Source organism: Providencia sp. PROV267 (assembly GCF_028477825.1).
GTDB lineage: Bacteria > Pseudomonadota > Gammaproteobacteria > Enterobacterales > Enterobacteriaceae > Providencia > Providencia stuartii.
The window spans coordinates 115343-173013 of the sequence record NZ_JAMPLX010000024.1 but is presented as its reverse complement, the minus strand read 5'-3'; the positions used below and the strand labels follow the sequence as shown (position 1 = coordinate 173013).

Sequence of the window (57671 nt, the reverse complement as noted above, 5' to 3'; positions counted from 1 at the left end):
TAGAGGAATTTTTAGGCTGTTCTGATAAAGACTAAAACTTTGTTAATAATTTTAATCTAATATAGTCAATGTGACTAGTTATCAACGCGTAATATGTGTTCGAGCACCTCTATGGGTAACTGGTATTAAATTATCGGTTACCCACTCAAACTGTAAAATATACTAATATAATTGGTGAATATATCACTCAAGGTATGCTTATTTACCTTAGTCATCCATGACTCTTTCGTTATACATCGGATAAATAATCGCGATTGAAGGTCAACTTATATCTGAACTATCAAGACTAGATAAATAAACATGTGGTTTATACTTAATAAAGTATTCCGATTGATTATTTTTTATCAGATTAATTATAAACTATTCTAAAATTAATCATCTATCATATCAATTTTTGATAATTTGATTTTAAAGAAACCAGACCGTTTTCGTATTTTTACCCTTTTATTAGGTTTTGGTTTTAACTATTAACCAAATAAAGGCTATATTTGATTAAAGTAAAATAGTAACTAGATTGATAATGGTAACCTAAACCAATGAATTAAACTTATGCTAAATTCTTTTGAAACAAATTAGAGATAAAATAATCAACCCATTTAAGGTAAGGATGCCGTGCAGGCTATAAAGCATTTTCCGTGTATATGATAGCCTGAATCGAACGGTTAAAATGCTCAAAATAACGGTTACGCATTTTGGCTTAAGCATGGGTAAAAAAGGTATTTCAATCGTTTTTTTTAATATGGATAATGCCCTATTTTTCTTGGCGATTTAGCTTAGATAATCGTCTATTTTTATTTTGTGTATTCTTTGTAAACAAATAAATAGGTAGAATGCCTGTCAATTTAACATAGGGGCTATAAGGACAGATTGAATGATCCGTTATTTATTAATTCTAATGGTTTTTATTATTTCAGGTTGTTCAACGCTGTCACCACGGCAGGGATACTATGTTGATAATCGCTATCCGTCACGCAATACGAGTGAAAGGGTCCAATATGTGGTTTTGCACTATACAGTGTCTGATGACAATCAATCTATCTATCTGCTCACTAAAGGTAATGTGAGCTCCCATTATCTGATCCCAAGTACTCCCTCACAGGAAAATAATAAGCCCGTGGTATTACAGCTAGTGCCGGAATCGCTAAAGGCATGGCATGCTGGTGATAGTCATTGGCTAAATAGCAGTAATTTGAATGATACTTCAATTGGTATTGAAATTGTGAATTCAGGTTTTTCCACGGATCAGAATGGCCGTAAAATATGGGCTCCTTTTAATCAGTCGCAAATTTTAGCTTTAATCCCGTTAGTGAAAGATATTATGCAGCGTTATAATATCCCTGCGCAAAATATCATCGGGCATAGTGATATTGCGCCATTACGCAAAGAGGACCCCGGTAGAGCCTTTCCATGGGAAGAATTGGCGAAACAAGGCATTGGCGCATGGCCTGATGCTGCGACAGTAAAAGGTTATTTGTCGAATAGAGGGAAAGACGAGCCGAGTAATGTGCTATTGTTACAGAAGGCGCTAAGGTTTTATGGCTATGCGGAAATTCCGCTATCAGGGGAGCTGGATGGGCAGACGCAACAGATCATTAGCGCATTCCAAATGCATTTCCGTCCACGGAACATTGATGGAAAAGCCGATGCTGAAACTGAGGCAATTGCGTTAGCGCTTATTGAAAAGTACCGTGATATGCCACGTTTCTTATCTACAAATTCATTTACGCATCCACAGGTTCAGCATATAACTAATTAATAACCTTATTTTTATAGGTTAGCGGATCGCGCCATATTCACGACTGATCTCTTTGGCGGCTTTGATCACCATAGCGCCGAGTTCAGTCACCCGATCGTCGGTGATCCGTGAAAGTGGCCCTGAAATAGAGATGGCAGCAAACGCCTCTTTGTGTTCATCATAAATACATGCGCCAATGCACCTGAGTCCTAAAGCGTGCTCCTCATCATCATAAGAGAACCCTTGTTTTTTCGCTTGTTGCAGGTTTTCTTTAAGGGCAGATGGCGTCGTTAAAGTATAAGGTGTATAGGCGTGAAGCCCTTTTTTACTCAATAGTGGAATGAGTTGTTCTTCCGGTAAGTTGGCGATAAATGCTTTACCTGCACCGGAAGCATGCAGAGGAAGTTTCCCACCGATAGGGGCAGACATGCGCATTAAAGCATTACATTGCACTTGGTCGACAATGACTGCGTCGAATTCACTATGGTCAAGAATAGCAAGGTTGACGGTCTCACCGGACTCTTCCATTAAACGACGTAAAATAGGGTGAACTAAGGCCAGTAGGTTACGACTTTCAAGGAAGCTGCTCCCAATAATAAACGCATTAGAAGCAATCACCCATAAGCCGAGATCGCCAGTCTGACGGACAAAACCGTGTTGTTCGAGTGTCATGAGCAAACGGTGGGTTGTGGAGTTAGGTAGACCCGCTTGTAGAGCAAGGTCGGTCAACGCAATCCCTCCCGTTGATTCAGAAATATATTCCAAAAGGGTTAGCCCACGACTTAATGACTGGACTTGACCTGCCGCAGGTGCTCCACTTGCCGGCCCCTTTGCCTTTTTTATTTTTTTACTGATTGATGCAGTCGCCATTAAGTCTCTCCTGACTGGAATGAATTTTTGTTTCTATTATGGATGATTTCACCTCAAAATACTCATCGGATCAGTGAAAAATTAGATCTTATGCAACCTGAGAAACTCTCATCATGAGGTGGAATTCTCAACGTAAAAATTATGATAGGATGAATGTGGCACTAATTTAACTTATGACTTTGGTTGTTGTTTTTTAGGAGGCAGGGAAAGTGGTTTATAAAATCAGTATGTTAGAACAAGAATTACAAAAAAGGATCTTAGTACTGGATGGCGCAATGGGGACGATGATCCAGCGCCATAAGCTAACCGAAGAACAATTCCGTGGTGAACGCTTTGCGGATTGGCCTTGTGACCTCAAAGGAAACAACGACCTCCTTGTTTTGACTCAGCCTGAAATTATCCGCGATATTCATGATCAATACTTTGCGGCTGGGGCAGATATTGTTGAGACAAACACATTTAACTCAACAACGATTGCGATGGCAGACTACAAAATGGAATCGTTGTCTGCCGAAATAAATGAAGCCGCTGCACGTATCGCCCGTGAATGTGCCGATGAGTGGACACGTAAAACACCGGAACAGCCACGCTATGTTGCTGGTGTGTTGGGACCGACTAACCGCACAGCCTCGATCTCCCCTGATGTTAACGACCCCGCATTTCGGAATATCAATTTTGATCAATTAGTTGAAGCCTATCGTGAATCAACGCACGCCTTGATCAAAGGGGGTGTCGATCTGATCATGATCGAAACAATTTTTGATACGTTAAATGCAAAAGCGGCGATCTTTGCGGTTGAAACAGAATTTGAAGCCTTGGGAGTGACTCTGCCGGTTATGATTTCGGGAACGATCACCGACGCGTCTGGGCGTACCCTATCGGGGCAAACTACCGAAGCTTTCTATAACTCATTGCGTCATGCTAGACCTTTATCCTTTGGTCTCAACTGTGCTTTAGGGCCAAATGAATTGCGCCAATATGTGTCTGAACTATCGCGTATTGCGGAGTGCTATGTCAGTGCACACCCTAACGCAGGCTTACCCAATGCTTTTGGCGAATATGATCTCGATGCACAAAATATGGCGGAACAAATTCGTGAATGGGCACAAGCAGGCTTTTTGAATATTGTCGGGGGATGTTGTGGTACGACACCGTTGCACATCAAAAAAATTGTTGAAGCCGTTAAAGGAATTGCGCCGCGCGCCTTACCAAAGTTACCTGTAGAGTGCCGTTTATCAGGGCTAGAACCACTTAATATTGGCAAAGACTCGTTATTTGTTAACGTCGGCGAACGTACGAATGTGACGGGATCGGCGAAGTTTAAACGTCTCATTAAGGAAGGAAACTACCAAGAGGCATTAGATATTGCTCGCCAGCAAGTGGAAAACGGCGCACAGATTATCGATATCAACATGGATGAAGGGATGTTGGATTCGGAAGCGGCGATGGTGCGTTTTCTTAATTTAATTGCTGGCGAACCTGATATTGCCCGTGTTCCCATTATGATCGACTCTTCAAAATGGGATGTTATCGAAAAAGGGCTGAAATGCATTCAAGGCAAAGGCATTGTGAACTCAATTTCGATGAAGGAGGGGGAAAGTGCCTTTATCGAACATGCCAAATTGGTGCGTAAATATGGTGCCGCAGTCATTGTGATGGCATTTGATGAGGTAGGCCAAGCCGACACCCGTGAACGAAAAATCGAAATTTGTCGTCGTGCCTATCACGTATTGACTGACACGGTCGGTTTCCCTCCAGAAGATATTATTTTTGATCCAAATATTTTTGCCGTCGCGACAGGTATTGAAGAACATAATAACTATGCTGTCGATTTTATTGAAGTTTGTCAGGATATTAAGCAGCAGCTTCCACATGCGATGATCTCTGGTGGTGTCTCTAACGTGTCGTTTTCATTCAGAGGCAATGATCCCGTTCGTGAAGCGATCCATGCTGTGTTCCTCTATTATGCTATCCGTAATGGCATGGATATGGGGATCGTCAATGCGGGGCAGTTAGCTATCTATGATGATCTGCCTAAAGAGTTAAAAGATGCGGTCGAAGATGTGATCTTAAACCGCCGTGAGGATAGCACTGAACGCCTGTTGGAATTAGCGGAAAAATATCGTGCATCAGGCAGTGAGGAGCAGCAAGTTCAACAGGCTGAATGGCGCTCTTGGGCTGTCGAAAAGCGTTTAGAATATGCGTTAGTTAAAGGGATCACCGAATTTATCATCCCAGATACGGAGGAGGCGCGCCAACTCGCAGCAAGCCCTATTGAAGTGATTGAAGGGCCATTGATGAATGGGATGAATGTCGTGGGTGACTTGTTTGGTGAAGGGAAAATGTTTTTACCACAGGTTGTTAAATCCGCTCGAGTGATGAAACAAGCAGTTGCCTACTTAGAACCTTATATTCAGGCACTTAAACAATCAGGTAGCAGCGCGGGTAAAATTTTATTAGCGACCGTTAAAGGTGATGTTCACGATATAGGTAAAAATATTGTCGGCGTCGTTTTACAGTGTAATAACTATGAGATTGTTGACTTGGGCGTGATGGTACCTTGTGAAACCATCTTAAAAACAGCCCGTGAGCAGAATGTTGATGTTATTGGCCTTTCTGGGTTAATTACGCCTTCGTTGGATGAGATGGTCCATGTGGCTAAAGAGATGGAGCGCCAAGGCTTTACAATCCCTTTGATGATTGGGGGAGCGACAACATCAAAAGCTCACACGGCAGTAAAAATAGAACCCAATTACAGCCACTCAGTGACATATGTACAAAATGCATCGCGCACTGTAGGCGTGGTTTCCGCGCTACTTTCCGCAACACAAAAAGCGGAGTTCGTTGCTCGAACTCGCCGTGAATATGAAATCGTTCGTGAGCAACATGGACGTAAAAAACCCAAAACCCCGCCAGTCTCCCTTGAAATTGCTCGCGCTAACTCAGTGAAAATTGATTGGCAAAATTACCAGCCACCTGTGCCACGTTTCCTTGGTGTGAAAGAGGTCAAAGCATCGATTGAGACATTACGTCATTATATTGATTGGACGCCTTTCTTTATGACATGGTCGCTCGCGGGGAAATATCCACGCATCCTAGAAGATGAGGTGGTCGGTGAAGAGGCGCGTAAATTACTAAAAGACGCGAACAACATGCTAGATCAACTCACGAAGGATAATGCCCTGACGCCAAGAGGCATATTTGGTCTATTTCCTGCAAACAGTGTAGGGGATGATATTGAAATATATCGTTCCTCGGCTCGTGATAGTGCAGATGTTATCGCTCTCAACCTACGTCAACAAACAGAGAAGAAAGAGTTTCCTAACTACTGTTTATCTGACTTTGTCGCCCCTAAAGCCAGTGGAAAAGCGGATTATATTGGTGCTTTTGCGGTTACGGGGGGGTTAGAAGAAGATGCCCTTGCAGATGGATATGAACAGCAACATGATGACTATAATAAAATTATGTTGAAGGCGTTAGCTGATAGGCTTGCGGAGGCATTTGCGGAATACTTGCACCAGCAGGTGAGAAAAGAGTATTGGGGTTATGCCCCTGACGAGGATTTGCCGAATGATGAGCTGATCCGTGAAAAATATCAGGGGATCCGACCGGCGCCGGGGTATCCAGCTTGCCCTGAACATACCGAAAAAGCCAAAATTTGGCAGTTATTAGATGTGGAAAATCGAGTCGGTATGCAATTAACCAGTTCTTATGCAATGTGGCCTGGAGCGTCGGTTTCAGGTTGGTATTTCAGCCACCCTGAAAGTAAATATTTTGCCGTCGCTCAGGTGCAGCGGGATCAGGTCGAGGACTATGCAAAACGTAAGGGAATGTCAGTCAGTGAACTTGAAAGATGGCTCGCACCAAATTTAGGCTATGACCCAGAGGATTGAATTTCCGGAGGGTCGGCACCATCTTATCAGTAAGACACTTAAAGAGGCTGAACGATGAGCTACGAATTTATTATTGAAGATAGGCTGCCGAACACGGCAGTTTATCCTTATAAAATCCAAAACAGTGCGGCACCTGAGACATTTTTCATGAGTGAAGATCTGGTGAGCGCCATGATGAGTATTTTGCAAATCATGGATAAGCTTGATACCGATGAGATGTTAGATGACCACTGTTTCAATCAAATTTGGCTAAAAAGTGAATTGACACCGGCTCGTGCGGAGGAGATTTATCTTTATTTAGAAGATGCACAAATGGTTGAGCCTGTTCCTTCACAAGAAGAAATTGACGCATTCCACCAAGCACAACGCGATGAAGATAAATTATTATCGAAAGAAAGCCCGAAAGAGGGAATGATCCCTGTGCATAAGTTTGCCACCAATGACGGTTGGTTGGTCACCATGAAAGAGTGTGGTTGGATAGCTGAAGTTTTCTCCCCTGAATTAATCGGGGAAAACCAATTTGTTGTGTCACAAATAGCGAACCTATGTAAGGTCAGCCATGAAATGCTGGAATCCATGCTAGTGGAATGGGGGAAATTTAATTTATTCGCAAGCAAACATGGCGGTTATCGAGTCAACTAATCCCCTGTAGGTGGTGAACGGTTTTTCACCACCTAAAATATGCCTAAATATTCTATTATTCGTTGCTGATTTTAGGAGCTGAACGCTTATGCTTTTCCATGAGGAGTGTTATGTTATAAGCATAATGCTGGCGAATGGATTGATTGAATGAATTTACGACCCTTAATATTTTTGCTTTGTTTAGGCAGTGCTGCTTTTGTGCAGGCTAATTCCAAGGAAACATTATCGGTACAAGGAAAACAGCAACCGCCAGCTTCTCTTGCCACACCCCCTGAAAACCTTCCTGTCGAGTTTACTCATAAATTAAAAGAAGCTGAGTCTGGTGATATTGATGCCATGCTCAATATTGGCCTTGTTTATATGGATGGTACTGATTATTTATCTCCTGATGCAGATAAGGCTTTCATTTGGTTTAAAAAAGTCTCTGATCGCGGCAGTGCCGATGGTGACTATTATTTAGGGCTTTTAGCACAACAGCAGCAAAAATATGCAGAGGCAGTGCGCTGGTATCGGAAAGGGGCAGAAAAGGGTGACCCTGATTGCCAATATAGTTTAGGTTTTTTGTATGAGCGCGGCTTAGGCTTGGAGCAAGATTATAAACAAGCTAAAGCATGGTATACGAAGTCCGCCGAACAAGGGGGCGCGTATAGCCAGTTGGCGTTAGGTATGTTTTATTACGATGGCTTAGACGGTGAGGTTGATTATCAAAAAGCCAAAATGTGGTATGAAAAGAGTGCACAGCAGGGAGTGGCTGCGGCAGTCAATAACTTAGCTGTCTTATATGAAAAGGGTGAAGGCGTTCAGCAGGACGAGGAAAAAGCCATTGATTTGTATCGACAAGCAGCAAATATGGGTTCAGCAATTGCACAAATGAATATGGGGGATCTCTATTATGAAGGCCACCGTTTGATTGAAAAGAACCCGTATCAAGCGATGTATTGGTATAAGCGTGCTGCATCACAGGGGTATACAGATGCACTGTTTGTGATGGGGCGGGGCTATGAAGAGGGTGATGGTGTAGGCAAAGATCTTGGCAGTGCCTTTGAGTGGTATTTGCTAGGCGCCAATAATGGTTCTGTTCCTGCTGCAATGAAAGTCGCGGAGTTTTACGAAAAAGGGTTAGGCGGTGTCAAAGCCAATCATGGAAAAGCCATTGAATGGTATATGAGCATGGCCGAGGATGATATTGTCGAAGCACAAACAAAACTCGCTGAATTGTATATTGCAGGGCAACTCCCTGAGATAGATATTCAAAAAGTGGTGAGTTGGCTACAAGCCTCAGAGCAGGATGATATCCAATCAAAAAATCAATTGGCCATTTTTTACTTAACGGGAAATGGGGTAAAACAAGATGCGCGAAGAGCGCGGGAATTATGGCAACAATCCGCGTTTCAAGGCCTCAGTGATGCACAAAATAACCTTGCCGTCATGTATGCCAAGGGGCTTGGTGGCGATAAAAATATCTTTCGAGCCATCATGTGGTTTGAGCGGGCGAGTCAGCAGGATGATACAACAGCACAAAAAAATTTAAGGTTGTTAAAAGAGAATGCAGCGGTGACAGCAGCGATGTTGGAGTACACGGCAAATGTACAAAAGGCGATGGCTAAGATAAAGGGAGGTGATGAATGATAGCTGAATTGATGGTCGCATATGTACTCGCGGCAACATTGCTAACAATAACACCAGGTATTGATACCGCACTAATTTTAAGAACATCAACGGTTCAGGGAACACGAACGGCCTTTGCCGCCGCGGCAGGAATTGGGTTAGGGTGTTTGGCGTGGGGGGCTATGGTAGCCTTTGGTTTAGGCGCACTGATTGCCGCCTCTGAACTCGCTTACTCTATTTTAAAATGGTGTGGTGCTGCCTATTTGTGTTGGCTTGGTGTTCAAATGCTATTGAAACCGAGAAACCATTTTTCAGGTAATAACGCGACATCCACCAAGCAACAAAATTGGTTTATGCGAGGCTTTTTGGGCAATTTACTTAACCCAAAAGTAGGTATTTTCTATGTCTCATTTTTACCGCAATTTATCCCTGCCGGAAAAGATGTAGTGATGTGGACATTTTTGCTGGTGGGGATCCATGTCATTTTAGGGATTATTTGGAGTGGCTTGTTGATTGGTGCTACCCGCCCCCTATCGACATTATTTAAAAAACCGGCGGTAATTCGCTGGATGGACAGAACAACAGGGCTAATTTTTATTATGTTCGCGGCTAAATTAGCTTTCTCTCGCCGATAAAGTCAAAGGCGCCCTTTATCTAAGAGCGCCTGTCTTCTCAGTAAAGTGAGCCGTTATTCAAATAGATTTGAATGCAGAGTGCGCACTATCTCTTCCGCGTCATTACCTGGTACCAGTAGGCAGATATTATGGCTGCTGGCACCGTAGCTGATCATTCGGATATTGAAGGATTCTAGCGCCCCAAAAATTTGTTTGCCGAGGCCATTTACTTGCGACAGTTCGTTACCAATGATGGCCACTAGCGCTAAGTTTTCTTCTACTTCTACGCGGCATAGCGCTGATAGCTCTGTCATCAGTGCGTTGGTGAGTAAGCTACCATTTGTACCTGTAGAGCCAGTGGTGTCTAATGTGAGGGCTACGCTCACCTCGGATGTGGTGATCAAGTCAACGGAAATATTGTGACGTAATAAAATCGTGAATATTTCAGCTAAGAAGCCTCGAGCATGCAGCATTTTTAGGCTATGTAACGTGAGCAGTGTTTGTTTACGGCGCAGTGCTAACGCTCTAAATTGAGGGGCATTCGCGGTTTTATCACACACTAAGGTTCCGCCAGCTTGTGGCTCTTTACTGGAGCCAACAAAAACAGGGATCCCAGCACGTACCGCAGGTAATAGCGTTGCTGGATGCAATATTTTAGCGCCAAACGTTGCCATTTCCGCGGCTTCGTCAAAAGCAATTTCATCAATACGCTGTGCTGCGGGTACGACGCGTGGATCTGTCGTGTAAATACCAGGAACGTCTGTCCAGATATCAACACGTGCTAAATTGAGAACTTCAGCCAATAATGCCGCGGTATAATCGCTACCGCCACGGCCAAGTGTTGTTGTGCGTCCTTTGCTATCTTGCCCAATAAAACCTTGTGTAATGACTAAAGAACCCTGTAGGCGAGGGAGCAAGTGTTGTTGGGCCGACTCTTTTAATTGCAAAAGGTCGGGTTCAGCGCGACCAAAGTTTGCATTTGTTTTCATTACTTTGCGCACATCAAACCATTGTGAGTTAGCCCCACGCTGGCGGAGGACTTCAACAAACAGCAAAGTCGACATAAGTTCACCGTGACTCACCATTTCATCGGTGAGCGCATCGGAAGTTGCCAGAGAAGCGGAATCTGCCAAATGAGCAATATTATCTAATAAACGATTAATCTCTTCGCGAATTACTTCCGCATGTTGTAAATGATCAATAATCGCATATTGGATCTCTTTAACTTTTTGCAGTAGCTGATTACGTTTGTCGGCATCGCAACCTTCGGCAAGCTCTATCAACAAATTAGTGATACCCGCAGAAGCAGAAAGTACCACTACGCGGACATTATTGTTCGAAAGAACAACGTCTGCACTTTTGTTCATGGCTTCAAAATTAGCGACACTTGTCCCCCCAAATTTGGCGATAACGTACGGATTATTTTCTGGCAAAGAGGCTACTGCATTCATGGTATCAATCCCTTTTGGCAATCTATTTTTTATATAGAAATATCGGGTTAGGCCGATGCCGTCAATGAAGAATCGATGCAAATCAGTAATTCTAATGATGACTAATTTATTATCGCTTTTCCCGATGGCTGTAATAAGCTCTGGAAAAATTGCAAAAAATTGCCCAATATCATAAGGATTGCAAGAACGCAGGAAAGTGATAGGTCAAGATGACTCGGCGAGTTACAATTATTTTTATTTCAAATATTTTGGAGAGTGTTATCCATGAATAGTATTAATCCAAGCCAAACGGCAGCATGGCGGGCGCTAGAGCAACATTTTGCGCAAATGAAAGATACCCATATGCGCGACCTGTTCAAACAAGACAATGATCGCTTTACCAAATTTTCCGCGACATTTGACGACCAAATTTTGGTGGACTACTCCAAAAACCGAATTACTCAAGAAACATTGGATAAGTTATTCGCATTGGCTGAAGAGACTCAGCTAAAAAGCGCAATGAATAGTATGTTCAGTGGTGAAAAAATTAACCGTACCGAAGATCGTGCTGTATTGCATATCGCACTACGTAACCGTGACAATACACCGATTTATGTTGATGGCAAAGATGTGATGCCAGATGTCAACGCGGTCTTAGAAAAGATGCATCAATTTAGTGAGCGCATTATTAATGGCGAGTGGAAAGGGTATACTGGCAAGGCTATCACGGATGTGGTGAATATCGGTATCGGTGGCTCAGATCTTGGTCCATTTATGGTCACCGAAGCGCTACGCCCTTATAAAAATCACTTAAATATGCACTTTGTTTCTAACGTTGATGGCACGCAGATAGCGGAAACGTTGAAAGTTTTAAATCCAGAAACAACTCTGTTTTTAATCGCATCAAAAACCTTCACGACGCAAGAAACCATGACGAATGCGCATTCAGCGCGTGATTGGTTGCTCGCACAAGCGAAAGATGAACAGCATATCGCAAAACATTTCGTGGCACTGTCAACCAATAGTGAGCAAGTCGCGAAGTTCGGTATTGATACGGCAAATATGTTTGAGTTTTGGGATTGGGTTGGTGGCCGTTATTCATTATGGTCAGCGATTGGCCTATCCATTATCTTGTCTGTGGGTTATGACAATTTTGTTCAGCTCCTCGAAGGGGCTCATGCAATGGATAAGCACTTTACCCAAACGGCTTTTGAAAAGAATATTCCTGTTCTCCTTGGCTTAATTGGCATTTGGTATAACAACTTTTTTGAGTCGGAAACTGAAGCGATTCTGCCATATGATCAATATATGCACCGTTTTGCCGCTTATTTCCAACAAGGAAATATGGAGTCAAATGGTAAGTATATTGACCGTAATGGCAACAAAGTTTCTTATCAAACGGGGCCAATTATTTGGGGTGAACCGGGCACGAACGGCCAACATGCCTTTTATCAATTGATCCATCAAGGAACTAAAATGATCCCTTGTGATTTTATTGCGCCAGCAGTAACGCATAATCCACTCGGTGATCATCACGATAAATTACTGTCGAATTTCTTTGCTCAAACGGAAGCGTTGGCATTTGGTAAGACGCGTGAAGTTGTTGATGCGGAATTTGCGGCTCAAGGTAAAAACCCTGCGGATATGGAGTATGTTGCTCCTTATAAAGTGTTTGAAGGTAACCGCCCAACAAACTCAATCTTGCTTAAAGAGATCACACCTTATTCATTAGGTGCACTCATTGCGATGTATGAACATAAGATCTTCACGCAAGGGGCAATTCTGAATATTTTCACCTTTGACCAATGGGGTGTAGAGCTTGGGAAGCAATTGGCGAGCCGAATTTTGCCTGAGTTAGAAAGTAAAGACGAAATCAGCAGCCATGATAGCTCAACTAATGGACTAATTAATCGTTATAAAGCTTGGCGTTGATAAGCGTCATAGCTACCTTTCACAGCCTGCCATAATGGCAGGCTGTCGCTATTTAATCATTTCTACTTGATCATTTTGTGTGTATGACTCATTAGCGTTAAAAATTATTTTAAGAAAATTTTACAATTCATGTGGGATTTGTGATTTTTTAACTAATTTGTTAGCTAACTTTAACCTTATCGCAAGGCAACGTGATATCCTTCATGCTAAGAACCAATATGATACAAAACCACACAGTATAGTGGTGGAATGATGAGTAATGGATGAAACGCTTTTTATCTCTCACCCGATAACATGGCTATCAGAAGATGATGACCTTGTTCCTGAAAATGTTTTAGATTGGCTACATGAACTAGGGTCGATGACAAAACGCTTAGAGCAGCATTGCCAACGTGTCACGGTTGTTCCTTATACGCAACGTTATGTGACTCAAGAGGCATTGAGCGAAGAAGAAGCGGCGTGTTTACCTGTCAGTGAATATTATTGGTTACGTGAAGTCATTATGTATGGTGATAATATTCCATGGTTACTTGGACGAACGTTAATTCCACAGGAGACATTGACTGGTGAAGACCGGAAACTTATTGATATCGGTGCTGTACCGTTAGGGCGTTATCTCTTTAGCCATGATAATCTTTCCCGTGATTATATTCATATAGGGCAGCAAAATTTGCGATGGATCCGCCGCTCTCTATTAAGATTATCTGAAAAACCTTTATTATTAACCGAACTGTTTTTACCTGAATCACCTGCATATAAAAGATAAAAAATAAAAGGAGCACAACAAATGGAGGGAAGTATGGCGCTAAGTAAATGGCATGCCTACAGCCGTTTGATGCGTATTGATAGGCCGATAGGGTCGCTATTATTGTTATGGCCAACCTATTGGGCGTTGTGGATTGCCGCTCAAAGTATACCGAGTTTACATATTCTTATTGTCTTTACGGCGGGCGTTTTCTTGATGCGTGCAGCCGGATGCGTGATTAACGATTTCGCAGACCGTCACTTTGATGGCCATGTTGAGCGAACGAAACACCGCCCATTACCCAGTGGTGATGTGACAGAAAAAGAAGCAAAAATTTTATTCGCTAGCCTCGTTGGTCTCTCATTTTTATTGGTACTGACGCTAAATTCAATGACTATCTGGCTATCTGTTGCCGGATTAGCTTTGGCGTGGATTTATCCTTTTGTTAAGCGAGTCAGCCACTTACCTCAAGTTGTTTTAGGTGCCGCATTTGGTTGGTCTATCCCGATGGGCTTCTCTGCTGTCAGTGAATCGTTACCATTGGTGTGCTGGGTACTGTTTTTGGTCAATATCTTGTGGTCCGTGATTTATGATACCCAGTATGCGATGGTTGACCGCAATGATGATTTAAAAATCGGCGTTAAATCAACAGCGATACTGTTTGGCCAATATGACAAGCTGATTATTGGTATTTTACAGATCGTGATGATTGTTTTATTGGTGTTAGTGGGTTCATTGGCTGATTTAGGAGCGGTGTACTATATCGCACTATCACTATCGGCATTGCTGTTTATTTACCAACAAAAATTAATGGTAGATAGGGAACGAGCACCGTGTTTTAAAGCCTTTTTAAATAATAACTATGTTGGATTGATCTTATTTATTGGGATTTTCTTAAGTTACTTGTAAACCATTTGTGGAATAGTAAAGGGGTAATGTGAAGCACATTACCCCTTTTACGTACTGACGACCCTACGTTTTTAACGTGGGATTTTGTTTATAAGGGGGAACATGAATTGCATTCCCCCTTTTGGTTTCTTTAGACTTAAAAGTTAGTCTTCTTTTGATTTTTCTGTCTCAGTAGCGCGCTCCTCTGGTTGACTCACGCTCTCAATAGTCAAACGAATTTCTGGCGACATTAAACGCGAAATAACCGCATAGAGTTTTTTCGCATTGGCCGTGAAAATATCGTTTTCATCATTATCAATGTAGCCTTCTTCCCGTAGCGTTTCGACTAAGATTGAAAAGACTGCTTTATCGAAGAATTCAGGAGCGTTAATACCGTGCAGCACAGAAAGACGCTGAGCTAGCATGCGGCTCTCCTTTTCTAATGTATTACGGCTAATTTCTGGACTCGCATTGAGTAAAGAAAGCGTAATCGCATAGCGCTGTAAGGTTTCGCGAACACCTGCTGCGAGCAACTGTAATGGGCGTATACGACGTGGATTAAGAATGACAATATCGTCTTCTTTTAAGCACACTAATTTCTGGTTATTTAGCTCATCAATTAAGGTATCAACGACTTCAACCAAAGAGCCACTATCAAAACGCATAAACAATTCAGCTTTGAGGAAGGGGTAAATTTGCCCTACTTGATAGTGGATATCTTGGCGGCTAATACTTTCATGATGGAGCACAATGCTCGAGATCAGTGATGGCAACACCAATAAGTGATGAATGTTATTACGATAATAGGTCATGAGAACGGCATTCTCACGAGGAAGAATGATAATGTCTCCCATACTATCTTTTTCGACTTCAAACTTATCCATCTGCAAAGCATGTTCTAACAATTGCTCCGCTGTTTTATTTGGTGTTGTTGCATCAGCCGTATAAGGAACATTACGCAATAACTGTAGGTAACAATCGACTTGCTCAATAAGTTGCTCACGCGTTAATGAACGTTGGCGCGACGCAAGTAATGCCGTTGAGCACAGGTTAATAGCGTTAGCTGCCGCAGCATTATTAATATTGACCATAATGTGATCTGCTAGCCCACTGACGATTGGGTTTAACCAACTCGGGCGCTGAGGTTCGATAGGGTCAATCGAGTCGCGCCAATCAGGTACACGTTTTGTGAGATATTGAGAGAGTGAAATAGGCTGACCAAAATTCACATAGCCTTGGCCTAAGTTACGTAATTTACGTAGGCCGCGAACCATCGAAAAGAAGCCTTCTTTCTCTTTTTCAGCACCACGTAGCTCTTTGGCATAAGTTCCCACTTCCAGAACATTTTCATAGCCAATATAAACGGGCACGATCGTAATAGGACGAGAGTCGCCACGTAGCATCGCTTGTAGCGTCATCGACAAGGTACCTGTTTTTGGCTGAAGTAAACGGCCTGTACGGGAGCGGCCACCTTCAACAAAATATTCAATAGAGTAACCCCGCGCAAATAATTCACTGAGGTACTCACGGAATACGGTTGAATAGAGTTTATTACCTTTAAAGGTTCGACGAATAAAGAAAGCGCCGAGGTGACGGAAAATAGGCCCCGCTGGCCAGAAATTCAAGTTGATACCTGCCGCGATATGAGGAGGAACTAAGCCTTGATGATATAAAACGTATGACAGCAGCAAGTAATCCATGTGGCTGCGATGAGAAGGCACATAAACGATTTCATGACCATCTTGCGCCAATTGGCGAACTCGCTCGGCATGCTGAACGTTGATCCCTTGATATAAGCGGTTCCAAGTCCAACTTAACACTCGGTCAGTAAGACGTATCGCTTCATAAGAGAAGTTAGCGGCAATTTCTTCCATCATATTGACGGCATTTTGCTGAGCTTTCTTCAGTGGAATTTTTTTGCTACGGGCTTCGTCTTCAACCGCCTTTTCAATGGCTTTTGAGGTTAGCAGCTTATTGAATAGCTCTTGGCGAACAGGCAATTTAGGGCCAACAGCAGCAAGGCGTTGGCGTGAATAGTGAATACGCGCGACCCGTGCAAGTTTATTCGCAATAATAGTATCTGTGCCATGTTCTTGCGCCATCAAGCCCATCGACACTGGAGGGGAAAAGCGAACAAAGCTATCTCGCCCAAGCCAGATTATGGCAAAGAACTTTTGAATACCGTTAAGTAAACGCAATGGCGGCGCCGGTGTATGCCCTTCACGCCCAGGAGAGCGACCGAACATGACAGAAGCCGGTAGCATTTGGATATCAAGATTCGGATTACTACGATGCAAATCTAAGTAGGCATGGAATACCTTCACCGATTCTTTACGTGGATTAGGAGAATAATAACGAAATACTCTAGGGCCATCATCAATAAAGACGTAAGCCGGTAATTTAGTGCCATTAATGTCATTATCGACCAAAGGATCAGGTAGGCCGATAGATAAGCATTGGTGACGTAATGTTAAAAGGTCAGATTTAGAATGATATGGCAGCACATATAATGTGGGCCGACTGGTGTCCAATTCAAGTTCTGAAATAGGGTCCGTTGGAACGAGTTTGCTCTTTACCAGTAATTTAAGTGGTAAATTCAACGTGTTGTAATATATTTTACGCCATAGTGACATAAATGATTATAGCCTCTTGTTAACAATGCTTCGCAAGCATACCAGAAATCAACTGGCAAATCTGTTACTGACAATTAACTTTGACCGCAAAAAATGATTATTGTTTTGTAATTTTGAGGAATAAATATGGCAAACCAAACTAAGGGATTTACGCGTGTAATTAAGGCTGCGGGTTACTCCCTTAAAGGGTTGAAAGCAGCTTGGGTCAATGAGGCTGCATTTCGGCAAGAATCCGTTGCGGCAATACTTGCTGTCATTATCGCGTTATGGCTGGATGTTAGCTATATCGACCGATTATTATTGATTAGCTCTGTTGTACTGGTCGCTATCGTAGAATTAATTAACAGTGCAATAGAGGCGGTCGTGGATCGTGTAGGAAGTGAATATCATGAGTTGTCTGGACGAGCGAAAGATATTGGCTCAGCGGCTGTGTTTATCACGATTGGGTTAGCTTTAGTTATTTGGGCGACGATATTGTGGCAGCATTATTTCGTTGGCTAGTCAGAAAATATCGAAAACAGAGCGATTATCGGTGAGATTACTGGCAAATATGGCATTCGAGTGATTTAAGTGTTTCAAATCTTCATTTACCTGTATATACTCACAGTCTGACTGTATAAACAAACAGGGGAACGAAATGAAAGCACTGACCGCTAGACAACAGCAAGTTTATGATCTGGTGCGCGATCACATTTCTCAGACGGGTATGCCACCTACACGTGCTGAAATAGCAGCAAGCCTTGGTTTTCGTTCGCCTAATGCGGCAGAAGAGCATCTTAAGGCCTTAGCTCGTAAAGGGGTGATAGAGATTGTTTCAGGGGCTTCTCGTGGTATCCGTTTACTGCTTGAAGAAGAAAATGATCCTGAAATTCAGGGGCTACCTTTAATTGGGCGTGTCGCTGCCGGCGAACCTTTATTAGCGCAAGAGCATATTGAAAGTCATTATCAGGTTGATCCTGAGCTATTCAAACCACATGCTGACTTTTTATTGCGTGTTAATGGGATGTCGATGAAAGATATCGGGATTATGGATGGTGACCTGTTAGCCGTTCATAAAACACAAGATGTCCGTAATGGGCAAGTGGTTGTGGCGCGTATTGAAGATGAGGTTACAGTAAAACGCTTTAAGCAACAAGGTAACCGCGTTGAGTTAATCGCCGAAAACCCAGAGTTTGCACCTATTATTGTCGATTTACGTCAACAAAATTTCACTATTGAAGGATTAGCGGTAGGTGTGATTCGCAATGGTGATTGGTGTTAATATTGGTCTTATAACCACCCTTCAAAATATTGCTGGCAGATTTTACTGTTTTCTAATATCAACCTAGGTTTGTCACTAGGTTATTAAATTAGATAAAAAGTCTGCCACTCTATTTAAGTGCTCCCTCAGCAAGTACCTACTATCAGCAGTAATTCTACGCCACTTCTTATTTCTTCTTTGTGATAACGGGTTGCTCATGGTTGTGTTCACAATGTTCATGATCCTGGCAAGTGCTGAGTTCGTAACATTCATGACATAATCCATGATTTTCTACCACAGTGTGTCTCAGGTGAAATTGGTGGCTGTTTGCAAGAGACATAATTGCTGTTTCAATTGTTGTGCAATCACTCTCTGTGACACTTCCGCAATGATCACAAATCAACATTACTGAGATATGACTCGGGTTATCGAAATGGTGACAGATAACATAACTATTTGTTGATTCTATTTTATGAATAAACCCTTGCTCTATTAAGAACTCTAAGCCTCTATAAATCGTTGGTGGTTTTGCTTGAGGCTCTACCTCTCTTAATAAATCTAATAAGTCATAAGCACTGATTGCGCCATGTTGCTGTGCAATCAGGCGTAAAACAGTTTCTCTTTGCGGTGTGAGCCGAACGCCTCTTGATTGGCAAATTTTTTCGGCCATCACTAGCAGTTTATCTTCACTCATTTTTTTCATGGTAATTGACCTTACATCAAAACTGAAAATTGCTGTTGTAAACAAGTTTACCATAACTTCATTGCAGATAGAGATGGAAATAAGAAGAGAGCAAAAGGGCTAACATAGAGAAAAATAGTTATTTATCAAAAACAAGAATGAAAATTTTAATCCGCAATATCGGACAAAAATAGAGTCATATTACATTTTAAATGTATCGCTTGAGGTTAATTGTCATAACACAGTTTGGGCGCTTTTCTTAACCGTCAGTAATTGTAAGGCTTTAGGCTAGGCTTTTCTGTTAGACCGATGTTTATCGGTAAACGGCACAAAACTGCCGATTTTGGGATGCTATAACCGTCTACGGTCATTAACCTTATAAAATTAAGGTGTAAAATTTAAAATTATGCATTTTGTTTTTTGTATCTCAATAGTGGTTAAATATTCTATTTAAGATGTCTTATTTAATTAAAATAAAGCGATAATTTGTGACTTAAGGTACTTTGTAAGTATTTTTTCGTCAATAGAAGCAACAATCACTAGGCTATTATGGGGAGTGTCTTTTTATGAATAGTTAAAAGATCGTCTGCAATATCAATAAACTTCATTAGTGGATAATTAATTTGTAATAAAAAATTAGTAGAGGCATAAATAGAGTAGTATTTACTTAGTTATATATTCTAATGTATTTATTTAGCGAATATTGTTTCACTGCCCGTGACCCACATAATCAAAAATAAATCTTGAATTTCATATCACTTTATTTTTCTAGTTATAAACTCATACCGCGAGAAGTCTTTGAAATACTTCTATCTCTTCTTTATAGATGAATATCTTTATATTCTCTCACTTCACCCTTAGATAAAGGAATATCATCGTTCACTGCTAAGCGACTGCATATGAGGCATGTTTCCCCTATCTATATAGGAGAACAGCGTTGATATGTTTAGGATTATCATGGTTTTTTAAAGGTAACGATTAGAGATAGAACATTGCTATTGAAAAATTATTCTTTTGAGTGGAGATACATCTTTGTATCTAAGTAAAGTAATGCCGTAAGTTTAATTAAAAAATAGCCACTTGGTGAAATTCTAAATAAAACCAAAGGGTAATCATTACACTCAAAGCGGATGACATGAAAAGTAAAGAACTGTTACATTTGGGGTGAATGTCAATTAAGACTTATCTTACAACAATTCAACCACATAGATTTAATTATCTTCTTTTGTGTGCAAATTGGTGTTAAGTATTGTTAGATTATAAAATATAGAATTTTATTTCAGCATATTCCTTTTTTATAGTTTTATATATAATGAAATTATTTCAAACAAATGGATACAAATGTAAATTTTTATAAATTATTTACCTTTTATAAATATAAATTAATCCAATTTTGATGGCTAAAAATATGATTTTTTAGCTTTTGTGGTTGTTTGTGCTTTTGTCTTGGTGTTTGTAAATATTATATTTTGTTTGTAGTGCTTTTTTGTTGTGTTTTTGACAAAAGATATTGTTGCGGTAATATTGGAACCAGTTGATGAGGATGTTTGGAAATATTCTTCATATTGAAAAAGATAATTATGCTACTACGTTTTGCTTTTAGAGAAAACGCAATTAGATAAAGATTTTGATATCTTTCAAATATAAGAAAACTCCTAACATTAAATATGTTCCTGATGTTGGCTATTATCTTTGTCTAGTTAATAGTTAATGAAATGACTAATTAACTAGGTTGAAAATTTTATCCATATAGCTATTTCTATATTGGCCATCACTTTCCTTTATAGGAATAGTATTTTTATTTTTTACTATAGGCGGTGCTCAGGAGTCTATTACTGGATAGCTGAAAGCTAACAATAAGTTAAATTCAAGAGCCACTAGAACCGTAAAAATACGACTACTTAATATGTGTTTTTGAGTATGTAAGTAGAAAGGGTAGTGCCTTTTTTAGAGTCAATTTTTTTGACTTGCCTTTAAAAAGGGGATTAAAAGGATTTTTTTAACCCTAATGGTGTTAGCTAAATAGGCTAATGCTGATTATTCAAGTTTATATTCAAAATTTTAGGACTGGATTTACAAGGATGTAACGAATTTAAATTTGAACATTAAATAACAATGTCTTTCACTACTACATGTTATAAATACAGAGGTATTTAAAATGTTATTCAACAAGAAACTAGTAACAATCGCAGTATTAGCAAGTTCAATGGTAGCTGGTTCAGCATTAGCTGCTGGTGAAGTAGGTAAAAAAAGCACTGAAGTACGTTTCAAAGCTCAATTACGTGCGGCTTCTTGTGATGTAGCTTCAACTGCGGAAGGTTCTGTAATTGATTGGGGTACTTTTACTCTTGACCAAACTAATGGTAAGAATGTTAAAGACCAATTAGGTTCAGATAAAAACTTCAACCTGATCCTGACTAACTGTTCTAAAGCAGCAGCAGAAGATGCAGCTATTTTCGTTCATGCAGAAGGTAAAGAATCTCCACTATTCCCAGAGTATTTTGCAAACACAGGTGCTAAATCTTTAGCAGTTGCATTATCTTCAGGTGGTAAAGATATCAAACCAAACGTAGACACAGAGCTGAAATTCTCTAACGCTGTAGATGTTAACGGTAGCACTACAATTCCTGTATTGGCTAAACTTTTACTGACTCAAGTAGGTGTTGCTCCTGATACATTAAACGTACCAGTTACTTTCTCTGTATCTTATAACTAATACTGATAAAGTTTAGATAATGGCATAAGAGGCTATTTACAGCCTCTTATTATTGAAGATGGAAAATGTAGGTTTAGATAATGCAAACAATAAAACTAAAACAAAGAAATTTGAATTTTTCGATAGATAATCTGCGATTGTTAATTTTACTGTTTGTTTTTATTTTACCATTTATTTCCGCGCAGTCATTTGCGAATGGTGGAGTAGGATTAAATGCTACAAGATTAGTCTATTCTCAAGGAGAGGAAAGCATTTCTATTAGTGCAAGAAATAATACGAGTATTAACTATCTTGCTAAATTTGCTATAACCCAAGAGAACGGTGGTAAAAATGTTCCTTTCGCAATTTATCCACCTTTAGTTAAAGTTGATAGTAAAAAAAGCCAAGATATTAGAATATTTATACAGCCTCATAGCCTACCAGTAGATAGAGAAACAGTTTTTTACTTTACAGGCACTATGATCCCCTCAACTAATGGACCAGCAACAGGTGCGGGTATCAATATTGGCTATAATAATATTATAAAATTATTCTATCGTCCTAATAATTTACCTATATCAATAGAAGATGCATATAAGAAGTTAGTGATCAAATCCTCTCCATCAGGTGTAGTAGTTGAAAATAACTCTCCTTACTACATAAATCTAAATAGATTAGTGGTTGGTGGAAAAAAGGTCAGTTTAAGCCTACAGAAAAAGAATACCATGATTGCGCCATATAGTTCTTATAGCTATACAGTCGGTGGAGGTTTGAATAATAAGCAAGCTACATGGGTTGTAATTAATGATCTAGGTGGCGAGGAGAAATATGATGGCCAAATACTTTAAATACATCAAACTTGGTTGCCTAGCGTTACCGTTTTTATTGGGTTTTAATAGCGTTGCAAATGCAGTTAAATTTGAAGTTAAAGGTAATATCATTAAAGGCTCTTGTAAAGTTGTCTCTCCTACATTAGATGTTACTTTCAATTTACCGATACAGACCAACACAATAAAAGAAGCTGTTACAGATAAAACGCATGTGAAGCAATTTTTATTTGGTTATGAATGTGATAGCTTTGATTTTTCTAATGGAAATGCGGGTGTACCATATCTGATGAAAATAACTTCGGGCAGTGGTACTGAAGTTAATAGCATGAATAAGATCTATCCCACTAATAATATAACAAATGCAGCGTTTGTATTATGGTCTTGTAAAGACGATGAGTCCAGTTGCAAAATAGTTGAACTTTCAAAATCAGAACATGTACCTTTTACTATAAAAGGGAATGGTAAAGCAGAAAATTTATTCGAAGTTAGTGTGGTTAAATTAGATGGTGAAAGTTCTTTAAAACCTGGAGAGTTGCTTTCCTCTATAGATATTACGTTAGAGCAACCATAATAAGGAATTATTATAATGAATTTTAAGAGAAATAATCTTATATTTGCGGTTACTTTAGGCGTGTGTATGTTATTTGGAAATGCAAATGCAAAGGATAAAGAAGGGGTAGACATAGAATTTAATGTGACTGTACCTAAAAATACATGTGATATCCTTATTGAAGGTACTTCACAGAATGTCATTGATTTTGGTTCAATCGCTTTGGCAAGATTAAAGTCTGATTCCGCTGAGGGAAAAGTTAAATTACCTTTTTCGATTAAATTAGCGGAGTGTAAAAATAATGACTTTGCTAATAATTATATTACTTTAGATGGTAACTATGTTGTTGAAAATAATGGATTCTTAGATGATCCTGGTGAGAGAACTTTTGCTATAAGAATCAGTGATAAAGAAACAGCTACGCAAGCTGATGATGTCTTTTTTGATAAAAATAAAAACAAAATTTGGACCAATATTCAAGAAAATGTCATGGAAAAACAGTTTTATGCCTATTTAATGTGCAAGAATGGGGTTAAAGACTGTGCATCTGACGCAAACATTGGTCAATTCAAGTCAACGTTCACGTTAACTTATATGGTTGACTAACTAAATTGGTTTTTCTAATGTTTAAAAAAATACTGTTCTTGATAGCATTACTGATGACATCCAGCGTATTCGCGAATGGAATATCTCTAAATAAAAGTAGAATTATTTTTTCACATAAGGATGTGAGTCAAGATATTCAACTTATAAATGACTCGAATCATCCACTCATTGTTCAAACAACAATGTTGGGCGAGGATAAAAAATCTCAGAATAATAATTTTATTGTTTTACCTCCTTTATTTAGAGTCGAAGCTAATAGTGGATACTCAGTAAGAATTAGACCCAATGACTACTCTAATCTACCTAAAGATAGAGAGTCGCTCTTTTACTTTAAGGCAAGAGCTATACCGCCAACATCAAAAAATAATGAACAAGAAAATAAGCTGAGTGTTGTATTTGTAACGGCGATTGTTATCAAGGCTTTTTATCGGCCGGAAGGTATATCCGCCCCTAAAACCTCGGATTATGAAAAAATTACTATCAATAAAAATAATGGTAAATGGGTTATTGATAATCCTACTCCATTTAATATGACTATTGTCGATTTTACTTACAATGGTAATGAGTTAAAAGAAACAATACTAATTCCACCCTTCAATAAATATGTTTTAGATAAAATAAAATTTAATGGCGAGAAAATGAGCGGTGGATGGCGTTTTATGAACGATTATGGTTCTGCTACTGATGTATATCACTATAAATACGGATCTGTTGATAATTAATAAATTTTAAAGGTGCTTTAGCTTTATATATCTAAGAGTTTCTAAATTATTAACGATTAACTTTGGGAATATAAAGGCAAATAAAGGTCAGTGAAATGGAAATGAAATTATTCAAAATAAGTATGTTATCGTCACTAATTTTTTTGTCTCTATATTCCTATGGTGACGATTATTTTGATCCAACAATGTTAGAAAGTCAGTTGGGGGTTGACGCATCTCAGATTGACTTATCTAAATTTACTGCAACGAATAGTGTGCCTCCTGGTGAGTATTTGATCACTGTTGAAGTAAACCGTAATATTCTGGGTAGTAAAAAAGTTAATTTTAAATTAAACCCTCAAGGTGAGGTTGTTCCCGAGTTTACTCCAAAACTTTTGGAGGACTGGGGCGTGGCTACTAAAACTTTACCGAGTTTCAATGGCGTTAATCCGGATACCTCTATTTTAGACCTTTCTAAATATATTCCAGATGCTACGGTGACACCTAACATCCAAAACCTAAGATTAACGTTAACTATTCCTCAAATAGCTATGGATAACAAGGTATGTAGTGGTCAACTAAAATTGGCCACTGTTTTAGAGTTTTCCCAATATAATCGTTCTGACTCATTGGGAGTTAGACCACCGTTATACTGATGTGGCCTGAGTTGACAGTAATATCCAATGATGTAGCGAGTGATCTCTTGTTGAGCCTCAGCAAAGCTACGATAACCCACCGTTGGCACCCATTCCGTTTTCAGACTTCTAAAGAAGCGCTCCATCGGCGCATTATCCCAGCAATTTCCTCGGCGCGATAAACTCTGCTTTATTTGAAAACGCCACAATAATTGGCGGTATTTACGACTGGTATAGTGACTACCTTGATCGCTGTGGAACATGACACCTTTAGGCTTACCACGAGACTCATAAGCCATCGAAAGAGCTTTGCCTGTTAGCCTAGAATCAGGTGATAACGACATCGACCAACCAATCACTTTGCGGGCAAAAAGATCGATAACAACCGCTAAATACATCCACCGATTACCTGTCCAAATATACGTAACATCGCCAGCCCAGACTTCATTTGGCGCAGTAACCGCAAACTGACGACCTAAGTGATTTGGAACTTCAATATGTTCTTGTGAAGCTTTTCGGTAACGATGTCTTGGTACTTGGCAACTCACTAACCCAAGCGTTCTCATAAGCTTTGTCGCTCGGTATCGGCTCAGATTTACACCCTGATTTGTGACTATATCTGCAATGGTTCTCGCACCCGCAGAGCCATTGCTTGCGGCATGAGCCTCACTGACCAAGCTGCGCAGTTTTACTGTTTCAGCATTAATTACCGTTGGGCGTTTAAGCCAATAGTGATAACTACTTCGATGAACATTGAAGACTTCGCATAATGTTTTTACGCTGTAGCTCTGCTTGAGTTTCTTGATTATCAAGAATTGTTCAGTGAGTCCGACATCAACAGAGCCGTGGCTTTTTTTAATATTTCATTATGCTCTTCAAGGCGAGCCAACTTCTTTTTTAATTCCCGAATTTCTATTTGTTCAGGGGTCATCGGTGAAGCTTTAGGTGTTTTTCCTTGGCGCTCTTCTCTGAGCTGGCGAACCCATTTATCCATAGTGGACTTGCCCACATTCATGGCTTGGGCTGCTTCAGTCACTGAGTAGTTTTGGTCTAGGACTAACTGCGCTGCTTCTAACTTAAATTCTGCGCTAAATAGTCGTCTTGTACGTTTTGTCATAGTGTCACCTGTTAACTTATGAGGTGATGATATCACCTCTAACTAAGTGACCAAATTCACTATGCCACTACAGTACAAGGTTATATCGATCCTAGCTTATTAGATGATGGTGTTCCTGCATTATTTTTTAATTATTTTGTCAGTGGTAACAAAAGCAGAAATGACGCAAATGAAATAATTAAAAATGAAAATATGTTTGCGAACATCCGTGCAGGGTTAAATGCAGGACCTTGGAGGTTAAGATCAAATTTAGCATATAGTAAGTCTAAGGGAGAAAAAGACCAAACGAGTTTCTCTAACACTTATGTTATGCGTGCACTACATTCTATCAAATCCACTTTTTCTGTCGGGGAAATCAGCTCAGGAAGTGATGTTTTTGATGCCGTCCCATTGAAAGGGATGAAAATTGCATCTGATGAGCAAATGTTACCTAGTAGTATGAGAGGTTTTGCACCTGAAGTTAGAGGTATCGCGCAGTCAAATGCAATGGTCACTATCCGCCAGAATGGTTATATTGTTTATCAAACTTATGTTTCCCCTGGTCCGTTTGTCATCAAAGATATTTACGCTACAGGAAACGCGGGTGACTTAGATGTCACCATTAAAGAGGAGAATGGTACTGAGAAAACATCAACAGTTGCCTTCTCATCTTTACCTGTGATGCTTCGTCCTGGTGGTTATAAATATGAGGCCGTTGTAGGTCGTTATGATGGTGGATATACCAAAACCTCTAGAGAATCTGATTTCTTTTTAGGGTCATTTATTTACGGATTACCTACAAATAGCACACTATACGGTGGGCTATTGATGGCTAAAGACTATTTTTCTGCTGCGGCAGGTCTTGGAATATCTTTGGGAACATTTGGGGCGTTATCTGCAGATATCACCCATGCGACAGCAAATATGGATGGTAATCTTGGTGATCGTTCAGGGCAGTCATTCAGAATAAGATATTCAAAAAGTATGGCATCGACAGGGACATCTGTTGACTTGACAGCTTTACGTTATTCAACTCGTTCGTATTTTAGTTTTGCTGATTTTAATAACTATGACCATAAGCTAAAAGATAATGTGGCACCGTGGTTAAATCAACGTCAACGTAGTAGCTTCACGACGGCACTAAGACAGTCGTTAGGGGAGTACGGAAGTGTTTATATCTCCGGTAGTATTTATGACTATTGGGAAATAGATAGGAAAGTGAAACAATTATCCATAGGATATAATGGTTCATTTAAAAAAGTTAACTACTCAGTAAACTACAGCATTGACCGTATTAAAGATAAAGAAAGTTGGCCTGAGAACAGACAAATATCTATCAACGTAGATATTCCATTTAGTATATTCTCTAATAATGAATTAATAGAGAATATGTATAGTACATATTCTTACAGTCAAGATAATGATGGTTATATTAACCAACAGGTAGGGATCAGTGGTACTTCCAGAGATGGTAGTTTCTCTTATGGAATTTCTCAAGCATATGGAAATAAAGGAGTTGGTGGAAGCGGTACGCTAAGCTCTAGTTACTCTGCGCCTAATTTTGGCATATCTGCGGGTTATAATTACTCAAAAAATAACCAGTCTGTGAATGGTAGCTTGTCCGGTGGAATGTTATTACACGAAGGCGGAGTGCTGTTTAGCCGTACAATTGGTGATAGTGGTATTATTATTGAGGCTCCAGAAGCAAAAGGAACAAAAACGAATAACCAAAATACCGTTGTTAACGGGCAAGGTTATGCGTTATATCCATATGCAACACCTTATAGCTCTAATATTGTGACCCTAGATGTGAATACTTTACCTGATGATGTCATGCTGAAGGAGACAACCAAGACTATTTATCCATCGGCTGGGGCTTTTGTTAAGGCTAAATTCGATACAAAAGTGGGTTATCAGGTGCTCTTTAATATACGTATGGCAAATGGAAGTGCAGTACCTTTTGGAGCCATCGCTACATTAGTAGAAAGTAACGTGGTAGAAGAAAATACAGGTATTGTAGGTGATAATAATAAGCTATTTATGAGTGGATTACCTAATTCAGGTACATTAAATATTAGCTGGGGAAGTGGTCAAGAACAACATTGTGTATTGAAATTCACCGGCCTAGATAAAGTTATCACAACAAGTACGCAGCCTGTTCGTACTCTTGCTGCAGAATGCCGCTAGCTTGTTATTAATACACTAAAAAGTAAATCATTTATTTTATTGATAGCGTTCAAAATGAACATGAGATGAATTAGCGCATTATAAATGATTGACTGTATATTTGTTAAGGTAGGTTCAGTTATGAGTAAAAGTATTTCTAAATGTTTGAAAGCGATTTCTTTATCAGCTATGTCGATAGGGATGCTTTTTTCTAATGCGCATGCTGAAGGTCCAATGCAGGCAGGTCAAATGATTGTACAGCTCTATGGTATGATTGACCTAGATGATGACGTTCCTGTGGGAACACCTCATCTACTTGAAGCAAGGATGATGGGGGTGACATCGATTACGATGGGGCCTCCAGAGTATGGTATTTATACCCAATATCCTGAATATAAACCGAGCTACCCTGATTCAAGGCTTCACAATAGAGAATGGGATGATGAGTTCGCAATAGTCGGTATCTCTGACTATTCAGGTCGTTGCAGAGCAGAGACCTTTAATGCATCAGAACATACGGTATTAGGTCGGGGTCAAAAATTTGCTTTTAAAATGAAACACACAGACGCTTCTGGTTTATTCGCGTGGGTTGTTCCTAGCTTTAAAGTTGATATCAATTTAAACTTACCTAACGGCACTCAAGGGTTAAAGACATCATATTCGGGTGTTCTTGGTGAACCGATAGCAAACCTTATCACAGTTGACCGAAAAGATACCAAAGGTTTAAATTTATGTTATATTCCACCAGGTAAAATAACTATAGGCTATGGTGGAACCAAACATGTTCAGTTTTCTATTGCTAAGCCTTTAGAAGTCTATTTAAATGGAAAAGCGGTTCCTGGTGACTTTATAATGGATAATAGTGCCTTTAGGCTTGTAACCCTAGGAGGACATAAAGGTTTTAAAGCTGATGGGGAGATAAAGGTTCGCTTTATTACCAATGTTAAAATAGCCCGAGTTTGTCGTATAAGTGCAGCAAGTGGTACTGTATTCCACGAAACTTTTGGTCGTGCTGATTCAATCCCATTAGAATCGCGGTTAACATTTAACTGTAGCGGGCAAGGGAATCCGTTATATATGTCTGCAATCCCGAGAATGGGTGAAGCCAAAGGTGACAATTTAACGAAGCTGGAATTAGAACAAATTGATTCAGGTGAGAAGAGTACAGTAAAACCTTGGGTTATAGGGGCACCATATTTTGATGGTGGTAATATCCCTGCGCTGAGTTGCGACGCAACGAATCAATCAAATTTAATTAAGTTTGATAATTCAGATATTCCACTAAACAAAAATGCGCAAGCTGAAAATGATAACTTAAACATACGTTGGTTAATGTGTAAGAATCGTGATGTAAAACCTGGTAAGTACAAAGGAAGAGTTGAATTACTAGTGTATACTAAGGTTTGATCAATATTAAGCATTAATAGTTTAAGAGAGTAATATGAGACAGCTAGGCAAGATAATATTTATTTTAGGTGCTCTATTCTTTTTGTCGATGACATCTGCATATAGTAACATTCCGGATAGTATTAGCTTTCAGTTAATACGGAGTACTTATGTTGAAGGTAATAAAAGTATCTCTATTTCTTTACGGAATAAAGAGAGTCTCCCTTATCTGATCCAAGGCTCTATGGAAGCATTAGATACGAATACGGGCATTACTTTATTGAATAGTAATACTGAAGAAATCCCTTTCATTATTACGCCACCATTACACAAATTAGAGGGTAAAACTCGCTATTATTGGCGAGTTATCTTTGCTGGTGATGTGTCAAAAATGCCCAAAGACAGAGAGTCTGTATATATCGCTAAATTTAGAGCAATACCAACCTCTGAAGTACCAAAGGAGGGTGATAATGTCGAGCATAATTCTGAGTTATCGGTAGTACGCGTGATGAATTTTAAAGTATATTACCGACCAAAACAGCTCGAATATTATAGAATTAAAGAAGAGTTGGATAAATTACAATTTAGGGTGGAGAATAATGAACTTATTGTTACAAATAATTCACCTATATATATGACTTTCGAAGATATTTCAGTGAATTCTATTGAGATTGATAGAAATGAAACATTTAAACCATTGATTCCTAAAGGAGAGCAAAGGTTTAAACTGAAAAATAAATCTGTTCCTAGTGGCGCGAAAGTAACTTGGAGAGTGCTGGACGAGTTTTCTATGCCTTTAGAACAGCGTACAACAACGTTATAAACGACTCATCTTAGTTATTTCCGGTCTAAAACTCAGAAAGAGTAATATTTGGTAATTAGTTTACACGGTTTTCGAATGAAAAAAATATTCTATATACATAAAATACTAGCGCTTTTTCTGAGTTTTTTTATTTTATTATTCCCATTTTCTTTTGCAATGTCTCAACAAAATAATAATTTTAGGTTATTAATTCATGGAGGAGCTGGTGATATAACAGAAAAATCACTTATACCTCAATTACAGAAAGAACATGAATTAAAGTTGAAAGAAGCTTTGCAAGCAGGGTATGAAATTTTATCAAAAGGTGGAGACAGTATTGAGGCTGTACAGGCCGCTGTGATCATCATGGAGGATTCTCCATTATATAACGCGGGTAAAGGCGCTTCTTTAACCACGGATAATAAAGTAGAACTGGATGCTTCCATTATGGATGGACGTGACCATACCGCGGGGGCCGTCGTTGGGGTTTCTAACATTAAAAATCCAATTATAGCGGCTTATAAAGTTATGACCAAAAGCCCTTATGTTATGATGGGTGGTACCGGTGCAGAACAATTTGCAAAAGCTGAGGGGTTGGAACTCGTTGATCCTTCTTATTTTATTATTGAATCTAGACTTGAACAGCTAAAAAAAGTCAAAGAAATTAGCCATAAAATTGATCAAGAAAAAGGGCTAAATGCTGCCTTATTTGAAGATCCTCTGCTTTATGATTATAAATATGGCACGGTAGGTGCAGTAGCTGTAGATAGCCGTGGAAATGTTGCTGCGGCAACCTCTACAGGTGGCAGCACCAATAAGCATTACGGTCGTATTGGGGATTCGCCTATTATTGGGGCAGGAACATATGCTGATAATAATACAGTTGCAATTTCTACCACGGGGTTAGGTGAAGTTTTTATTCGTGGAGTGGCCGCTTATGATGTTGTGGCACAAATAAAATACAGTAATACACCGTTAGCAGAAGCGGTGATGAATACTTTAAACTCTGTGAAAAATATGGGTGGTACGGGTGGTATCATTGCGATAGATAGCAAAGGTAATTTTGTTATGCAATTCAATACGAAGGGAATGTTTCGTGGAACGATCGGTCAGGATGGCATTCCACAAGTAGCCATATTTGGGCCTTAGTTATTAACCCTTTTGAGTGTTTTTCTGAAATTTTCACGGCTGAGCCTACTTTTTCTAAGTAGGCTTTTTCTATTTATCAGCATGGCAAGTAAATGATGAGTAGGCTTCATCTTTGATAATGTAAATATTATCATCCATTTTAGTTAAATTAATATAATAGTGTATTTTTTCTTCTTCAAGCTGAATAAAGTTTGCAAACAGCTTTTGAGGAACGTTATCTGAACTTGTGATCGATAACGATTTAAACCGTATCGAATAATGGTTATTTTTATCAATCGCGTGGTAGCTAAAATAGAGCGCTCTATCAAGGCGATAAAAAATATTATTCTCCTTGATATAACCATACATATTCATTCTTCCGGTATTATCATCTGCGACGAGTACACTGGTTTTTGACTTCAGCATAATCCCATCATCGGTACCGTTATCTTTTATCCATAAAATATCAGAGTTACAAATATTCACATCATTATCTTTATTATAGATAAATGTTGTTGTTGCCACAGCCGAAATAAAAACAAATAAAAACAATAGAATATATTTTTTCATTTAAATTCTCTGATCATTGATTGATACACAGTCATATTGAGCCTTTTTTTCCTTACAAATACTAAGGGATATATTTTTATCAACAGACTGAATACTATTCGGCTCTGAAAGTAAGATAACACGCTTAGGCTCTTGACAATTTACATTATATTTATCAAGTTTTTTATTCACAAAATCGATGCTATCTTTTGTTGAGCTTTCAATGAGATTAATAGGTATTTGTATCAAACATTTGTCTCGCTCACTGACTGTCATGTAGCTATTTACTTCCATGCTTGCATTAGAATTAGTGGTGTAATAGAAAACAAAAATGAACAAAAATAATGACATTGCAATCAAAGCGAACAAAATAGGGTTATTTTTAAACTTACCCTTATTCTGTATTTTGAGCAGTTGTGGCTCTTCTTGTACGGTTGATGATAATTCTGATATCGAATTATCTTGTCGTGGTTGATGAAGATGCTCTTCTATAATTGATTTCTGATCAACAAAATGAGTTGTTGCTTCTTCAGCATTTTTTTCACTATATTGTGAAGAATGCGTAACGGAATGTTCATAATCATCTAAACCTAAAGTAACATCACTGCTATTTAGTACGACTATCTCTTCTTCTGGCAAATATGGCGTATCGTTTTCATCAGTGATGGTTTCTAAGGCGTCACAATCAAAACGAAATCCTTTTTTAGGAACGGTAACAATAGATTTTGGGTCGATACCGATCAACTCAAATTTCTTTCTTATTTCACTAATATAAGTATTTAAGTTATTGTTTGAACCTACTAAGCCATACTCTTCCCAAACTTTTATCAGTAGCTCTTCTCTTGTAGCAATTTTGGATTTTTGGTTAAGTATGATGATTTCATTCAATAGTCGTGATGCAGGCTTTGATAACTCAACGAACTTATCAACTTCATTCTTTATAAAAATGAAGTTCTTACCTGTCTCAAAAATAAATTTATTATTTATGAGATAGTCTTTGCTATTTTTCATGAACACGGTTGCTCTCTCTAATTTCTAATCCTAAGACGGCGAAATCATGATAAAAACTGAATAATTTTCTAAAATCTAAAAGTATTAGTAAAAGTATATTTTTATGAATATTTATAATTCCTATAGTCTAAATACGGAATCAATTAACTTCAAGTATTGCGCTATGAGACTTTGATGAGTTTAGACTTAAATATATAGATATAGCTGATAAAACAGAGTTGTGTAATGTATAATTATGTAAAGTTAGAATTATATATCTGTATATAGCATTAAATATGTGTAAAAAACCATATATCACTAAAATATAGGTTTGGCTATGATAATGGGCTTAAGAGATTAAATATTATTAAGACGAATCCTAAGTACAAGCACCTATATTATTAAATTTTATTTGAAAATAGTGATTTAATATAAGTCTTATTATCTATTTAATTATTAGGTAAGAGATGAACCTCTTACCTAAATTAATTGATGGTTAATAGTTATATTCAAATCCCAACCAGTAATTACGACCCTCTTCAATATATCCAGAGGTATATTGATATGACTTATCAAATAAATTATTCACTGACGAATTTATAGAAATTCCATGACCTAGATCATAATTAAAGCGAATGTCCGTTTTTGCAAAACCCCTAACTTTCTCATTACTATCAATATAATTAAATGCCCAACTTCTTGCTTCTTCTGTTACTGTAATGCTAAATGGTTCATTAGGCATAAACTTAATCCAAACGAACGCTTTATGTGTTGGTAATTCTGCAACATGTTTTACGCTATCGTGTTTTGGGTCAGCATGAATATAACTATAACTTAAACCCGCAGCCATCCAGTCAGTAATTTGGCCATGACTGCCTAAATCAATCCCAGCATAATTAACCTTACCGCTATTACGATTTTGATAAACGTCGCTGCCCGCGGCGGGGTCATAATGTATGTAGTGTGCCATGATGGCATCAGAGACATGATTATAATAAGCGCTAGCATTGTAGGACCAATCGGCGGTGAGGTAGCCTTTATAAGTGAGATCAAATGTTAAAGCACGCTCTGCATCAAGATGCGGGTTGATGATAAAACTATCATTGTTTTTCATCTTATTTTTAGTGTAGCGCTCTTTTTGGGTTGGGAAACGGCTTCTATCTGACACTGAAAATTGTACCGTATCATTGTTTGCTCGATGATAACGGGCCATAAGTTCCCAATTGAAGGCACGTTGGCGGTTATCTTCATAGCTTTCAATCCCAGTAACGACATTTTGTTTATTGTATAAATAACGCTTCCCATCATCACTATTGCGCCAGTCGTAGCCAAGCCCACCAATGATATCAAGCTGATCGGTTGCAACCCATTGGTATTCAGTGGCGATTGACCAAGTTTGATCTTTATAACGATCATAAGGAACGATTTTATTACTACGTGCGCGGTGGATATCTTCTTTCCAGTGGGCAGCGAACGACAGCATGTCTATTTCACGAAGGGTAAAATCGATACGCATATCGGCACCATTACTGTAATCGTCATAGTGGCTGTAATTGTATTTGCCTGCTCGATAATCCTGAACTGATTTGTATTGATGGAGCGTATTTTTGAATTTGTCGTGATAGAGCCGACTTTGCAGCGCAATATCATTGGTAACTTGGGTCGTACCATTAAAGTAAATACTCTCTTTGTTATACTCTGGCCACTGCCAAATTTGCTGTTTTTTATTATCAGCACTGGGGGCGCTATTTTTATCGCCATCTTGTTTTAAATAAGTGACCACATACTCATCAGCGTCGCGTGGCGTCCAGCCCATCTTTAACATTAAACGCTTATCGTCTGTGGCTGAATTAGTTCGACGACCGTGACTACCGGCTAATGGGTTATTATCAGCCGAATCAGGCAACCCCATAAAACGCTGTTTGTATTGACTACCACTGAGCTGAATAAAGCCAAGATCGTTACGACCGCCTAAACGAGCGCTGATATTGCGCGCATTATCAGCGCCGCGAGCAAAGCCTTGATTTAGATTGATATTGGCCTCTAAAGGTTTTTTAGGTGTGGCGGTCGTTAAGTTTATGGCGCCACCCATCAAGTTGGGGCCTTGTAACAATGACGTATAGCCTGTCGACAACTCAACACTAGCGAGTTCGCTGGTCATAAAACGCCCAAGATCTAATGTTCCATCATAAGGAACATAAGTTGGGATACCATCAAAAAACACAGGTACTTGGCGACTATCAAAACCACGGACATTCACTTGAGTTTCATTACGATTACCTGATTTTTGGATCACTACACCAGGCATTGTACTAAGCGCTTGAGCAACATTTGTTTTATTCAGCTGCTTCATTTGCGCTTGAGTCATGATGTTTTCATCGGCTGCAAGTGGTGTACTCCAAACACTCATCACATCACGATTAGCTAATTTTTCAGAGGTGGCTGCAAAGCTGTGTGTAGTAAATAGTGCCATCCCAACTAAATAAGTGATCTGTTTTATTTTCATCATAAAATTCCAATTTGCCTAAATCGATATGTTGTTTTTTATATAACGATGTGCGTCGTTTATTGAGAAAACGAACCCTTTGCAACATAGGGTTCGTTTAAATTAGGTCTATCCTGTGAAAATGTTTACTTTGATATCTCTGGGGGGAGCGTAATAAGGAGCCGATGTGACAAACAATGTAATGCCTGTTTGCGCATACGCCTCTATTGTTTGTAAGTTGATCCCTCCAGCCGCAGATAGCCGACATAAACGATTTTGTGTTTGTATTTGTTGATGCAATTGGCGGATTTGTGCTGGGCTGAATTTATCTAATTGAACAATATCGGCGCCAGCCTCAATGGCGAGTGTCGCTTGTTGTCTATTATCTGCCTCAACAATAATCTGTTTTTCAGGGGCGGCTTCCCTAAGTGTATGAATATGCGAGTGCCAATCATCGGGGTCGGCAAGACAACGACGATGGTTGGTGAACAATAGAATGCTTTCCGCACTCCCTGCTCGGTGAATAATAGCGCCGCCAGCAATAATAGCGGTCAATGCAAGTAACTTTGTTCCCGGCACCGTTTTTCTTGTACAGGCAAGTTGGGCATCAGGTTGATAACGCTTTAAGAGACTGACCATTTGGTGGGTGTAGTGACTAACACCGCAGCACCATTCAAGGACGTTTTGTACGGCTTTCCATGCTTGATGAAGGGCTTCTACTGTTCCAGAGGCTTTTATTAAGCAGCTATTTTCTGGAACCACGTCGCCATCACGATAATTAGCTTGAAAATCAATACCGAGTTTATTTAGCATGCGTGAGGCAATATCAATACCACTGATACACCCACCCTGTTTCGAAACCAATGTCATTGTGCCTGCTTGAGTATGCAGGCCTAAAGAGCGTGTTGTTAAATCGCCATATTGAATATCATCAAGAAGTAGCTGGTCGATAAAACTATCGGGTAAATAAATCATAATGTTAGACTCATTTCATCAACAACATCCCATGACACCATGGCCCAGTTGCGCGCAGGATAGGGAATGCGCTTTCCTGACGCGAGTTGCAGGTCGTAATATTGGTGTAATTTTGCAATCTCTTCATCAGAGAGATTTTTGAGTGACCAATTGACGCTTTCGACAAAATCTTCAACCTGTTTAAATCCGCCTTTATCTGGGCTGTTAATAAAATCGACTCGCGCATTTATTCCCATTTGATGCAAAATATTCACCGCATAGATGTAAGTCGGTAAGCGAACGACTTCCCGACCAATAAATTGGATGATATTTTCATCAATAAAGGTTGGGTTTACAGTATGCGTGGTGTAAACACGTAAGTTTGCTTGGCGATTGAGCTTCAATAAGGCTGTTTTAAGGTCATCGACTAAAGTGGACCGTGAAGCGACGGCGATATCGACTTTAGGTAATTGCGCCCAGTTATCTTCCCATGCTAATTGTTCAAATCGAACATTATTGATATCCATTGCTTTCGCACGCTCTTGGGCAGCATCAAGCATACCTTGGCTGTAATCAATACCAATGATGGTGGTGAAATGCTTTGCCAGTGCCAAACAGACAGAGCCCGGCCCACATCCGACATCCAATAAGGTTTTTGCACCAGTAAAATCCATGAGTTCACGAAAACGAATTAAGTAGGGATCTTGTGGGTTTGCACAGGTTTGTGCCATTTTTTGCGCTTTTTTATCCCAATGCTCAGGCTCTTTGCGTGAACGCTGGGCTTGTTGCATATGTTGTTGGTACATCTGAGCAAAATCTAATTGGTCAATAAGCATAACTTTCACCTTAGCGAGTAAAATGAGCTGGAAGCTGAAAATGAGCGGCAATACTCTCTTCATCAATAGAATAGAGCCTTGCTAGGTTGGTAAGTGTTAACATACTTTCGGCAGAGCCTTGTCTTACGCCAGCATGTTTATCCAGTAAGATAACATTATCCGCAATGGCGGCAGCATGTTGTGGGTGATGAGTCGACATGAGAACAGTGATCCCATCTGCTTTTAATTGTTCAATTTGCTTCAATAAACGGATCTGGTTACCAAAGTCTAAACTCGCGGCGGGCTCATCCATAATTAACATGATTGGTTTTTGGATTAAGGCTCGGGCTATCAATACTAACTGTTTTTCTCCCCCACTGAGGGTGCTGTATAAACGCGAGGCAAGATGCTCAATCCCCAGCTTTTTTAGTTGTTCTAGCCCGAGTACGCGTTCTTTGGCGCCGGGAACAGAAAAGAGTGAGAGGTGAGGCGTCAGCCCCATCATGACCATATCTATGGCAGTAAAAGTGAACGGGGTATCATGAGCTTGAGGTACGTAAGCAATTACTTTCGCTATATCAGCCGGTTTATAAGAGGTGAGAGACTTTTCTTTTAATAAAATGTGACCTTCAAGAGCAGGAAGAAGCCCTAATAAAGTTTTCATTAGCGTTGTTTTGCCGCACCCATTCGCACCGAGAAGGCAGGTCATCGCGCCAGCTTGTAACGCGAAATTAATTTTTGTCATAATGGCTTGATGATGATAGCCAATCGCCACATTTTCCAGTCTGATTAGGTTCATTTGGCACTCCGTGTTTGTAAAAGGATTGCCAAAAAGAAAGGGGCACCGACCGCTGAAGTTAATATGCCGAGTGGAAGCTCAATGGAAGCAATAGTGCGAGCGAGTGTATCGGTAATGAGTAACATAATGGCTCCAATAGCCATTGAGGCAGGGAGTTGATAGCGGAAGTTAGCGCCCACTATCATTCGGGTGATATGCGGAACGATTAAGCCAATCCAACCGATGATCCCTGCAATGGATACCGCACTGGCGGTAATCAATGTTGCTGAAATAATAAATATTGTTCGCATTAAGCTGACATTGATCCCCAAACTTTTCGCTTCTTCATCAGATAGACTCAGTAAATTCATGCGCCAGCGCAACAGTAACAGTGGTATAATGCCAACCAACATAATGGGCAACACAGACAGTAGGTCGCTTTGGGTGATGGATGAAAGCCCGCCTAATAGCCAGAAGGTGATAGAAGGCAATTGGGTATAAGGGTCTGCAAGAATTTTTATTAAAGAGATGGCTGCACCACATAAGGCGCTGATCGCAACACCAACTAAGACGAGAGATAAAATGGGGTCATGCTGGCGCGCCATTCGGGCAATTAGGCACACTAAAGATACTGCCAATAGCCCACCAACAAAGGCGGCTAGTTGAATGTAGAGCAGCGATTGACCTAAAAATATACCAATAACAGCACCTACCCCAGCCCCCGCTGAAACCCCAAGTATATCGGGTGATACTAATGGATTTCGAAACATTCCCTGATAAGCCGCTCCTGCAATCGCCAGTCCTCCTCCAATCACCATCGCGGCGAGTGTGCGAGGAAAACGTATTTGCCAAAAAACAGTGGCATTGCGTGGGTCATCGGCGAGAGTTTGTGAGGTAAATTCAGACACAACTAAATCAATGAGCTGATTAAGCGTAAGTGAATACTTACCACTAATTAATGCAATGATCAGGGCGCCGATAAAAACGATAACAAGAAGTAACGGTTTGATTGTGCGACTCATGATAATTCCATCAATCTATCAATTTGCGTATCAGTCACCGATGAGTGATAAAACAGATGGAAAAATTGTTTGATGTCATCGCGTATGGTGGATTCGATTTGTTGATCAAAATGGCTTTGTAACCGGCGCATGCCTAAGAGGCGGTTAATTCCTGGGGGGCCATCAAGCCAACCAAATGGCATTCCTCCAAAGGTCAGTAATTGGTTAGTGGCAACCGCCGTTAACCCTTTCCATAACGCGGATTGGCGAATAAATTCCTCGGCTTCTTGATATTGAGTAATAATAATATCGGGGTTCCAATCATACAGTTGTTCCATTGAAACCTCTGTTAGCCCCCTAAAATTAGGAATATCGGCGACATTACGGAAACCTAATATTTCTATGGCTTCAGTATGAATAGAGCCTCGGGTGCCTGTTTGTAAACCTTTGGCGCCTCTAGCTAGGTAGAAACTGGGGGCATTCGCATGGTGTTGTATGGCGAATTGTTTCGCGTCTTGCAAATAGTGTTTGGCAAGTGTGCTGAGCGTTTGAGCTTGCTGCGGTACATTTAAGGTCTCACCGAGTTGAAGTAATTGCTGTGGTGAATCTTGTAGCCCTCCGGCTATCAGTAAATAAGCAATGCCTGTTTGTTTGGCAAGTTTCGCCGCCTGAGAGCGATAAGTGTCATCAATATTTCCAGTATCAATTATTAACTGTGGGTTATAATCGAGCAGCTTTTCCAAAGATAGCGTACTTCCTCGACCTGCTAGGCGACCATAAATAGGCAAATCTCGCCATTGTTGAGCAAATAGTTCGTCATGCCCTTTTTGCAAATGAATGGATGAGAATCCAACCATTTTTTCAGGGGCTAAAGCAAATAGCAGTAAATCTGCAGGTGGACCAGAACTCATTACACGCTGGATTTTGTTTGGTTGTGGTAATACACCAAACAACGCTTGTTCAATGCGCCCATAAGCAGGCAAATAAGCGAGTGCCGCTAACGCCGCGCAGGATTGAATAAAGAGTCTACGATTGATTCCCATAGTGCTAAAAAGAAATTTCGTTATATTTATTGATATATAGCGCGGAAGTTAACGGAGTCATACTAAGGAGTCAATAACAAAAGAGACATTAGTCGGAAAACTCCGCTATTCTGTGATGTAAATCAGTAACAAACATTGCTATCCATACAAAGATCGCTGAACATAGTCACTCGCACTTGCGTAAGTTAGAAACACGGAATATATGAAGAAAAAAAGACCCTCACTACAGGATGTTGCCGACAGAGTCGGTGTCACGAAAATGACAGTTAGTCGCTTTTTGCGAAACCCAGAGCAGGTTTCTGAAGTGTTACGCGGTAAAATTGCTCAAGCGGTGGAAGCGTTAGGGTATATTCCCAATAAGGCCCCCGATTTGCTGTCTAATGCAACCAGCCATGCGATTGGTGTTCTGTTGCCGTCGCTGACCAACCAAGTTTTTGCTGAAGTGATCCGCGGTATTGAAACAGTGACTGACCATTATGGTTATCAAACCATGCTAGCACACTATGGTTACCTTCCTGAAAAAGAAGAGGAGCGCTTAACTTTTCTACTTTCTTACAATATTGACGGTGTGATCTTAGCAGAGCGTACCCATACTGATCGCACGCTTAGAATGTTGAAGACCGCGGGGATCCCTGTGGTTGAGATCATGGATAGCGTCTCTCCGTGTTTAGATGTTGCTGTCGGTATTGATAACTTTGAAGCCTCACGGCAGATGACAGCAGCTATGTTAGCGCGTGGCTGCCAACATGTGGTGTATCTTGGCGCTCGATATGATGAACGGACCTTTATTCGGCTACAAGGCTATGAGCAAGCGATGCGTGATGCGGGGTTGGAGCCTCGTAATGTGATGACGCAAGCAAGCTCTTCTTATTCATTAGGCGCTCAGTTACTTCATGAGTGCAAAGAAAAATACCCCGAGGCAGATGGTTTATTTTGTACCAACGACGACCTTGCCATCGGTGCTATTTTTGAGTGCCAGCGTCTTGGCATTAAAGTTCCTGAAGATTTGGCAATATCAGGTTTTCACGGTCATGATGTTGGGCAAGTCATGACGCCGAAATTAGCCAGTGTTTTAACCCCTCGGGATAGCATGGGGCGTAAGGCCGCCGAAGTACTGCTCGCGCGCATTAATGGTAAAAAGTTACCACAAACGTTATTTGATGTTGGTTTTGAGTTACTGCCCGGTGAAAGTATTTGAAATTAAAAAGTGATGCAGCATATTAGTGAGAGAGGCATCACAGATCTCTTTATTTCCCTATCAAGATAATTGCTAAAAATAGCCGCACTGCTGATAATGTTACTGGTAACTGTTACCGGTAACAATTCGGTTTCTATCATCGGTAAACAAAAAATAAGCGTACCTTTTTTATTTAACACCTGAGGAGTTTCCCATGAGTGATACCCAAGCACAAAATTATACATTTGTTTTTATGGGGGTATCGGGTAGCGGTAAATCGGCTGTCGCAAGCGGTGTCGCTCAAAAAACAAATGCGGCTTTTTTAGATGGTGATTTTCTGCATCCGAGAGCAAATATTCAAAAAATGGCTTTGGGCCACGCACTGAATGATGAAGATCGCCAACCTTGGCTTGCAGCATTAAATGATGCCATTTTTGCAATGCAGCGAACCAACCCTATTTCTTTGGTTGTATGCTCTGCATTGAAAAAAAGTTATCGCGATAAGTTAAGAGAAGGTAATAAGAATCTCTATTTTATCTACCTGAAAGGGGATGCTGAGCTCATTGAAAATCGCCTCAAAGCACGTAAAGGGCACTTCTTTAAGCCTGAAATGTTGGTATCACAATTTCAGGCACTGCAAGAGCCTACATCAGAAGAACAGGATGTTCATGTTGTCGATATTCGCCCATCACTTGATGAAGTGATTGAAAATACACGTACGGCTATTCATCAAATTGTTTCTGGAGGCAATTCATGAACACCCCAGTTGAAGCATTAAGCACACTGACACTCGTTCTGACTGCGGTCGGCTCTGTGGTTTTATTACTGTTTCTTGTCATGTACGCCCGTTTACATGCTTTTGTTGCATTGATGATTGTCTCTATCGGCGCTGGATTATTTTCAGGTATGCCAGTGCAAGACATCACAGAAACGATGCAAAAAGGGATGGCAGGAACACTCGGTTTCTTGGCTATCGTTGTCGCACTTGGCGCCATGTTTGGGAAAATTTTACACGAAACAGGCGCGCTCGATCAGGTTGCGACAAAACTACTCCAATTATTTGGGGAGAAAAGAGCGCATTATGCTGTAGGGATCGCCGGTTTAATCTGTGCATTACCACTATTTTTTGATGTTGCGATCGTGCTGTTGATTGGGGTGGTATTCGCTGTAGCAAACCGCACAGGTCATAATGTTGTTCGCATGGCTATTCCGTTGTTTGCAGGGGTAGCAGCTGCGGCTGCGTTCTTACTCCCAGGGCCTACACCAATGTTGGTCGCTTCACAAATGGGCGCCGACTATGGCTGGATGATCTTAATTGGTCTGTGTGCGGCAATACCCGGTATGTTATTGGCAGGTCCACTCTTTGGCAGTTTTATTAGTAAACACGTCAGTATTGATATCCCAGCGGATTACCAAGCACCAACGATGGATCACGGCAAAATGCCAAGTTTCGGGTTTAGCCTATCTTTAGTCTTGTTCCCATTGGTATTAGTAGGCCTGAAAACCATCGGAACACACTTGGTTGAAAAAGGCTCTACGCTTGAGCATTGGCTTGAGTTTATTGGTCATCCATTTACGGCTTTATTATTAGCGTGTCTGCTAGCTGTTTACGGTTTAGGTTTCCGCTATGGCATGAATAAAGAAAAAGTCATGGAGGTTTGCTCTGCGGCAATCCAACCTGCGGGGATCATTTTATTGGTAACGGGTGCTGGTGGTGTCTTTAAGCAAGTACTTGTTGACTCCGGTGTTGGCCCTGCATTAGGTGATTCATTAATCGGTGCAGGCTTGCCTATTGCCGTTGCGTGTTTTGTCCTTGCTGGCGCTGTCCGTGTGATCCAAGGCTCGGCAACGGTAGCCTGTTTAACAACGGTTGGGTTAGTCTTGCCTGTAGTTGGTGAGTTAGGTTATTCAGGGGCACAATTGGCGGCATTAGCGACTTGTATTTCTGGTGGATCACTCATTTTAAGCCATGTGAATGACTCCGGTTTCTGGTTGTTTGGTAAGTTTACGGGGGCAACGGAAGCTCAGACATTGAAAACGTGGACCATTATGGAAACTATCCTCGGTACTACAGGGGCAATAGTCGGTATGATCTTCTTCGCTTTCTTGTAATTTAACGACTCCCCGAAAGCCAATCGCGTTCGGGGAAGAGCAAAATAGGGCAATTCCAAAGAGATTCAATAAGCGAATTTTGTATGACCACTCGATAGGATGCGTACCATACGAATATTGTTGTTTATTGGTGGCGATGGTAATAAGAGTGGCAGATAATGCGATGAATGTATTTGCTGCTAAAAAGAATGGCGAGAGCGTATCTCGCCATTTGCTTTTTAGATTAGTTTAATAACTGGCTAAGCTGTTGATAAAAGCCTTGCGCACTTCTTTTATAGCCTTCGGCAGATAAGTGAACATTATCAGGTCGTGCAAGATCCTGTGCGGCCCATGAACGAATCGAGCAAGGCCCACCCATAAAATCTTGCCAATCCCAGAATAGGGTATTTTCTTGTGCTGCTATCGCTTTTTGGATCTTGATAACATTCTTTAAATGCACAGGCATTTTGGCATCGCAGCTTGTGGCATCGTTAAATTTAATTGAGTCATTAGGGCCGACTAAAACGATGACACTTTTTGGCATATATTGGCGGATTTGACGAATTTTCTCACGCAAGCTTTGCTGGTACGCAATTAAATCTAACTTGTCGTTGAATGCTTCGTTAGTGCCATAAGCTAAGATCACCATATCGGGTGACATCTGTGCCAATGTTTCAACCCATTGTGGCTGCCATTTATCAATCATATTGATTGTCGCGCCATTAATGCCGATCGCCGATAACATAACGCCCGGACGATTTGAGCGCAACAGCCACCCTCCTAGCTTGAGGTTATTGTCATTACTTACAGTAACTTCAGCCGGTAACTGAGTATTCACAGGAGAAGAGAAGCGCCAATAATTGCCTGTTGCGGGTAATGCAACGGGTGATGAAGCCGCAGGGGAGACACTCATCTGACTGCCCGCTGTGTTTTGGTAAAGAGCTTGCAGTTGATAAACCCCATTTGCCGCTTGCAATGGCATCAGTTGTACAGTGCTCGCCGATGTCATTGGTAACGCGATAAGCCCACCAAGAGGGTAATCGAAACGCTCATCCTTACGGCTACTAAACAGTTCCCATTGCTGTTTATCGCTTCTACGGTTAATTGTCGCAGTGCGCTGCCCCGGAATGGAAATCGCAGGTACAAAACCTGGCCCCGCATCACCATAGCGTTGTTGGAACAATGTTCTTAAATTACCGCTAAAGAAATCGGCAGCAGTATGAGAATCCCCAATTTGAACAATATGGACCTGTTGATGACCTTGCTTTAGTTTGCTCGCAAAGTGGCTGAGGTTTGGCTCAGCGTTATTGATGAGCTGCCCACGTACATTCACATTTGTGAGTGTACCACCTCGTGTTGAACCTTGACTCGTCCGCTCGGCATCTTGTTGACAGGACAACAAGCTTAGCGACAGCAAAGCGATGACGCTAGCTGCCGCTAACTTGGATTTGGCTTGACGCAGTTTGTTCTGCTTCATGAGGTATCTCTTTTTCCTCTTCAAAATGAATTAATGAAAATACTTTTTCAGCTATCGCTTGTTGCCCTTTGGGGCTGAAATGGATCCCATCACCACTTCTGAGCTTAATTTTGCTGCTATCGTCGCCGAAATAATCGGAGTAAGTGAGGTCTTTGTATTTAAAGACATCATTCACGGAAAAATAAATTTCACCACTGTTTTCGACTTCGGATTGATAGAGACTCCTTAGGAACCTCATACCTTCTGATAGAGTAGATTTGCGCATATTGGGAGGGCCAACCCAGATAACATCGACATTATGTTGGCGCGCAGTCGTTAATATATCATTAATGCGAGAACGATACACCTGCTCCCATATTTCGCTTTTAAACTTCACATATTTATAGCCCGTATCTGGTGGCATATCCCATGGGTCATTAGGGCCAAGGAAAACCACCAGCACTTTAATTTTAGGGTTATCATTCAACGCCTTAGAAATGGTTTGCGGCCAATTAAAAAAGCGTGGATAAGCAAGCCCCGTGCTTTGCTTACTCAGGTTAATGCTATCGATATTATAGTGTTTCAATAGCATATTCTTCACATGTGGTGCGACACCTTGCATCATCGAATCACCCGCAAACAGAACCTGATCACCTTTCTCTAATTTCGCCACCGTTTTAGGCTCAATAGGCCCGGTATGAGCGACTTTTACTGGACCGAGTTTGTTGCCCTTTAATGTCGCCCGCGCTTGTTGGCGTTTGAGTAATTCAGGGAAGGTGACAGAGAGAGATTCTGCCGGATAGAGATAGCCATTAATAAAATGTAGCCCAACTTGATAGCCTTCAGGAAAGGTGCGTTTGCTATTTTCATTTGCGATGGCAAGTGCTTCTGCGTCTTTAGTATCTTGAGCATGTTGCCCTGACACATGATAGAGGAAAGTACTACCCGCAGCGAGTGAACCCTCATTTAAATAAGCACCATAATCCCAAACAGGGTTTCCAGACAGAGACGCCCAAGGGGGATCGCGGTGATATTTTTGCTGCCAAAAACGCTCTAATGAACCTTGATTGAGCCAAATTAATAATAGCCCTACGACCAAAACAATAAAAAAGACTTGTCCGGTTTTTATTAGATTTCTTTTAAACTCAGAAGTTAGCATAAATAAATCCCGGCATTCCTGAAGGTGAAAGCATAAACATAACAGTCAAAATAAGCGCGAGTGGAATAGGGTAATAGTACCAAGCTATATTTTGGTACTTTTTCGCAATATAGTGATATGACTGTACAAAATAAGGGTACAACAGCAATAATGCCCAAAATGCGATTAATAGGCCGAGGTTGGAGCCTATCGATGCAATAAATCCAGGCGCCCCAAACTGTGAGATCATCATGAGTGCGTCATCAAAGGTTTGGCTGCGGAAGAATATCCAAGCAAAGCAGACAAAATGGAATGTCACAATGCGCGATATAAGTGTGGTCGCGGTGTGATTAAATCGATTATTGGCCCAACCTAATTTTTCCATCCATAAATTCTTAAGGTTGAGTAAGACAATCCCTAGGCCATGAATGGCTCCCCAAATAACAAAGGTCATTGCCGCACCGTGCCATAATCCAGAAATCACCATTGCCAAAAAGACATTCGTATTCATCCGACTAAAGCCTTTTCGGTTGCCTCCTAGTGGGATATAGATATAGTCACGGATAAATGTCGAGAGGCTAATGTGCCAACGCGCCCAAAATTCCTTTAAGTTGGCGGCCATATAAGGCGCATTAAAGTTAACAGGAACTCGAAAACCTAAGAGTAAGGCAATACCAGTTACTAAGTTGGTATAACCTGAGAAGTTAAAATAAATATTCCATGCATAGGCATAGGTTGCGACGAGTATTTCCCCTGCACTGAAGCCTGCTGGCGCATCAAAGACAGGGTTCACAAAGTTTTCCGATAAATAGGCACTAAATAGAAACAGTTTAACCAGCGCTAATGAAATAAGTAGGATTGCTTTTCGCGCATCCAGTATTTCGCGGCTTTCTGCTTGAATTTGTGGAATAAAATTCTTTGCTCGGTTAATTGGACCAGCGACAATACTCGGAAAAAAGCTAAGGTATAGCACGACATCGAAGAAATCGGCTTTGGGGATCTCTTTGCGGCAAACTGAAAGTGTATAGCTGACGGAATGGAAAGCATAAAAAGAGAGTCCAAGCGGCGCTAATAATTCAATAATAGGTAAACCTACATTAAGCCCCAATTTATCGAAGGTTTGCTGGAGTGTTTCTTGAAAAAATGAGTAGTATTTAAATGCAGTAAAGCAACTGATTATTCCTATCGCGAGTAATGTAAATACCCATTTATTGGAAAGCCAATTTGAAACCCAATTAGTAAGAAAATAAATAAATAGGGTATAGCCGAATAAGATATAAGCAAAATCGGGATTAAAGGAATAAACAAAAAAATAACTTGCGGTTATTAGTAGCCCATTTTGAAGCTTCGCACTAGGCTGGCAGCTCCAGTAAATAAGGAAAAATACCAAAAAAGAGCCAAGAAACTCGAATGAGAAAAAATTCATATAAGACTCAGATTGTTAATTATTGTTGCATACTCGTCATACATCAAGTTAGCTGCGCTACCGACTACATTTATTCACACGTGCCACATAATAGGGGATCTACTTAGTGTGTGTTTCTGTATCGCTTAACGGCATCTCGAATTATTTGAAGTATAAATGTGTATTCACATCATATTAATAATCGGCCTGGTTGCAATAAGAAAAAATCCACTTTATAAAAAAGTGGATTTTAGATGAGTACTTGTACCTGGTGATACAAATTAAATTCGAGTCGATGCCGTTTTTTGAGCTTGTGTAATCAGTTCTTCATTGCTCACGTACATCTCTTGCAAATAACGGTTATAAGAGGAACCTAGTTGTGAATACCCTTTCATATCATTGATAAGCTTGGTTGTATCTAGCTCATCTTTTGATAAACGTTGTTTTGCTCTAGACGATCGTAGTGACTCGTAGGCATTGTGAGTATTCATATTCTTCATATAGGCAGACACGGTCTCTTCAACAGAGTTATAGGCGGAATAGCCTTTAATTTTCCCCTGATTGACTTGGCAACCTCTGCCGCATCTCATACCAAATAAATTACCGTTTTGCTGTGCTAGCTGTGACGTTCCCCAACCTGACTCAGTGGCTGCTTGGGTCGCAACCAAATGGGTTGGCATGATATCAACACGGCTTAACAGCTTATCCCAATTGACTCTATTTGGGCTGGTACAGGTCATACCATAGCTATTACATATTTGAGCTAGACGGCGAAGTTCTTGTGCGCTCCACTTTTTGTTTTTTCGTACAGAAAGTAACCATTTACGCTCAGCCATGATTTCTTGATTGACTTTTTCAATCACAGGGACAATCGTTTTTAAAAACGCTTTCTTACGTGGTGTACCGGATGGGTATTTTCGCAAATCAGGCAGAGGTGTATGAGCCTGATTTGAGCTCTGCACGGCCTTGTGAGAATACTCTTTCTTGAGTGTGGTACTGGTACTTGTTGAGCCAAAACTCAACCCCGAAAATAAAAATAACAGTAAGAAAGCGAAGACGGCGTTTGTCCTCATCGTTCGAGAGGGCATTTGCTTCTCCTAATTTCTCTGAACAAAAATCGAGCGAATAGTAACAGAATAATTTTTGGGTAGCTACTTTTATCCGGCTGACTTTAGCTAAATTACTGCATTTTCACATTGTGATTTATTTTTTGTTTAACTTATCCTTGTTTAATAATGTTTTTATATTTCTTGTGTTAATATTACACTTAAAACTAATAAATATTAATGATGTATTGATACAAAAAACAAGTTAACTTAACTCAAATGTGGGTAAATAACACACAGTTCACCTCGTTATTATAAGGTTTTTTTGCTTATTTATTAAGCGATCGATAGCCTGTTTTTTATACAAAATTGGTAATTTGCGTTTTTATCAAAGGGTGATGATATTAATATGAGCAGTTTTCGGGTGAAAAAATGAGCTAGAAAATGCGGAGGAGGGGGTGAAAAATCGGTGGAAATTTAGCCTAAGTGAGCAATCTCCACCTATTTTTGTTTAGGTTGTTTTAAAACGACAATCGCTGCTGCTGTTGATCCTGTTTTTGCGCTTTGGTGGATAAGGCTGGAAAATCAGCGACGGTCCAATAGGTTTGCGGAATAGGCAATTGGGCCATCTTTTTTGTCGGTAATAACCTAAGTTGCGCAAGCTGGTGTAAAACATAGCCTCGATACTCGTTAGGCAAACTTAAACGTAAGTGCTCAGTGGGTATCATTTGCAAAGGTATTAAAGGATAACGATTATCTGAGGTATCGTAGTCACGGGTTAACACAAGGAATTTTTCAGGAACTCGTTGGTAGCTATTCCACCATAAGCCATCGACACGGTCGAACATCTTCCGAGTTTGTGATTTACTATTCGCACCTAGCTGCTCCAATGCGATAGGCAGGGTGTTTTCCAGAGATTGAGAAAACATCGGCAATGATTGCGCTCTCCCCTGTAAAATTAATGTCATGGCTAAACGGGCGCCAAGTAGGTTGGAATAGAGGTCTTCTGGTGAAAAAGCTGAGATCCCCTCGGAAAAGCCGGGAACAGATTGGTAACCATACCATTGGGCAATTTCATGCCAAGCTGCTAGCTGGAATGCCAATTTTGCTGCTAAATAAGCGCTAAGTGTATAACGCTCCTGAGCGGAAGTCGGGGGCGCAAATGAGTGGAAGACGATTTGTCGGCTAGCCAGTTCATCACTTAATTTGAGCGTCCAGCCTTCCCCCAGTTTTGGGTAAATTTGACTAAACAAAAAGAGGGTATAGTCAGCCGTGTCCCTGACATGGGAAATATCGATAAACCCGCCTTTCTCGCTATATAACAGGCCAACCTTTTCCTTACTCACGCCCATTAAAGCGGCGGTGGCCCCGAAAAAGCTATCGTTATAATGATGTTCACCTAACTTATCGGCTTCGACGATATTATCAATCGTATAGAAAGGAACTGGGATACCCCAAAGTTGTGCGTGCAGATCATAGCCAAAAGCGCAACAGGCTCTTAGGCCTTGAGGCGGTGCTAGAGGGGATAATACTGGCCATGTCTGAGTCGCTGATTCGTGAGTATCACTACTCAGCTCAGGAAGAACGCTGGGTTGCTTGTAGGGGGTAGTGTTTTGGCATGCTGCTAATAATAAAGTGAATATAAGCATGATTAATCGCTGTAACATTAAAAAGCTTCCCCTACTTGAAAATAAAAACCAGTGCTATTGCGACCAACCCCAAAATCGAGCCGTACATTCATACGTGGTTTGAATTCAAAACGATAACCGACACCCGTGGTAGGCAACCAATGACCTTCACCTAATTCAGCCGTTTTATCGCTCATCGTGCCTGTACCTACCCAGCCGACGATACCATGACGCCAATCGAGTTTATGCCGTAACTCTAATTGTGTCGTAAAAATATTATTATCGCGATAGCGACCTTCATAGTAGCCTCGCATACGATTGGCGTTACCTAATAATGACAGCTGATCCCATGGTACTTCACCCGTGGTAAATCGTGCATAGTTATCGAGTGCTATGACTGTGTTTTCAGTGAGCTCGTGGTAATAGGCGTATTGTAATTGGGTACTTTGAAAACGTGTATCGCTGCCAAAACTCGGCGAAAAATAAGTGTAGACCGCTTCGAAAGCCTGCCCGTGATGCGCATTTGGCAAAAAGTCGCGTGTATCATAACTAAAGTAGGCACTCATGCCTGAATTAATAACAGACTGCCCGCCAATTGATTGTTGAAAATAATGTTTAGCACCATCATCAGGGCCGTTAGCATTAATAGAAGAAAAGTTCCAGCCGAGCCCAATATAAGTAGCGTCGGTGAGACGATAGAGTGCACGAGGCGTAATTTCAAATTCTTGAGAGTGATATTTTTCTTTATTATGGTCATTCTTACCGGCGGCGTAACCTTTCCCCCAATAGTAGGTTGGAATATTGTTTAACGTACCAGAAACAAATAACCGCCATTGGTCATGGTCAATAAAGTTATAGTTGGTAAAGTTAACGCCAAATGCGCCAGTAGAAGAGGCAAAGCCACTTAAACCTATTGAAGACGGTTGAGTCTCTTTATCATTTTTATCAATGCGGTATAACCCCACTAATGCAGTACCTATACCAATCCCCATTTCGGGGGTGTAGAAAGGGCCGGGCAATAACCCCCAATCAATGGTTTTACTCTCATCGAAATGGTTTGTACCACCAAGATCATTTAACCAGCCATCAATTTTTTGCCGATCAGGTAGCAGTTCCGCTTGCGTGGGGAGGGCAATAAAAAGGCTGAGCAGTGTCAGCCTTAATAAAGAAGAGTGTTGTTGCTGCAGCATTAAAAACGAAACTCACCTGAGATATAAAAACTATTGCGGTTATTAAAGCCAACTTCGGTCAGAACATTAAAATTGCGAGTCAGTTCAACGCGTGCGCCGACAATGTTATTCCATTTATGGGCAAGATGTTGTTTAACATCGAATTTTGTGTCACCGGGTGCAAATATCATCCATTTGCTTAAGTCAGGAGGTAGATCAAGCTTACTGATATCCCCTTTAAAACGTTGGGTAATATCTTGGTACATAGCACCAGTCCAAACTTGAATTTTTGTATTTCCTTGACCGCTAATCAGAGGATCAAAAATAAACTCATAACCCACACGTGGGGTAATAACTAAGGCTGAGATATCGCCGTCTAAAATATCTAGATTTGTTCTAGTATAGTTAGCATCTAAGGTTGTAAAGAATTGATTGTACCCGCCAGCAAAAGTGACACCACCGCCGTATGTTTTCCCTTCATACTCTAATTCGAAAGGTAAATTCTTCCCGATAGGGATAATCCAATCTGTGCCCCAAGGTAATTTCATTCGGGCTTCTACGTTATTTAGATTTGTTTTTGATGTTCCTTTTGTTTTTCCATAGAGCCCATACACATTCATAAAAGGAAACACCCAAGCATCAAGCTTTAAGACATGTGACTCATTTTTACTACGTGTATGCCCAGTTTCGATATGGAGTAATTTCTCTAAGTCCATATTTGAATTAGAAATAAAACCGATTTTATCCACGACAACATCTTGACGCAGGTTCATATAGCCGTAGCTCACACCAAAAGGCTCTGGGATATCGTAACCGCGGGCGCGTGCTTCATCGCCCCAAATTGGTAATACACGAGATTCGCTTGAGGATGAGCGCGTAATACCACCTTCGCTGTTATTTTGTGGAACGCCAGACTCACTCATGGTGATTGAAAAAAGTGGGCGATCACTATCAGCAAAGCTGACAGGAATAGAAAAACAACAAGAGAGTAGCAACGCTTTGCTAAGTTGAATGCGTGTCATAAATAGGCTCAACATTGAAATAAACAAGGGAAAACAAGTCTATAAAAGACGAGTGATAAGTTTAGCATAATAGGGGAATTAATAGATGGCGTTAAATGCTGTGTTTGAAGAAAACTTGAGCTTGGTCAATTACTTTTTATAGTCTATTAGATTGAGAAGGAAGTGTTCACAAACAATAAAAGAAGCGGGGAGCTTCTTTTATTGACGATCGTCTGATTATTTCTGTTTGTTTTGATGAAAATGCACACGCTCATGGAAGTAGGCTTTTAAATGATCTTCCATTTGGTGTACTTTTTGCTCTAATGCATTGATCAAAACATCATCATTGTTCATATCAAAAACACGCTCCATCGCGAGCTGATCAACGTACTGTTTTTGCTCTTTGGTGAGTTCTGCCATATCTAAAGCCCATATTTAAATGTCATAAAAGAGAGTATCCAAGAGGATAGTTGAATTAAGGTTATTGTGCCTGAGTGACTTCGGATTGAAAAGTAGAATAAGTTGTTGTCGAATAATGACTATTTCTAAATATACAGATAATCATTTTAATATGAATTCGTTAAGATTATTCACAATATAAAACGATAGACTAAGCTGCTATCCTTTGCCGAGTAAATAAATTATAGGCTTATATAATGAATAATAAACAACAATACCTCGATATTGCCGCCGGTAAAGGTGAAAAAGAAGCATCTATGATGGTGGCAATCCCTGCCTCTGAATTAACGTTATCTCTCTTAGAGCTACGTTTAGAAGAGCAAGACTATTTTACTGAAGGTGAAATTGATTATTTACCTGAAAGTGAAAGTGATTTTTTCTTTTCATGTAAACGCGGAGAAGAAGAACTGCGTTTTTATGTCTCATTAGTGGATAGTGACCCTGAGTACGTCATTAATCCCTATTTTTCAACCGATCCAATCAGCCCGGAATTGTATGCAGAGGCAAGCGCTGCACCGCAAGCGGTGATTGTTGAGTGCCTATTTCGAGACCAGCCATTGGTTAGCTATCTACAGCAACTAAAACTTATTCAAATATTAGTCCCTGATTTATTGTTGGGGCTTGATTTATCAGCGGCAGGGAAAGTCTTTACTCGTGAATGGTTAAATTTCCAACTTATCGATGACTTAATGCCAAGTATCGATTCTTTATATGTTGTTCACGCTATTTATGATCATGACGAAAGTGAAGAGCAAGAGAACGAGGAGCGTGGCCCAACCATGTATTGGTTCCACACGCATGGCCTTGCACGTTGTGGCTTATCCGAAGCGGAAATCATTATTCCACATCCGATTGCCTCCTATTACGGTATTCCAGAGCTATTTTGGAGCTTTGTTAATAACAGCATTACACATGGCAAAATTGAGTTTAATGAACCAATTTTTATCGGACAAACAGAAAGTGGTTATGAGTATTTAGTGGCGCTACCGTTTGAAGAAGGCTTAAAACATGTTGGGCAATCAACGCCAATTGATAATTTGAAACCACTCGAAGAGATGAATTATGAATTTGGCGATGCTGATTCCAACCGTTTTATGGGGGATTGGCAGGATCGTGATGAGTCTCATCAACATCCGTCTGTGATGCTCTTTAGAGTGACACAAGAAGAACCAGTTTTAGAAAGCTTTTTTAAAGGTTTTGAAGATCAAAACGCCATGATGTTTATGCGTACCGACGAAGAAACGGCGGATATGTCTCGTAAGGCTAAATTGCGTTGGGAATACTTTACCCATATGCTGGATAACTATGGTCCGAAACCTGTAGTACAGAAAAAAGGCTTCTTTTCTAAGCTACTTGGAAAATCAGACACCGAAGAAGAGAGCGAATGGCGTTTCTTGGTGAAATGTGGCATCGGTTATCGTGACGAGGAAGATGACTACGATGGCCATGAGCATATGTGGTTTGAACCCGTTTCATGGAACGGTGATCAGTTTGAGGGGCGCTTGATCAATCATCCTTTCTATGTGAAGACGATGCAGGAAGGGGAAGTATATCCTTTGACTCGTGATGATATCACCGACTGGACCATCTATTACCAAGACGGTAATTATACTCCGGATACCATTTATAAATTACTGTCTGGGTCTCAAGTGCATTAAATCTCTGCTTAGCTGCACTCGGATAATTTAGCGTATAGAATGGGTACTTTGAGTACCCATTTTTATTACAGAGTGTCGTATATGAATGAAGCTGAATTATATCAATATGCGTTATTTATGCTGTCTCGCCGTGATTACGGAACGGCGGAATTATCAGCACGTATGAAACGGCGTATGTATGAAAAAAATGACGGTATTATTGACGAGCCGTTGATTGAGCGGGTAATTGAACGTTTAGGTGAACAGCATTTCCTGAATGATACTCGCGTCATAGAGCTACAGTTACGTAGTTATATTCGTAAAGGTTATGGACCATTACGGATCAAGCAGGAATTACGCCAAAAAGGTTTTACTGCGACTTTAATTGAACAGCAGTTTGAGCAGCTTGATGTGGATTGGTTTGAGCTTGCGACGGATGTGCGTTGTAAAAAATTCGGCGATGAAATTCCTCGCGACTTTAAAGAAAAAAGCAAGCAAGTCCGTTATTTACAGTATCGAGGTTTTTCAGGTGATATGATTTTTGAACAGTTTCGATAACCCATCATTTAATTTTTTAATCACATTCCTGCGCGTACACGCCCCCTCAAAGCAACTAGGTTGGTGCGGCTAATCGGTTTTCTCCAATTCCAGATAAGTGCTATTTGCAATACGACGTGAATAGTTTTTACTCTAGGAGGCATTATTACGGCCTTGATAGTGCCTGTTTTTTTACACGCCGGACAAAAGACTTTCATACCCTCTGTAGCGATATCGATATCTTTCCGACTAGCAACATCGCTTCCTTCTAATACAGTACCGCCCGTTGATGTGGTATCTCCTTTTTGAATTACTTTACGGTTATCAATGGTGCAGCGCATTTTCTTCTTTGTGCCTAATCAATTCGTTTTCCTTGACGTACTAAATGCCAAATGGTTGTGCCTAGATCATTTTTACCCACATCAAAAGCAAAATCCCCTTGCTCAAAATAGGCCTCTAATGGAGATCCTGTTTCATTGTGGTAATACCTGTCCACTCCCCATTAATTAAGACACCCTTAACTAGCGTTTTCTAACTGTTGACTGATTTCCCTGTATTGCATGGCTAACTGACTGTCCTGTGGCGCGAATTCCCCGACACACTGAGATAACGTGCTGATAACGCGCTCTTACGCTTGTCGTCCATGGTGCAGTTGGTCAATTCGATATTGTGGCTCTGCGTCTGATATCTTTTGGCTGACCGTTTTCACTCGGTCAGGTTCTGATACTCGCTCATGCTCCAATACGTGAGAAACAGACTGATCCCTGCCAATATCAACACCAGTACGTCCCCTTTAAACGCAAATTTTTCCCTCCAGTTTATCCATCGCGATCAGGAAATAGCTGTCTACGGTGAAGCAAATTCTGTGCTGTTTGATGAGGTACAAACGGCGCTGCACGTGGCGTGTCGAGATAATGGTTTCTCCGCTCGGCAGTGGGCTAGTCTTTCTTTTCCCATCCTTATAAAATTATTTACCATTTAATGTATTGCTAATGTGTTTATTTGTCATAATTATCTGATATTGACATGATCCGCGTCAGTAAATCCCGTTCATATCTTGGGCAAAGTACCATCAAATAAAAAATGAAACAGGCAGGGGAAGTATATGATTGAGTTGTTAATTGGCGTCATCGTCGCGATAGGCGTTGGGCGCTATATTATCAAAGGCTATTCAGCAACGGGTGTGTTGATGACAGGCGGTATTTTACTCCTGATCATTACCGTGCTTATGGGGAAAAGTATTTTACCAGAAGCAGTAAAACCTACGGGATGGCGTGCGACCGACATTATTGAGTATATAAAATACTTATTGATGGATCGTGGTGGCAACTTAGGGATGATGATCATGGTGTTGTGTGGGTTTGCCTCTTATATGACCCACATTGGCGCAAATGATGTTGTTGTCAAAATTGCGTCAAAACCATTAAAGATGATCAACTCACCTTATATGTTGATGGTTGCCGCTTATATTGTCGCTTGTTTAATGTCATTGGCCGTTTCTTCGGCGACGGGGCTAGGGGTATTATTAATGGCGACCTTGTTCCCTGTCATGGTAAATGTGGGGATTAGTCGTGGCGCCGCAGCCGCTATCTGTGCTTCACCAGCGGCCATTATTTTAGCGCCAACTTCTGGCGATGTGATTTTAGCGGCAGAAGCTGCCGAAATGCCGCTCATTGATTTTGCTTTTAAAACGACGTTACCTATTTCAATTATTGCGATCGTAGCCATGTCTATCGCTCACTTCTTCTGGCAGCGTTTCCTCGATAAAAAAGAGCAGGTCAACACAGAAATGTTGGATGTGAGTGAAATTAAAACTCATGCTCCGACTTTTTATGCCATCTTACCGTTCACCCCGATTATTGGTGTGCTGATCTTTGATGGTAAGTGGGCGCCTGAATTACACATCATCACAATTATTGTTGCTTGTATTATTTTGGCAGCAGTTATTGAATTTTTACGTAGTTTCAATGCCAAACAGGTCTATTCGGGGTTAGATGCCTGTTATAAAGGTATGGCTGATGCATTTGCCAGTGTGGTGATGCTGTTGGTGGCCGCTGGGGTCTTTGCACAAGGCTTAAGTAGTGTTGGCTTTATCAAGGGGCTAATTGGTTTAGCGCAATCCTTCGGCTCTGGTGCAATAGTGATGATGATTGTACTGGTCATTATCACCATGTTAGCGGCGATGACAACAGGCTCAGGGAATGCGCCTTTCTATGCCTTTGTTGAACTTATTCCTCATTTAGCAAAACAGATGGGAGTGAATCCAGCCTATTTAGTGATCCCTATGTTGCAGGCTTCTAACTTAGGACGAACATTATCACCCGTTTCTGGCGTTGTCGTCGCGGTATCCGGTATGGCAAAAATATCACCATTTGAAGTGGTCAAAAGAACCTCCGTTCCTGTATTAGTGGGCCTTTTGGTGGTGATTATTGCAACGGAAATTTTGGTTCCAGTATATCGCTGATCACTTTTTAGTGTTGTGATTGGAAAAGCGGCTGAAGCGATCTTTTTTCAGCCGCTTTTTTATTTGAAGGCGGATAGTTAATCACGCTAGTAATCGAAAATTTGTTAATTTTTAGTGTGTTTCTTTAAATAAAATAAGGTTTTTTATTTTTTATTCTCCCCCATTTTTCCCTATTAAGCGCCTTTTTTGAGATCTGCACCAAAAAGACAAACAAAAGCCGGAAAATAAGCTAGGTACTCAATAGTAATTGATGCAAAATCCGCACATCTTTTTTATATGAACAATTAATGATAATGCTATGAAGACGACAGACAAACCAGTTAACAAATGGACTTATAAAG

The 57671-nt window shown here is 40.4% G+C and carries 49 protein-coding genes (1 of these 49 cut by a window edge); 27 read left to right on the top strand and 22 right to left on the bottom strand.

Annotated features, from left to right (window positions below; all coding sequences use genetic code 11):
• Positions 1–871: 871 nt before the first annotated feature.
• Positions 872–1756, top strand: a complete 885-nt coding sequence (locus PR709_RS16700) for an N-acetylmuramoyl-L-alanine amidase (protein WP_014656937.1) — start codon at positions 872–874, stop codon at positions 1754–1756.
• 18 nt (positions 1757–1774) lie between these two features.
• Here the strand turns inward: PR709_RS16700 and iclR are convergent, their stop codons facing one another.
• Positions 1775–2605, bottom strand: coding sequence for a glyoxylate bypass operon transcriptional repressor IclR (iclR, locus tag PR709_RS16695; protein WP_004925895.1), 831 nt, complete (start codon positions 2603–2605; stop codon positions 1775–1777).
• Positions 2606–2832: 227 nt separating this feature from the next.
• On the opposite strand from iclR, the gene metH reads away from it, so the two are divergent.
• From metH to PR709_RS16675, 4 genes are all read left to right on the top strand, one after another.
• The gene (gene metH, locus PR709_RS16690) at positions 2833–6498 is read left to right on the top strand and encodes a methionine synthase (RefSeq protein ID WP_272571008.1); all 3666 of its coding nucleotides are present in this window, start codon (positions 2833–2835) and stop codon (positions 6496–6498) included.
• Between the two features lie 54 nt (positions 6499–6552).
• The gene (locus PR709_RS16685; RefSeq protein WP_004925899.1) at positions 6553–7140 is read left to right on the top strand and encodes a hypothetical protein; all 588 of its coding nucleotides are present in this window, start codon (positions 6553–6555) and stop codon (positions 7138–7140) included.
• Positions 7141–7287: 147 nt separating this feature from the next.
• The gene (locus PR709_RS16680) at positions 7288–8769 is read left to right on the top strand and encodes a tetratricopeptide repeat protein (protein WP_004925902.1); all 1482 of its coding nucleotides are present in this window, start codon (positions 7288–7290) and stop codon (positions 8767–8769) included.
• Complete coding sequence (locus PR709_RS16675) at positions 8766–9383, top strand: LysE family translocator (RefSeq protein WP_004925905.1); 618 nt, start codon at positions 8766–8768, stop codon at positions 9381–9383. The genes PR709_RS16680 and PR709_RS16675 overlap by 4 nt, the downstream gene beginning before the upstream one ends.
• Positions 9384–9436: 53 nt before the next feature.
• Here PR709_RS16675 and lysC read toward each other — a convergent pair whose 3' ends face one another.
• Positions 9437–10813, bottom strand: coding sequence for a lysine-sensitive aspartokinase 3 (gene lysC / locus PR709_RS16670; protein WP_004925907.1), 1377 nt, complete (start codon positions 10811–10813; stop codon positions 9437–9439).
• Positions 10814–11077: 264 nt separating this feature from the next.
• On the opposite strand from lysC, the gene pgi reads away from it, so the two are divergent.
• The 3 genes from pgi (at position 11078) to ubiA (ending at position 14378) form a co-directional block, all read left to right on the top strand.
• Complete coding sequence (pgi, locus tag PR709_RS16665; protein ID WP_004925910.1) at positions 11078–12724, top strand: glucose-6-phosphate isomerase; 1647 nt, start codon at positions 11078–11080, stop codon at positions 12722–12724.
• A 259-nt stretch (positions 12725–12983) separates the two neighbouring features.
• A complete protein-coding gene (ubiC, locus tag PR709_RS16660) occupies positions 12984–13490 on the top strand; it encodes a chorismate lyase (protein ID WP_004925912.1) in 507 nt (168 codons plus the stop codon).
• A 33-nt stretch (positions 13491–13523) separates the two neighbouring features.
• Positions 13524–14378 carry a 4-hydroxybenzoate octaprenyltransferase gene (gene ubiA, locus PR709_RS16655; RefSeq protein WP_169342289.1) on the top strand — a complete coding sequence of 285 codons (855 nt, stop codon included), beginning with the start codon at positions 13524–13526 and terminating at the stop codon, positions 14376–14378.
• A gap of 143 nt (positions 14379–14521) precedes the next feature.
• Here the strand turns inward: ubiA and plsB are convergent, their stop codons facing one another.
• On the bottom strand, positions 14522–16990 hold the full coding sequence (plsB, locus tag PR709_RS16650; RefSeq protein ID WP_004925916.1) for a glycerol-3-phosphate 1-O-acyltransferase PlsB: 2469 nt from the start codon (positions 16988–16990) through the stop codon (positions 14522–14524).
• Between the two features lie 126 nt (positions 16991–17116).
• Here plsB and PR709_RS16645 point away from each other — a divergent pair, with 126 nt between their 5' ends.
• The gene (locus tag PR709_RS16645) at positions 17117–17491 is read left to right on the top strand and encodes a diacylglycerol kinase (RefSeq protein WP_004925918.1); all 375 of its coding nucleotides are present in this window, start codon (positions 17117–17119) and stop codon (positions 17489–17491) included.
• 136 nt (positions 17492–17627) lie between these two features.
• Positions 17628–18251 (top strand): transcriptional repressor LexA, encoded by a 624-nt coding sequence (gene lexA, locus PR709_RS16640; protein ID WP_004925920.1) that lies wholly within the window; start codon positions 17628–17630, stop codon positions 18249–18251.
• 166 nt (positions 18252–18417) lie between these two features.
• Here lexA and zur read toward each other — a convergent pair whose 3' ends face one another.
• Complete coding sequence (gene zur / locus PR709_RS16635) at positions 18418–18933, bottom strand: zinc uptake transcriptional repressor Zur (protein WP_004925923.1); 516 nt, start codon at positions 18931–18933, stop codon at positions 18418–18420.
• A 2137-nt stretch (positions 18934–21070) separates the two neighbouring features.
• Here zur and PR709_RS16630 point away from each other — a divergent pair.
• From PR709_RS16630 to PR709_RS16605, 6 genes are all read left to right on the top strand, one after another.
• On the top strand, positions 21071–21628 hold the full coding sequence (locus PR709_RS16630) for a fimbrial protein (protein WP_004925927.1): 558 nt from the start codon (positions 21071–21073) through the stop codon (positions 21626–21628).
• A gap of 80 nt (positions 21629–21708) precedes the next feature.
• On the top strand, positions 21709–22455 hold the full coding sequence (locus PR709_RS16625; protein ID WP_004925930.1) for a fimbrial biogenesis chaperone: 747 nt from the start codon (positions 21709–21711) through the stop codon (positions 22453–22455).
• The gene (locus PR709_RS16620) at positions 22436–23008 is read left to right on the top strand and encodes a fimbrial protein (protein WP_004926099.1); all 573 of its coding nucleotides are present in this window, start codon (positions 22436–22438) and stop codon (positions 23006–23008) included. The genes PR709_RS16625 and PR709_RS16620 overlap by 20 nt, the downstream gene beginning before the upstream one ends.
• Positions 23009–23023: 15 nt before the next feature.
• The gene (locus PR709_RS16615) at positions 23024–23593 is read left to right on the top strand and encodes a fimbrial protein (protein WP_004925932.1); all 570 of its coding nucleotides are present in this window, start codon (positions 23024–23026) and stop codon (positions 23591–23593) included.
• Positions 23594–23610: 17 nt separating this feature from the next.
• Positions 23611–24315: a fimbrial biogenesis chaperone gene (locus tag PR709_RS16610; RefSeq protein WP_004925934.1), complete on the top strand. Its 705-nt coding sequence runs from the start codon at positions 23611–23613 to the stop codon at positions 24313–24315.
• A gap of 95 nt (positions 24316–24410) precedes the next feature.
• Positions 24411–24950, top strand: a complete 540-nt coding sequence (locus PR709_RS16605; RefSeq protein ID WP_272571006.1) for a FimD/PapC N-terminal domain-containing protein — start codon at positions 24411–24413, stop codon at positions 24948–24950.
• On the opposite strand, the gene PR709_RS16600 is transcribed toward PR709_RS16605, so the two are convergent.
• Positions 24869–26046, bottom strand: a protein-coding gene (locus PR709_RS16600; RefSeq protein WP_104873539.1) for an IS3 family transposase whose coding sequence is annotated in 2 segments (ribosomal slippage) — positions 24869–25788 and positions 25788–26046 — 1179 coding nt in all. Because the reading frame shifts where the segments join, the coding sequence is not laid out codon by codon here. The two genes, PR709_RS16605 and PR709_RS16600, sit on opposite strands and share 82 nt — an antisense overlap.
• 192 nt (positions 26047–26238) lie before the next feature.
• Between PR709_RS16600 and PR709_RS16595 the strand changes: the two genes are divergently transcribed.
• The 4 genes from PR709_RS16595 to PR709_RS16580 all read left to right on the top strand — a co-directional run bounded on the left by PR709_RS16595 (position 26239) and on the right by PR709_RS16580 (position 31528).
• Positions 26239–28212, top strand: coding sequence for a fimbria/pilus outer membrane usher protein (locus tag PR709_RS16595; protein ID WP_272571005.1), 1974 nt, complete (start codon positions 26239–26241; stop codon positions 28210–28212).
• Positions 28213–28332: 120 nt separating this feature from the next.
• Complete coding sequence (locus PR709_RS16590) at positions 28333–29598, top strand: hypothetical protein (protein ID WP_148493711.1); 1266 nt, start codon at positions 28333–28335, stop codon at positions 29596–29598.
• 34 nt (positions 29599–29632) lie between these two features.
• Positions 29633–30400, top strand: coding sequence for a fimbrial biogenesis chaperone (locus tag PR709_RS16585; RefSeq protein WP_004926106.1), 768 nt, complete (start codon positions 29633–29635; stop codon positions 30398–30400).
• A gap of 75 nt (positions 30401–30475) precedes the next feature.
• The gene (locus PR709_RS16580; protein WP_004925938.1) at positions 30476–31528 is read left to right on the top strand and encodes an isoaspartyl peptidase/L-asparaginase family protein; all 1053 of its coding nucleotides are present in this window, start codon (positions 30476–30478) and stop codon (positions 31526–31528) included.
• A 69-nt stretch (positions 31529–31597) separates the two neighbouring features.
• On the opposite strand, the gene PR709_RS16575 is transcribed toward PR709_RS16580, so the two are convergent.
• From PR709_RS16575 to PR709_RS16540, 8 genes are all read right to left on the bottom strand, one after another.
• Positions 31598–32077 carry a FidL-like protein gene (locus tag PR709_RS16575; RefSeq protein ID WP_004925940.1) on the bottom strand — a complete coding sequence of 160 codons (480 nt, stop codon included), beginning with the start codon at positions 32075–32077 and terminating at the stop codon, positions 31598–31600.
• The gene (locus PR709_RS16570; protein ID WP_004925943.1) at positions 32078–33067 is read right to left on the bottom strand and encodes a winged helix-turn-helix domain-containing protein; all 990 of its coding nucleotides are present in this window, start codon (positions 33065–33067) and stop codon (positions 32078–32080) included.
• A 475-nt stretch (positions 33068–33542) separates the two neighbouring features.
• Positions 33543–35552, bottom strand: a complete 2010-nt coding sequence (locus PR709_RS16565) for a TonB-dependent receptor plug domain-containing protein (protein ID WP_042117294.1) — start codon at positions 35550–35552, stop codon at positions 33543–33545.
• 108 nt (positions 35553–35660) lie between these two features.
• Positions 35661–36506 (bottom strand): ModD protein, encoded by an 846-nt coding sequence (modD, locus tag PR709_RS16560; protein WP_004925945.1) that lies wholly within the window; start codon positions 36504–36506, stop codon positions 35661–35663.
• Positions 36503–37321: a class I SAM-dependent methyltransferase gene (locus PR709_RS16555; protein WP_004925948.1), complete on the bottom strand. Its 819-nt coding sequence runs from the start codon at positions 37319–37321 to the stop codon at positions 36503–36505. The genes modD and PR709_RS16555 overlap by 4 nt, the downstream gene beginning before the upstream one ends.
• Before the next feature lie 10 nt (positions 37322–37331).
• Entirely contained in the window at positions 37332–38099 is a 768-nt protein-coding gene (locus PR709_RS16550; protein WP_004925950.1) for an ABC transporter ATP-binding protein, read from the bottom strand.
• A complete protein-coding gene (locus tag PR709_RS16545; RefSeq protein WP_004925962.1) occupies positions 38096–39100 on the bottom strand; it encodes a FecCD family ABC transporter permease in 1005 nt (334 codons plus the stop codon). Before PR709_RS16545 ends, PR709_RS16550 begins: the two co-directional genes overlap by 4 nt.
• Positions 39097–40122: an ABC transporter substrate-binding protein gene (locus tag PR709_RS16540; protein ID WP_004925963.1), complete on the bottom strand. Its 1026-nt coding sequence runs from the start codon at positions 40120–40122 to the stop codon at positions 39097–39099. Before PR709_RS16540 ends, PR709_RS16545 begins: the two co-directional genes overlap by 4 nt.
• A gap of 202 nt (positions 40123–40324) precedes the next feature.
• On the opposite strand from PR709_RS16540, the gene gntR reads away from it, so the two are divergent.
• From gntR to gntU, 3 genes are all read left to right on the top strand, one after another.
• Positions 40325–41320, top strand: coding sequence for a gluconate operon transcriptional repressor GntR (gene gntR, locus PR709_RS16535; RefSeq protein ID WP_004926113.1), 996 nt, complete (start codon positions 40325–40327; stop codon positions 41318–41320).
• A 193-nt stretch (positions 41321–41513) separates the two neighbouring features.
• The gene (gene gntK, locus PR709_RS16530) at positions 41514–42056 is read left to right on the top strand and encodes a gluconokinase (RefSeq protein ID WP_004925965.1); all 543 of its coding nucleotides are present in this window, start codon (positions 41514–41516) and stop codon (positions 42054–42056) included.
• Positions 42053–43411 (top strand): gluconate transporter, encoded by a 1359-nt coding sequence (gntU, locus tag PR709_RS16525; protein WP_004925967.1) that lies wholly within the window; start codon positions 42053–42055, stop codon positions 43409–43411. The genes gntK and gntU overlap by 4 nt, the downstream gene beginning before the upstream one ends.
• 223 nt (positions 43412–43634) lie before the next feature.
• On the opposite strand, the gene PR709_RS16520 is transcribed toward gntU, so the two are convergent.
• The 8 genes from PR709_RS16520 to PR709_RS16485 all read right to left on the bottom strand — a co-directional run bounded on the left by PR709_RS16520 (position 43635) and on the right by PR709_RS16485 (position 52653).
• A complete protein-coding gene (locus PR709_RS16520; protein ID WP_014656917.1) occupies positions 43635–44867 on the bottom strand; it encodes an SGNH/GDSL hydrolase family protein in 1233 nt (410 codons plus the stop codon).
• Positions 44818–46005: an SGNH/GDSL hydrolase family protein gene (locus PR709_RS16515; RefSeq protein ID WP_041705094.1), complete on the bottom strand. Its 1188-nt coding sequence runs from the start codon at positions 46003–46005 to the stop codon at positions 44818–44820. Before PR709_RS16515 ends, PR709_RS16520 begins: the two co-directional genes overlap by 50 nt.
• On the bottom strand, positions 45992–47410 hold the full coding sequence (locus PR709_RS16510; RefSeq protein ID WP_004925973.1) for an MBOAT family O-acyltransferase: 1419 nt from the start codon (positions 47408–47410) through the stop codon (positions 45992–45994). Before PR709_RS16510 ends, PR709_RS16515 begins: the two co-directional genes overlap by 14 nt.
• A gap of 260 nt (positions 47411–47670) precedes the next feature.
• Positions 47671–48477, bottom strand: a complete 807-nt coding sequence (locus tag PR709_RS16505; protein WP_014656915.1) for a protein bax — start codon at positions 48475–48477, stop codon at positions 47671–47673.
• Between the two features lie 479 nt (positions 48478–48956).
• Complete coding sequence (locus tag PR709_RS16500; protein WP_004925975.1) at positions 48957–50102, bottom strand: DUF4056 domain-containing protein; 1146 nt, start codon at positions 50100–50102, stop codon at positions 48957–48959.
• A complete protein-coding gene (locus PR709_RS16495; RefSeq protein ID WP_004925978.1) occupies positions 50102–51253 on the bottom strand; it encodes a BamA/TamA family outer membrane protein in 1152 nt (383 codons plus the stop codon). Before PR709_RS16495 ends, PR709_RS16500 begins: the two co-directional genes overlap by 1 nt.
• The gene (locus PR709_RS16490; protein WP_014656912.1) at positions 51253–52254 is read right to left on the bottom strand and encodes a hypothetical protein; all 1002 of its coding nucleotides are present in this window, start codon (positions 52252–52254) and stop codon (positions 51253–51255) included. Before PR709_RS16490 ends, PR709_RS16495 begins: the two co-directional genes overlap by 1 nt.
• A 216-nt stretch (positions 52255–52470) precedes the next feature.
• Complete coding sequence (locus PR709_RS16485; RefSeq protein ID WP_004925981.1) at positions 52471–52653, bottom strand: hypothetical protein; 183 nt, start codon at positions 52651–52653, stop codon at positions 52471–52473.
• Between the two features lie 236 nt (positions 52654–52889).
• Here PR709_RS16485 and PR709_RS16480 point away from each other — a divergent pair, with 236 nt between their 5' ends.
• Both PR709_RS16480 and PR709_RS16475 read left to right on the top strand, forming a co-directional pair.
• Positions 52890–54350 (top strand): DUF4026 domain-containing protein, encoded by a 1461-nt coding sequence (locus tag PR709_RS16480; RefSeq protein WP_004925984.1) that lies wholly within the window; start codon positions 52890–52892, stop codon positions 54348–54350.
• An 81-nt stretch (positions 54351–54431) separates the two neighbouring features.
• Positions 54432–54887 carry a regulatory protein RecX gene (locus tag PR709_RS16475; protein ID WP_004925985.1) on the top strand — a complete coding sequence of 152 codons (456 nt, stop codon included), beginning with the start codon at positions 54432–54434 and terminating at the stop codon, positions 54885–54887.
• Between the two features lie 20 nt (positions 54888–54907).
• On the opposite strand, the gene PR709_RS16470 is transcribed toward PR709_RS16475, so the two are convergent.
• Positions 54908–55207: a PAAR domain-containing protein gene (locus PR709_RS16470; protein ID WP_004925989.1), complete on the bottom strand. Its 300-nt coding sequence runs from the start codon at positions 55205–55207 to the stop codon at positions 54908–54910.
• A gap of 764 nt (positions 55208–55971) precedes the next feature.
• On the opposite strand from PR709_RS16470, the gene dcuC reads away from it, so the two are divergent.
• Entirely contained in the window at positions 55972–57330 is a 1359-nt protein-coding gene (gene dcuC, locus PR709_RS16465; protein WP_004925992.1) for an anaerobic C4-dicarboxylate transporter DcuC, read from the top strand.
• Positions 57331–57628: 298 nt separating this feature from the next.
• Positions 57629–57671, top strand: partial view of an aromatic amino acid transport family protein gene (locus PR709_RS16460; protein WP_004925994.1) — the 5' end (the start) only. The gene runs 1205 nt beyond the window's last position; only the first 43 of its 1248 coding nucleotides appear in the window; its start codon is at positions 57629–57631; its stop codon lies beyond the right edge, outside the window.

What these genes read in the sequence shown, in the direction of transcription:
- PR709_RS16510 (WP_004925973.1), bottom strand. Translation starts at nt 47,410, where the DNA reads ATGAATTTTTTCTCATTCGAGTTTCTTGGCTCTTTTTTGGTATTTTTC.
- lexA (WP_004925920.1), top strand. Translation starts at nt 17,628, where the DNA reads ATGAAAGCACTGACCGCTAGACAACAGCAAGTTTATGATCTGGTGCGC.
- ubiC (WP_004925912.1), top strand. Translation starts at nt 12,984, where the DNA reads ATGGATGAAACGCTTTTTATCTCTCACCCGATAACATGGCTATCAGAA.
- PR709_RS16605 (WP_272571006.1), top strand. Translation starts at nt 24,411, where the DNA reads ATGGAAATGAAATTATTCAAAATAAGTATGTTATCGTCACTAATTTTT.
- PR709_RS16700 (WP_014656937.1), top strand. Translation starts at nt 872, where the DNA reads ATGATCCGTTATTTATTAATTCTAATGGTTTTTATTATTTCAGGTTGT.
- PR709_RS16615 (WP_004925932.1), top strand. Translation starts at nt 23,024, where the DNA reads ATGAATTTTAAGAGAAATAATCTTATATTTGCGGTTACTTTAGGCGTG.
- PR709_RS16585 (WP_004926106.1), top strand. Translation starts at nt 29,633, where the DNA reads ATGAGACAGCTAGGCAAGATAATATTTATTTTAGGTGCTCTATTCTTT.
- gntR (WP_004926113.1), top strand. Translation starts at nt 40,325, where the DNA reads ATGAAGAAAAAAAGACCCTCACTACAGGATGTTGCCGACAGAGTCGGT.
- PR709_RS16500 (WP_004925975.1), bottom strand. Translation starts at nt 50,102, where the DNA reads ATGTTACAGCGATTAATCATGCTTATATTCACTTTATTATTAGCAGCA.
- metH (WP_272571008.1), top strand. Translation starts at nt 2,833, where the DNA reads ATGTTAGAACAAGAATTACAAAAAAGGATCTTAGTACTGGATGGCGCA.
- dcuC (WP_004925992.1), top strand. Translation starts at nt 55,972, where the DNA reads ATGATTGAGTTGTTAATTGGCGTCATCGTCGCGATAGGCGTTGGGCGC.
- PR709_RS16685 (WP_004925899.1), top strand. Translation starts at nt 6,553, where the DNA reads ATGAGCTACGAATTTATTATTGAAGATAGGCTGCCGAACACGGCAGTT.
- PR709_RS16575 (WP_004925940.1), bottom strand. Translation starts at nt 32,077, where the DNA reads ATGAAAAAATATATTCTATTGTTTTTATTTGTTTTTATTTCGGCTGTG.
- PR709_RS16645 (WP_004925918.1), top strand. Translation starts at nt 17,117, where the DNA reads ATGGCAAACCAAACTAAGGGATTTACGCGTGTAATTAAGGCTGCGGGT.
- PR709_RS16540 (WP_004925963.1), bottom strand. Translation starts at nt 40,122, where the DNA reads ATGGGAATCAATCGTAGACTCTTTATTCAATCCTGCGCGGCGTTAGCG.
- PR709_RS16475 (WP_004925985.1), top strand. Translation starts at nt 54,432, where the DNA reads ATGAATGAAGCTGAATTATATCAATATGCGTTATTTATGCTGTCTCGC.
- PR709_RS16675 (WP_004925905.1), top strand. Translation starts at nt 8,766, where the DNA reads ATGATAGCTGAATTGATGGTCGCATATGTACTCGCGGCAACATTGCTA.
- PR709_RS16620 (WP_004926099.1), top strand. Translation starts at nt 22,436, where the DNA reads ATGATGGCCAAATACTTTAAATACATCAAACTTGGTTGCCTAGCGTTA.
- ubiA (WP_169342289.1), top strand. Translation starts at nt 13,524, where the DNA reads ATGGCGCTAAGTAAATGGCATGCCTACAGCCGTTTGATGCGTATTGAT.
- PR709_RS16495 (WP_004925978.1), bottom strand. Translation starts at nt 51,253, where the DNA reads ATGCTGCAGCAACAACACTCTTCTTTATTAAGGCTGACACTGCTCAGC.
- PR709_RS16515 (WP_041705094.1), bottom strand. Translation starts at nt 46,005, where the DNA reads ATGCTAACTTCTGAGTTTAAAAGAAATCTAATAAAAACCGGACAAGTC.
- PR709_RS16680 (WP_004925902.1), top strand. Translation starts at nt 7,288, where the DNA reads ATGAATTTACGACCCTTAATATTTTTGCTTTGTTTAGGCAGTGCTGCT.
- PR709_RS16630 (WP_004925927.1), top strand. Translation starts at nt 21,071, where the DNA reads ATGTTATTCAACAAGAAACTAGTAACAATCGCAGTATTAGCAAGTTCA.
- PR709_RS16555 (WP_004925948.1), bottom strand. Translation starts at nt 37,321, where the DNA reads ATGCTTATTGACCAATTAGATTTTGCTCAGATGTACCAACAACATATG.
- PR709_RS16550 (WP_004925950.1), bottom strand. Translation starts at nt 38,099, where the DNA reads ATGAACCTAATCAGACTGGAAAATGTGGCGATTGGCTATCATCATCAA.
- PR709_RS16580 (WP_004925938.1), top strand. Translation starts at nt 30,476, where the DNA reads ATGAAAAAAATATTCTATATACATAAAATACTAGCGCTTTTTCTGAGT.
- gntU (WP_004925967.1), top strand. Translation starts at nt 42,053, where the DNA reads ATGAACACCCCAGTTGAAGCATTAAGCACACTGACACTCGTTCTGACT.
- PR709_RS16610 (WP_004925934.1), top strand. Translation starts at nt 23,611, where the DNA reads ATGTTTAAAAAAATACTGTTCTTGATAGCATTACTGATGACATCCAGC.
- PR709_RS16595 (WP_272571005.1), top strand. Translation starts at nt 26,239, where the DNA reads ATGTTTGCGAACATCCGTGCAGGGTTAAATGCAGGACCTTGGAGGTTA.
- PR709_RS16590 (WP_148493711.1), top strand. Translation starts at nt 28,333, where the DNA reads ATGAGTAAAAGTATTTCTAAATGTTTGAAAGCGATTTCTTTATCAGCT.
- zur (WP_004925923.1), bottom strand. Translation starts at nt 18,933, where the DNA reads ATGAAAAAAATGAGTGAAGATAAACTGCTAGTGATGGCCGAAAAAATT.
- gntK (WP_004925965.1), top strand. Translation starts at nt 41,514, where the DNA reads ATGAGTGATACCCAAGCACAAAATTATACATTTGTTTTTATGGGGGTA.
- PR709_RS16625 (WP_004925930.1), top strand. Translation starts at nt 21,709, where the DNA reads ATGCAAACAATAAAACTAAAACAAAGAAATTTGAATTTTTCGATAGAT.
- iclR (WP_004925895.1), bottom strand. Translation starts at nt 2,605, where the DNA reads ATGGCGACTGCATCAATCAGTAAAAAAATAAAAAAGGCAAAGGGGCCG.
- modD (WP_004925945.1), bottom strand. Translation starts at nt 36,506, where the DNA reads ATGATTTATTTACCCGATAGTTTTATCGACCAGCTACTTCTTGATGAT.
- PR709_RS16545 (WP_004925962.1), bottom strand. Translation starts at nt 39,100, where the DNA reads ATGAGTCGCACAATCAAACCGTTACTTCTTGTTATCGTTTTTATCGGC.
- PR709_RS16480 (WP_004925984.1), top strand. Translation starts at nt 52,890, where the DNA reads ATGAATAATAAACAACAATACCTCGATATTGCCGCCGGTAAAGGTGAA.
- PR709_RS16485 (WP_004925981.1), bottom strand. Translation starts at nt 52,653, where the DNA reads ATGGCAGAACTCACCAAAGAGCAAAAACAGTACGTTGATCAGCTCGCG.
- PR709_RS16570 (WP_004925943.1), bottom strand. Translation starts at nt 33,067, where the DNA reads ATGAAAAATAGCAAAGACTATCTCATAAATAATAAATTTATTTTTGAG.
- PR709_RS16565 (WP_042117294.1), bottom strand. Translation starts at nt 35,552, where the DNA reads ATGAAAATAAAACAGATCACTTATTTAGTTGGGATGGCACTATTTACT.
- plsB (WP_004925916.1), bottom strand. Translation starts at nt 16,990, where the DNA reads ATGTCACTATGGCGTAAAATATATTACAACACGTTGAATTTACCACTT.
- lysC (WP_004925907.1), bottom strand. Translation starts at nt 10,813, where the DNA reads ATGAATGCAGTAGCCTCTTTGCCAGAAAATAATCCGTACGTTATCGCC.
- pgi (WP_004925910.1), top strand. Translation starts at nt 11,078, where the DNA reads ATGAATAGTATTAATCCAAGCCAAACGGCAGCATGGCGGGCGCTAGAG.
- PR709_RS16505 (WP_014656915.1), bottom strand. Translation starts at nt 48,477, where the DNA reads ATGCCCTCTCGAACGATGAGGACAAACGCCGTCTTCGCTTTCTTACTG.
- PR709_RS16470 (WP_004925989.1), bottom strand. Translation starts at nt 55,207, where the DNA reads ATGCGCTGCACCATTGATAACCGTAAAGTAATTCAAAAAGGAGATACC.
- PR709_RS16490 (WP_014656912.1), bottom strand. Translation starts at nt 52,254, where the DNA reads ATGACACGCATTCAACTTAGCAAAGCGTTGCTACTCTCTTGTTGTTTT.
- PR709_RS16520 (WP_014656917.1), bottom strand. Translation starts at nt 44,867, where the DNA reads ATGAAGCAGAACAAACTGCGTCAAGCCAAATCCAAGTTAGCGGCAGCT.